We start from the raw sequence: 56,618 nt of genomic DNA on the forward strand, positions 1-56,618 counted from the left end.
AAATCGAAGCCGCCTTGTTTTGGCTCGGCGAACGCCAGCTGCTCATGCTTGGCGCCGATGTGCTTGCCAATGGCGGTAGGGGCGAGGAAATCCATCGGCGTGCCTTTCACCGGTGCCAACTCGCCGGTCGGGATCAACTTCGCCGTCACCGGCGTGTAGCGGCTCGCCTGCAAGGTGGCGACCTGCTTCAACACATCGCCACTGCCGGCACCGGCCAGATTGAAATAGCTGTGGTTGGTCAGGTTGAGCACGGTGGGTTTGTCGGTGGTGGCCTTGTACTGCACGCGCAGTTCGTTGCGTTCGTTCAGGCTGTAGGTGACCTGGGTCGCCAGGGTCCCGGGAAAGCCCATCTCGCCATCGGGTGAGCGATAGGTGAAGGTGGCCGCGACCTGGTCGGCATCCTGCGTGGCCTCTACGGCCCAGACGTGTTTGTCGAACCCTCGGGTGCCGCCGTGCAGGGCATTGCTCTTGTCATTGAGCGGTACCGAATAGGTCTGCCCGTCCAGGTTGAACTTGCCCCCGGCCAGGCGGTTGCCGAAGCGGCCGATGGTGGCGCCGAAATACACGGTGGGATTGGCCTGGTAGCCCTGAATGTCATCGAAGCCCAGTACCACATCCGCAACCTCGCCTTTCTTGTCCGGCACTTGCAGCGCCTGCAAGGTCGCGCCGTAGGTGATGATGCTGGCTTTCATACCGTGGCTGTTGCTCAGGGTGATCTTTTCCAGCGGCGTGCCATCGGGCAGCGCGCCGAAGCTTTCGCGAGTCGAAGTCAAGCCTGCCGCATGGGCAGAGATGGAAGCAGTCATGAGGGTCAATCCAATGGCGCTGAGCAGTTTTTGATAAATAGGCATGTAAGGCGTTCCGTAGTTTTTTATAGGAAATGGCTGGATCCCGGGGTTGGACAACCGGACTCCGGCGGTGGCTGCACTGGCAGGTATAGCTGAAATTCGACGTCCGTAAAAATAAATGGTAATACTATTTGCCAGATCACTCGTGGTGTCATTTCTGACAGGATCTACGACACGCCGCTGTGGATGGCGCAAGCGTGACGTTACGTTACAAATGCCCATCCTGTTATATGGTATGACTATTCGCTGATGTTGCTGGACGCTGTAGCTATTCAATAAAAATAAGGAGTTAGCTATGTTGAGTCGTCATGGGATCCGTTCCCTGTGCTGTGCCGCCCTGACCGCCGCAATGTTCGCAGGCTCGTCGGCTTCGTGGGCCGAAGAGGTCAAGATCGGTTTTCTGGTCAAGCAGGCTGAAGAGCCCTGGTTCCAGACCGAGTGGGCCTTTGCCGAGAAGGCCGGCAAGGACAAAGGCTTCAAGGTCATCAAGATCGCTGTGCCCGACGGCGAGAAAACCCTTTCGGCCATCGACAGCCTGGCCGCCAATGGGGTCAAGGGCTTCGTCATCTGCCCCCCTGACGTTGCGCTAGGCCCGGCCATCGTCGCCAAGGCCAAACTCAATGACATGAAAGTAATGGCCGTCGACGATCGCTTCGTCGATGCCAAGGGCAACTTCATGGAGGACGTGCCGTACCTGGGCATGGCCGCCTTCGAAGTCGGCGAGAAGCAGGGCATGGCCATGGCCGGCGAAGCCAAGAAGCGTGGCTGGGACTGGAAAGACACCTACGCCATCATCAATACCTACAACGAGCTGGATACCGGCAAGAAGCGCACCGACGGCTCGGTCAAGGCGCTGAAGGCTGCGGGCCTGCCGACCGAGCACATTCTGTTCGCCGCGCAGAAGACCCTCGACGTACCCGGCAGCATGGACGCTACCAACTCCACGCTGGTCAAGCTGCCGTCAGGCGCCAAGAATCTGATCATCGGCGGCATGAACGACAACACCGTGCTGGGTGGCGTGCGCGCTACCGAAAGTGCGGGGTTCGCCGCAGCCAACGTGATCGGCATCGGCATCAACGGCACCGATGCCATCGGCGAGCTGAAGAAAGCCAACAGCGGCTTTTTCGGCTCCATGCTGCCCAGCCCCCATACCGAAGGCTACAACACGGCAAGCATGATGTTCGAGTGGGTCACCACCGGCAAGGAGCCGCCCAAGTACACCGCCATGGACGACGTGACCCTGATCACCCGCGAGAACTTCAAGCAGGAACTGGAAAAGATCGGTTTGTGGAACTGATCCGACCCATGGCCTCTGCCCCGGCAGAGGCTGATTCTTCACGGCCTGCCGTGATGCCTGCTCTGGAGTTGTATCCATGCGTGTAGAGTCATTGCGTTTCAACGGTATCGGCAAGAATTTTCCAGGCGTGCGCGCACTGTCGGACATCAGCTTCGAAGTGAGCCCGGGCAGCGTGCATGCCCTGATGGGCGAAAACGGTGCCGGCAAGTCCACCTTGTTGAAGATCCTGGGCGGTGCCTACCAGCCCAGCACGGGCAGCCTGCAGATTGGCAGCCAGACCCTGGTGTTCAAGTCCGCCGCCGAGAGCATCGGCAGCGGCGTGGCCGTGATTCACCAGGAGCTGCACCTGGTGCCGGAAATGAGCGTGGCGGAAAACCTGCTGCTGGGCCACATGCCAGCGCGTTTCGGCCTGATCGATCGCAGCGCCATGCTGCGCCGTGCCGGCGAGCTGCTCGCCGGTCTGGCCGACGAGATCGATCCGCGCCAGCGCTTGGGCAGTCTGTCCCTGGGCCAGCGGCAGTTGGTCGAGATTGCCAAGGCGATGTCGCGCAATGCCCATGTGATCGCCTTCGACGAGCCGACCAGTAGCTTGTCGGCACGGGAAATCGACCGGCTGATGACGATCATTGCCAAGCTGCGCGACGAGGGCAGGGTGGTCCTCTATGTCTCCCACCGCATGGAGGAGATTTTCCGCATCTGCGACGCCGTCACGGTGTTCAAGGATGGCCGCTACGTGCGCACTTTCGACGACATGGCCGAGTTGACCCACGACCAGTTGGTGACCTGCATGGTCGGCCGCGATATCCAGGACATCTACAACTACCGTCCTCGCCCTCATCAGGGCCAGGCACTGCGCGTCGAGGGCTTGCTGGGGCCGGGTCTGCACGAGCCGGTCAGTTTCAGCGTCGCCAAGGGTGAAGTGCTGGGCTTCTTCGGCCTGGTGGGCGCAGGCCGCACCGAGCTGTTGCGCCTGCTGTCCGGATTGGCCGCCAGCAAGGCAGGCAGCCTCACCCTCGATGGGCGTTCGCTGACCCTGGCCAACCCGCGCGACGCCATCGCCGCGGGCATTCTATTGTGCCCCGAGGATCGCAAGAAGGAAGGCATCGTACCCCTGGCCAGTGTGGCCGAAAACATCAACATCGGCGCCCGCGACCGCCATCTCACCCTGGGCTGCCTGGTGCAGGGCCCGTGGGAAAAGGAGAACGCCGCGCGCCAGATCAAGGCGCTGAACATCAAGACCCCGTCCGCCGAGCAGCCGATCATGTACCTCTCCGGCGGCAACCAGCAGAAGGCCATCCTCGGTCGCTGGCTGTCGATGCCGATGAAGGTCTTGTTGCTCGACGAACCCACACGCGGCATCGACATCGGTGCCAAGGCCGAGATCTACCAGATCATTCACGGCCTGGCCGCCGATGGTATCGCGGTGATCGTGGTGTCCAGCGACCTGATGGAAGTGATCGGCATCAGCGATCGAATCCTGGTCATGAGTGAAGGTGCGTTGACCGGCGAAGTGCTGCGCGAGCAGGCGCAGGAATCCAGGTTGCTGCAATTGGCACTGCCGCGCACTCGCGGCTGAACAATAACAACAGAGGTGCTTATGTCTACGCAAAACACACTGCCGGCCCCCCGCCAGGGTCTCAACCTGCGTCGCTTTCTGGACGAGTGGGTGATGCTGCTCGCCGCGCTGGCGATCTTCGTGCTGTGCACGATGTTCATCGACAACTTCCTCTCGCCATTGAACATGCGTGGGCTGGGCCTGGCCATTTCGACCACCGGCATTGCGGCCTGCACCATGCTCTACTGCCTGGCGTCCGGACATTTCGACCTGTCCGTGGGTTCGGTGATTGCATGCGCCGGGGTCATCGCGGCGGTGGTGATGCGCGACACCGAAAGCGTGCTGCTGGGCGTGGGCGCGGCCTTGCTGATGGGGCTGGTGGTTGGCCTGATCAACGGCATCGTCATCGCCAAGTTGCGCATCAATGCCTTGATCGCGACCCTGGCGACGATGCAGATCGTGCGCGGCCTGGCCTATATCTTTTCCAATGGCAAGGCGGTCGGGGTCATGCAGGAGGACTTCTTCATCTTCGGCAATGGCCAGTTGATGGGCGTGCCGGTGCCGATCCTGATCACCATCGTCTGCTTCATCTTCTTCGGTTGGTTGCTCAACTACACCACCTATGGACGCAACACCATGGCAATCGGTGGCAACCAGGAAGCGGCGCTGCTGGCGGGTGTGCACGTGGATCGCACCAAGATCATCATCTTTGCCGTGCACGGTGTGATCGGTGCGCTGGCCGGTGTGGTACTGGCGTCGCGGATGACCTCGGGCCAGCCGATGATCGGCCAGGGCTTCGAATTGACGGTGATCTCGGCGTGTGTGCTGGGTGGGGTGTCGCTGGCCGGGGGCATCGGCATGATTCGCCACGTGATTGCCGGCGTGCTGATTCTGGCGATCATCGAGAACGCGATGAACCTGAAGAATATCGACACGTTCTATCAGTACGTGATTCGCGGGACGATTCTGCTGATCGCGGTGATCATCGATCGCTTGAAGCGGCGCTGATCTGCGGGGGGCTTTCGCGGCCGATGACCGCTCCTACAGGGGAATGCATATCTGTAGGAGCGGTCATCGGCCGCGAATAGGCGCTACCCAATTGCATATGTGATCGGGTTCAGACCACCATCGACAACAGCAGGATGAAGATCAGGCCGACAACGGACAGGATGGTTTCCATCACGGTCCAGGTCTTCAGGGTTTCGGTCACGGTCATGTTGAAGTACTGCTTGACCAGCCAGAAACCCGCGTCGTTGACGTGGGACAGGATCACCGAGCCGGCGCCGGTGGCCAGCACCAGCAGCTCACGGTTGACGCCGGGCATCATGCCGATGACCGGGGCGACGATACCGGCACCGGTGATGGTCGCGACCGTTGCCGAGCCTGTGGCAACGCGAATCACCGCAGCCACCAGCCACGCCAGCAGAATCGGATTGACCTCGGCCTGCACGGCCATCTGGCCGATGATGTTGCCCACACCGGTATCCACCAGCATCTGCTTGAAACCACCGCCAGCGCCGACGATCAGCACGATGGCCGCAGTCGGGGCCAGGCTCTGGTCCAGCAGCTTCATGATCTTCGAACGATCGAAACCGCGCGCCACACCAAAGGTGTAGAAGGCCAGCAACAGGGCCGCGAGCAGCGCGGTGATCGGGTGGCCGATGAAGTCCATCCACTGGCGGAACAGGTTCTCTGCCGGCAAGGCCACGTCGGCGAAGGTCTTGAGCATCATCAGGAACACGGGCAGCAGGATGGTGATCAGGGTCACCGCGAAGCTGGGCAGGTTTTGGTTGTCCGACTCCTTGGCAATCTGGTCCATCAGCTCCTTGGAAGGGTTGCCCGGAATGTACTTGGAGATGAACGAGCCGAAGATCGGGCCGGCGATCATCGCAGTGGGCAGGCCGACGATCAGGCCGTAGAGAATGGTTTTGCCGATATCGGCGTTGAAGATGCCGATCGCCAGCAACGGACCCGGATGCGGCGGCACCAGGCCGTGGACCACCGAAAGACCGGCAAGCAGCGGGATGCCGATCTTCACCAGCGACACGCCGGAACGGCGGGCGACGATGAACACCAGCGGGATCAGCAGCACGAAGCCGATCTCGAAGAACAGCGGGATGCCCACCAGAAATGCGGAGAACATCATTGCCCAGTGGATGCGCTTGACCCCGAACTTGCGGATCAGGGTTTGCGCGATCTGGTCGGCGCCGCCCGAATCGGCCATCAGTTTGCCGAGCATGGTGCCCAGCGCAAGGATGATGCCGACGAATCCAAGCACTCCGCCAAAGCCGTCCTGGAAGGACTTCATGACCTTGACCACCGGCAAACCGGACGTCAGGCCGAGGAAGATCGCCGCAATGGTGAGTGCGACGAAGGGGTGGACCTTGAACTGGGTGATAAGCACGATCAGACCAATGATGGTGACCAGTGCATCGAGCAGCAAGTAAGTGTCGTGAGCTAAGCCAAACATAAAGGTTTGCCTCGTGTTGTCGTTGTTGTGGGCGCAACGGTTGTGGTTGGGGACATCAGGCACTGCTGCGCGGGATGCTCAGACAGCGCTGTCTTCGAGTGCTGATCAAGCCAGCGTGGAAGCGCCGTGCTCGACCAGCCAGTGTTCCACCTGCTGCGCCAGGTCCACGATGGGAGTGGTGGCGTCCAGGTCCAGGGTCAGGGGTTCGCCGGTCGGCGGTTCCAGTGCAGCGAACTGGCTGTCGATGAGGCTGGCCGGCATGAAGTGGCCGGGCCGATGGGCGACGCGGTTGGCGGCTTCTTCGCGGGTCAGTGCGAGAAACACGAAGCCCAGGCCAGGCACGGCGTCGCGCAGGGTCTTGCGATACTTGAGCTTGAGCGCCGAGCAGGTCAATACGGGGCGTTGCCCGGACTCGATGCAGGCACGCATTTCCTCGCCCAGACGCACCAGCCAACCGGCGCGGTCGTTGTCGTCGAGGGGGTGGCCGGCGCTCATCTTGGCGATGTTGGCTTCGGGATGAAAGCTGTCGCCTTCGATCAGGCGGCCGCCGCTGCGGCCAACGATGGCGGCACCGACGCTGCTCTTGCCGCAGCCGGATACTCCCATCACCACCAAAGCGTTCAGAGGGGCATTCATCAAGTCACTCCTGCTGGGGCCGGCCGTTCGTGGATACGGCGCCCTCATCTTATTGATCTTGTCAAAGCAGTCTGGTGCAGCCTGCGGTAATAGCAAGGCACAAATCATTATTGCTCTGGATTCGAGACAGCGCTACCTTACCTCAACTCTTTTTCATTGCAAGTAGATAACAACAAGAATCATGGCGCGAATCGGTTCACGCGCAACTGGCCTTCCCACCCTGGCCGAAGTTGCCAAACTTTCAGGTGTTTCCCCCATTACGGCTTCACGCGCATTGCGCGGGGTGTCGACGGTCGCTCCACAATTGGCCACCAAGGTGCTGGAGGCCGCGCAGACCCTGGGCTATGTGGTCAACCCGGCGGCACGCGCGCTGGCCTCGGCGCAGAGCCAGTCGGTGGTGGTGCTCATTCCCTCGCTGTCCAACCATTTGTTCATCGACACGCTGGAAGCCATCCATGAAGTGATGCGCCCGCGCGGGCTGGAAGTACTGATCGGTAACTACCACTACGATGTCGACGAAGAAGAAAACCTCATTCGCAACTACCTGGCCTACAAGCCGGGCGGCATCCTGCTGACGGGCATGAGCCGCACCGAGCGTGCGCATGCCATGTTGCACAACAGTGGTGTGCCGTGCGTGCACATGATGGAGTTGGGCGCCAGCGGCGGGCGTGCCTGTGTCGGCTTTTCCCAGGAGCAGGCCGGAAGCGTGGCGGCGCAGCATCTGCTGGACGCCGGGCGCCGACGCCTGGGCTATGTGGCCGCACAGCTCGACCCGCGTGTGATGCAGCGCGCCGAAGGATTCAGGGCGGCGCTGGAGAGGGCGGGGGTGCATGATCCCCAACTCGAGGTGCTGTGCCCGCAGCCTTCGTCGATCGGCTTGGGCGGCGAGTTGTTCGCTGACCTGATGCAGCGTCATCCAGATGTCGACGGGGTGTTCTTCTGCAACGACGACCTGGCTCAGGGCGCCATCTACGAGGCCCAGCGCTTGGGCATCGCCATTCCGGGACGAGTGGGCATGGTGGGCTTCAACGATCTGCCGGGTTCGGCGCATCTGGTACCGCGCCTGACCTCGATCCGTACCCCGCGCGCCGAGATCGGCCGCAAGGCCGCGCAGATGTTACTGGACAGCATGGCTGGCAAGAGTGACAGCGCCCAGGCAATCGACCTCGGCTTCGAGCTGGTCGTACGCGAAACCTGACCGGGCGTCCCTGATGCCCTGCGGTGATGCCGGACGCGGCTTGCGCCGCTGCTACAGGGGATCGCGGTGCTTCTGTAGCAGCGGCGCGAGCCGCGTCGGCGGTGGGAGCGGTGTGCCTGATGCCACGCGGTGATGCTGGACGCGGCTTGCGCCGCTGCTACAGGGGATCGCGGTGCTTCTGTAGCAGCGGCGCGAGCCGCGTCGGCGGTGGGAGCGGTGTGTCTGATGCCACGCGGTGATGCCGGACGCGGCTTGCGCCGCTGCTACAGGGGATCGCGGTGCCTCTGTAGCAGCGGCGCGAGCCGCGTCTGGGTTCAGCGCGTTACTCGTTCCTGGCCAGGGCTGTGGTTGAACAGGCGTTTGTATTCCCGGCTGAACTGCGAGGTGCTCTGGTAACCCACGCGCAACGCGACCTGGTTGACGTTCATTGCATCCGCGACCAGCAGCGCGCGGGCCTTGAGCAGGCGCAGGCGCTTGATGTACTGCACGGGCGAGGCCAGCGTATTGCGCTTGAAATGCTCGTGAAACGTCGAAGCACTCATGTTCGCCCGTCGCGCCAGGTCGTCGACTTGCAGCGGCTGCTCGTAATGCGCGTGCAGCCAGGACAGCGCGCCGGCGATACGTGCGAATTGCCCTTGCTGTTCGACCAGCGCGCGCAGCACATGCCCATTGGGACCGCGCAGTGCGGTGTAAAGCACCTCGCGCAACCGGGCCTGCGCCATGGCCAGGCGCTCCTGGGGATCGTGCAGGCACTGCAGCAGCCGTTCCACCGCGCCGCGCATGGCGTCGTCCAGCGCTACGGCAGTCATCGACTCGGTGGTCTGTGCCTGGCTCGGGCCGGGCTCCATGGCCAGCACCAGTTCACCCAACAGCGTTCGATCGATCGGGATAGATACACCGAGCAGGGGCAACTGCTCGCTGGCGAAGGTCTCGCACTCGAACGGCACCGGCAGTGCCTGTATCAGGTAGTGGCCCGCACCGTATTCCAGGGTGCGCTCGCCCAGGTACGCCAGTTTGCTGCCCTGGGCGATCACCATCAGGCTCGGTTCGTAGATCTGCGCGGTCCGCGCGACGTGGCTGCGGCACGAAACCACGCGCAGGCCGTCGATGGCCGTCGGGATCCAGTCATCGGCAATGGCCAGCGGGCGAATCAGCTGTACCAGGCGGGCGTTGGCGTCGAGATGTTTGGTCAGGCTCATGGGATACCACGGATCAGGCATGAAATCTGTCGCGGATGATCGCACGTTCGGGCCCCGTTTGCGGGGTGCTCGGAGGAATGGGCATTCATTGCGCAGGATCGGACATGGCCGCAGGCGCGCGGGAAAGCCACAATCTAAGCCTGATCATTTTTCGTTTCGAGAGGTTTACCATGTCCAAGGCACTCGGCTACGCCGCGCTTTCGCCCACCACGCCCCTGGCGCCCTTGAGCTTCGAACGTCGCGCCTTGCGCCCTGACGATGTCAGCATCGAAATCCAGTATTGCGGCGTCTGCCACTCTGACCTGCACCAGGCCCGCAACGACTGGGGCATTGCGGTGTACCCACTGGTACCGGGCCACGAAATCGTCGGCCGCGTGGTTGCCGTCGGTTCCCAGGTGCAGAAGTACGCCGTGGGCGACCGCGTCGGCGTGGGCTGCATGGTCGACTCGTGCCAGCATTGCGATGCCTGCCACGCGGACCTGGAGCAGTACTGCCTGGAAGGCCCGACCATGACCTACGCTACGCCTGATCGCGTCGATGGCAGCAACACCATGGGCGGTTATTCCGACAGTATCGTGGTCAGCGAGAATTTCGTGGTGCGCATTCCCGACGGCCTCGACCCGGCCAACGCCGCGCCGATCCTGTGCGCCGGGATCACCACCTATTCGCCGCTCAAGCATTACGGCGTCAAGCCGGGTGACAAGGTCGGCATTCTGGGCATGGGTGGCCTGGGCCACATGGGCATCAAGTTCGCCAAGGCGCTGGGCGCCGAAGTGACCCTGTTCACCCGTTCGGCGAGCAAGGCTGCCGAGGGCCGTCGCCAAGGTGCGGACCATGTGATCGTATCGACCGATGCCGAGCAGATGAAGGCCGCCGCCGAGACCTTCGACTTCCTGCTCGACACCATTCCGGTGCCGCACGACCTGAATCCCTACCTGGAAACCCTGCGTTTCGACGGTGTGCACATTCTGGTCGGGCTGATCCAGCCGGTAGATCCCGCTCTGCATGCGGCCAACCTGGTGCTCAAGCGCCGCGTTCTGGCCGGTTCGTTGATCGGTGGTATCAAGGAAACCCAGGAAGTCCTGGATTTCTGCGCCGAGCACGACATCACCTGCGATATCGAGATGCTGGACATCAAGAACATCAACGAGGCGTTCGAGCGCATGCACGCCGGTGACGTGAAGTACCGCTTCGTGATCGACATGGCCACCCTCAAGGCCTGATACGGCAGGGCATAACCTGTGTAGGAGCGGTCCTTGGCCGCGAACCAGGCGCTGCGGTATGTCAGTCAATCCGCGGTGTGCTTTTCGCGGCCGCCGACCGCTCCTACGGATGCGAGGTCACCTGTAGGAGCGGCGTGAGGCCGCAAAACGGGCGCTGCGGTGTGTCGGTCAATCCGCGGTGTGCTTTTCGCGGCCGCTGACCGCTCCTACGGATACGAGGTCACCTGTAGGAGCGGCTTGAGGCCGCGAAACGGGCGCTGCGGTGTGTCGGTCAATCCGCGGTGTGCTTTTCGCGGCCGCTGACCGCTCCTACGGATACGAGGTTACCTGTAGGTGCTGTCCTTGGCCGCGAACCGGGCGCTGCGGTATCGCGCTGCTACTTTATGCAACCATTCCTGCGCGCCAGCCTCAAAGCTGCAATCCGTGCCAGGAACATCCCCGATGTCTTCATCTTCCGCCCGACCGTTGCGCATCGGTGTGCTGACGCACATCAAACACCCCATTCGCCAACCGTTCGCCGGCGGCCTGGAAGCGTTCACCCACGATGTGACATCCGGGCTGATGCAACGCGGCCATGACGTCACGCTGTTCGCCAGCTCGTCCAGCGATCCGGCGCTCAACATTGTCCCGGTGTGGGATGACACCACCTACAAGGACGGTCGACGGGCCTGCCTGAGCTCCGAGTACATCGAGGAGCATCACGCCTACCTCAAAGCGATGCAGAACATCGACGACCGCCGCTTCGACGTCATCTTCAACAACAGCCTGCACTATGTGCCTGCGACCATGGCCTCGATGATTCGCACGCCGATGTTGACGGTGCTGCACACACCACCCTTCTTCGAATTGATCAACGCCTACAGCGGCGAGCGCCGCGCCGGGCACTTCGCAACCATCTCCGAAGCCAACGCACGGCAGTGGAAAGAGGTCGTTCCCGAGTGCCATGTCATCCCCAACGGCATCGACCTGCAGCTATGGTCGCCGCGCGCGGCACCGCTCGAGCATGCCATCTGGTTCGGGCGGCTGGTGCCGGACAAGGGCGCGCACCTGGCCATGGACGCCGCGAAACTGGCCGGCGTACCGCTGCGCCTGGCCGGTCAGGCGGTCGACCCGCGTTACTTCAAGGAGCAGATCCAGCCGCGCTTGAATGACCAGTGCCAGTACCTTGGCCACTTGGGCCGTGACGAACTGGCCATCGAGCTGGCCAGCGCGTCCGCCGCCTTGGTCACCCCGTGCTGGGAAGAGCCCTTCGGCCTGGTCGTGGCAGAAGCCCTGGCCTGCGGCACACCGGTAGCGGCCTTCGCCCGCGGCGCGGTAGGCGATCTGCTGACCGACGCAACCGGTGCGCTGGCCGCAGGCGGCGACGTCGAAGGCCTGGCACACGCTTTGCGCCTGGCCCGGCGCAAGTCACGCCTGGCCTGCCGCCTGCATGCCGAGAGCCAGTGGAGCCACGAGGTCATGCTCGACCGTTACGACGCGCTGTTGCGGCAGGTGGCCGACGCCGGTGCCTGAGCGCGCACAGGTCGGCTACTACGTGCATCACCACGGCTCCGGCCATGGCATGCGCGCCCTGGCCATCGCCCGGCACATGGACTGCGACGTCACGTTGATCGGCTCGCGGTTGCCCGACGCCGACTACTCCTCGACGATCAAGGCCCTGCAGTTGCCCGCCGACACTGCGCCCGGCATGCATGTGGAGAGCTTTCCCGCGCTGCATTACGCGCCCTTGGCCGTGGACGGGCTGCGCGAACGCATGGGGCTTCTGGCCGACTGGATGCGTAGCGCCTGGCCGTGTCTGCTGGTGGTCGATGTATCCGTGGAAGTGGCGATGCTGACGCGCCTGTTCGGCGTACCGTGCGTGTACATGCGCCAGCACGGCGAACGTACCGACCCGGCCCATCTGCAGGCCTATGCATCGGCCTCACGCTTGCTTGCGCCATACCCGGCCTCGATGGAGTGCAGCCAGATGCCCGACTGGGTGCTGGCCAAGACCGACCACTGCGGTTGGGTGTCCCGCTACAGCCAGCAAAGCAGCGCTCACGTGGCGCCTGGGCATGGCGCGGTGCTGGTGATCACCGGGCAGGGTGGCACGGCCTTCACCGTCGACTCACTGATCGCCATTGCCAGACGCTGCCCCGACGATCGGTTTCGTGTAGCCGGACCGCTGCCCGCCAGTGACCTGCCGCTGCCGGGAAACCTGACGCTGCTGGGGCACCTGGCCGACCCCTTGCCGGAACTGCTGCGTGCCGAGATCGTGGTAGGCAGTGCCGGGGACAATGTGGTCGCCGAGGTCGCGCATCTGGGTGGGCGTTTGATCGCCATTGCCGAGCAGCGCCCGTTCGATGAGCAACGCCTGCAGGCGTTGCAGCTCGAAAGGTTGGGCGTGGCACTGGGTGTGCTCGGTGTGCCGGCTGCAGATCAGTGGCCGGCTCTACTGCAGAGGGCTCGGCACCTGCCCGGTCGCCGCGGCTGGCAGGCATTGCTCAACGACAATGCCGCAGCCGACGCCGCTCGGATCGTTGTGGGTACGCTGCACAGTCATTTCGGATCGAGCTGATGGAGGGCTGGCGCGCTCAGCCTGCCTTGAGCGCCAGCGGCGGAATGAACGCCTCGAGCTCGGCTTCCACCGCCTCGATGATGCGCTCGACGTCCGCGGCATTCATGACCGTTGCACAAGGCAGCCCGGCGATGGCCAACAGGGTTTCGCCGCTGCTGCGGTCGAACAGCCTGGCCACCATGCTGCTGGGCGCATCCATATTGCCCTCGAAGCCCATGGGGTGAAAGTGCCAGCGCATCACCTGGCAAGCGTTCGGAAATGTCATCTTGTTCATCGCGCCCACCTGTTGCAGCCGCACGTGGCAGGGCAGGCCATCGGAATGGATAGCCTGTGGAATATTAAAAGTAGCACCACCTGGATGACAGCTGTGCGCTTTGCCACGAATACCGGGCGATTTCATGAAGTTTCATGATCTGCGTCAGTTTTTGCAGGACGCAAGCCCCGTGGCGTCCGCTTTGCCGACCACCGCGTCGCAGCCTCCGGGCTTGAGCATGATGGTCAGCAGCGCCGAGAGCAGCAGCGCCCCGCTCATCAACAGGTAGGAAGCGCCCGGGTTGCCGGTGCTGGCGTTCAGATAGCCAACCAGGTAGGACCCGGCGAACGAGCCCAGGGCGCCCATGCTGTTGATCAGCGCCATGGCACCACCGGCCACGTTGGCGGGAAGGATCTCCGGCACGATGGCAAAGAACGGACCATAGGGCGCGTACATGCACGCTCCGGCGATCACCAGCAGTGCATAGGACCACCAGAAATGCTCGCTGCCCAGCGCGTACGAGCCGTAGAACGCCAGTGCCGCCAGCAGCAGCGGTGGCCAGACGAAGCGCTTGCGCCGTTGCATACGGTCGGAAAACCAGCTCACCACCAGCATGCCGATCACCGCCGCCAGGTAGGGCAGGGAAGACAGCCAGCCAGCCTCGATCATGTCCATCTGCGCGCCCTGCTTGAGAATCGACGGCAGCCACAGCACAAAGCCGTACACGCCTACGCTCCACAGGAAGAACTGCAACGACAGGGTGATGACCTTGCCCGAACGGAAGGCTTCGGCGTAGTTCTTCACCGGCTTCATGCCCACCTGTTCGGCGGCCAGGGCCTGTTGCAGGTCGTCTTTTTCCTGCTGGCTGAGCCACTTCGCCTGGGCGGGTCGATCATCGGCCAGGCGCCACCAGATGAATGCCCAGATGACGGCGGGCAATCCTTCGATGATGAACATCCAGCGCCAGCTGTAATGCTGGATCAGGTAGCCGGACACCACCGACATCCACAGCATCGTCACCGGGTTGCCCAGTATCAGGAAAGTGTTGGCCCGCGAGCGTTCCGCGCGGGTGAACCAATGGCACAGGTACACCAGCATCGCGGGCATGACCACGGCTTCGACGACGCCGAGCATGAAGCGGATCACGATCAGCCAGTAGGCGCTGGAGACGACACCGGTCAAGGTCGCCAGGCTGCCCCAGAGGATCAGGCTGACGAAGATCAACTGCTTGACACTGTGCTTCTGCGCATAGATCGCGCCGGGGACCTGGAAGAAGAAGTAACCCAGGAAGAACAGGGCGCCGAGCAGCGAGGACAGCCCCGGCGTTATGTTCAGGTCGGCGGCCATGCCCGAGGCTGCGGCGAAACCGTAGTTGGCCCGGTCCAGGTAGGCCAGGCTGTAGGTGATGAAGACGATCGGCATGATGTACCACCAGCGACGGCTGGCGAGTTTCACGGTGTGGCTGTGCATGGTCTGACTCCTGAGCATTTTGTAATTGTCGCAACAGGTAGGGCGTTTTGATTCATGGGTGCAGGGCGCAACGTTTTGCGGGTGTCTTTTTTGCGTGCGTCAGTGGCTTTCGTCCTCGATCAGCGCTGCGCGCGTCGGCAGGCCTTCCATGTCGCCCGGGCTCTGTACAGCCAGGCTGCCGATCCAGTTGCCGCGGGCGGCGGCCTGGGCCAGGTCGCGGCCTTCTAGCAGGGCACTGATGACGCCCACGGCGAAGCCGTCACCCGCGCCGACCGTATCCACCACCTTGGCCACGGGGCGGCTGGCTACGTAGCCTTGTTGCTCGGCGCTGCAATAGAACGCGCCGTCCGCGCCCAGCTTGATCACCACCGCTTGCACACCCTGGTCGAGATAGAAACGGGCTATGTCTTCGCAGCGTTCGTGTCCGGTCAGCAGCTGCCCTTCGGCCAGGCCCGGCAATACCCAGCCGGCCAGCGCAGCGAAGCTGTTGATCTGCTCGATCATGTGCGCCTGGCTGGGCCACAGCGACGGGCGCAGGTTAGGGTCGAACGAGACGCTCCGGCCTGCCGAACGCATGGCTGCCATCAAGCCACGGGTCAACGCATTCATGCTCGGCGACAGCGCCGGGGCGATGCCGGTGGCATGCAGGTGGCGGGCATCGAGCAGACGTGCAGGCACATCGCCAATGCCCATATGGCTGGCCGCCGATCCGCGGCGAAAGTATTCGACCGTGGGGTCGCGGCCATCGTCCTGCAGCGACTTGAACTGGAACCCGGTGGGGTGCTGTGAATCCACGCCGACATGGCTGCAATCCAGCCCTTCGCGTTGCAACGCGGCGACGATGAAGCGACCGAGCGAGTCGTTGCCCACTCGGCTCAGCCAGGCGACGTTGAAGCCCAGCCGCGACAGGCCGATGGCGACGTTGTTGTCGGCACCGGCAATGCGTTTGCGGAAGCGCTCGACTTCGGCCAGTTCGCCGGTCTGCTCGGCGACGAACATGGCCATGGTTTCGCCGAAACTCAGCACATCGAACTCAGCCATGGGCCACCTCCTGCGCGGCCTGGCCAAGGCGTGCGAGGGTCGCCACCTGTGCCTTGGCGACAGCCAGCAGGTCGCTGCCCTGCAACGGGTACTCGATGGCCCGCACCAGGCCTGGTGCCATGTGGCCGAGCAGGCGCGCCCACTGATGCAGGTCGGTCAGCTCGGGCGGCGTGGCGACCAGCTTGCCGGTCGTGGTGCGTTGTACGGCCTTGCAGTGAATGTATTCGACGAAACGGCCCAACTGCTGCGCAGCGCTCGAAACCGACTGTTGCTGCCATTGCCAGTTGCCGATGTCGAAGGTCATGCCCACCGGCACGCCTTGCCTGGCTATCGCAGTGAAGAAGTCGACCAGCGGCTCGATCCGCCCACCGTGGGCAGTCTGGTCGTTCTCGATCAGTAGGCGCACGGGTTGATCGCGCAACTGATCATGCAGCAGGTGCAAGTCGCTGGCAGTGGAGTGAAAACCCAGCGAGACCTTGAGCCAGATCGCGCTGCACGCGGCCGCGCGAGCGAGCGCCAGTTGCAGCTGCGGATTGGGCGCGGCCTGGCCGGGCTGCCACAGTTCGAGCGGCGAGGAATAGACGCAGGTGAGTTCTTGCGCGGCGATCGCACTGCGCAGGGAGGGCGCATCGAAGTCATCGAACAGCTCCTCGCGCAGTTCGATATGGCTGGCGCCGGTCTGGGCAACCAGCGGTGCCAGGCTGGCCTGGCCCTGTGTACGAACATGGTCCGCGCCGAAGCTGGAAAGGCTGATGGAGACGGGATAGGGATGCATTGTTATTGTCCTCTGAAACCGGTTTCAATTTTAAGCATGGATACTGCGCACACCGCAGCGCTTTTTCAGCGGAGCGGGGTGGAACCTCGAACGATCAGGTCAGGGGTGAAGTGGAACGTCTGGGCTGGACCTTGCGCACCCTGCAGCCGCCGCAACAGGCATTCCAAGGCTTGCACACCGATGGCATGGGTGGGTTGGGCAAGGGCGGTAATACCGTTGCCTACCAGTGGGTACCAGTCGAGATCGTCGAGCGCGATCAGCCCCACGTCTTCGCATGCCTGGTTGCCCAACTCCCGCAGGGCCAGCGTGCAGGCCAGTGCCGCCACGCCATTGGCGCAGAACAAGGCCTTGGGCCCGACGTCGGTGCTGGCAAGGAACGTGCGCAGTTGCTCGCCGAGGCCGGCACCTGTGTAGAACACCGGTCCGCCGGTACGTTGCGCGAAGGCCTCGATGCGTTCGGTACGGGAGCTAGTGCCATCGACCGCCTCACTGACCAGCGCCAGATGGCGATAGCCGCGCTCGTGGAGGTGGTCGAGGGCCATGTCGACGGCCCTCCGGTTGTCCAGCCCGACAAGGTCGCTGGGCAGGTCGGCCACCTTGCGGTCGACCAGCACCATGGGCAGTTCCCGTTGCAGTTCGCGCAGCTCATCCAGGTGGTGGCCGAGGGTGTTCACGATCACGCCTTCGACGTTGTAGGCACGCATGGCCTGCAACTGCTGGCGTTCCTGTTCCGGGTCGCGGTCGGTGTTGCATACCACCAGGCTGTAGCCATGGCGGCGGCAGGCGGTTTCCACGCCATGCATGACGGCCACCGAATAGGGGTTGCGGATATCGGCCATGAGCATGCCGATCAGGCGCGTACGGCCGCGCTTGAGGCCGCGGGCCATTTGATTGGGGCGATAGCCGAGGTCGTCGATGGCGCGGGCGATGCGTGTGGCGATGACGTCGGACAGCAGACCGCGATCCTCACCGATGAAGCGCGAGACACTGGCCTTGGATACACCTGCGCGCTCGGCTACGTCGAGCATGGTCACGCGAGGGCGCACAGGAACGGAAAGACGGGTCACGGCCTGAGTCCTTTTATGGATGTTATGGGCAGGCGATCAGTGGATTGAAACCGGTTTCAGGAAACACCAAATCGAAGTGGCCGTCAACGGGGGAAGATGGATTTTTGCGTAGGCGATCGGGGCACGAGGGTGGTGCATTTCACGGCTGGAACCGCAGCGCGGCCTTCGCGGGCAGAGCTCGCTCCCACAGGGGATCGGCCTACTCCTGTGGGAACGGGCTCTGCCCGCGAATCAGGCGACGCGGGTCAGCCAGCGGCGACGACGGTGATTTCCACCAGCAGATCGGGCGCGGCCAGGCGGGATTCCACGGTAGCGCGCGCCGGGGCGTGGCCTTCGGGTGCCCAGGCGTCCCACACTTCGTTCATTCCGGCGAAATTGGCCTGGATGTCCGACAGCCACACTTGGGCGGTGACGATACGGGTCTTGTCCAGGCCAGCCTGCTCCAGGAAGCTGTCGATCTTGGCCAGCACTTGGGCAGTCTGGCCCTTGATGTCCAGGCTACGGTCGGTGGCGGTCTGCCCGCCGAGGAACGTGAAGCCGTTGCACTGCACGACACGGCTCATGCGTTGGTTGGTTTCGATGCGCTTGATGTCCAGCATGGTGTATTTCCTCACGAGTGGATAAGGGATGTTGCAGATTGTTCGAGCGTCGTCGCCGATTGCGCGAAACGCCCTATGGAAAAGGGGTCGAGACTGATCGGCGAGGGCTCGCCGAGAATCTGCTGGGCCAGGCGCTGACCGGTCCCGGGACCCATCTGGAAACCACTGCCGCAGAAACCGAAGGAATAGCTCAGCTTGTCGGCCTTGCAGCTGGCGCCGATCACTGGAATGTCATCGGCGGTAAACGCCTCGACACCGGCCCAGACCCGATTCACACCCAGGTTGCGCAAATGGGGAAACAGGTCGGTTACCGTACGCGCGCTGGTGCTCAGGCGGTCCATTTGAACCTCGCCATGGCGCGCGGCGAACTCCACCGAGCCCACCAGCTTGCCGCCGATCACCACGGTGCCGTTGGCGAACTGTTTGAATGACAGCGCCCGGCCCGTAGCGCCCAGCACCGGTGCACAGAATGGGGCGACCCGGTGAGTGACCATCAGCATCAAGCCCTGCGGATGCACCGGCACCGGCTCGCCGACCTGTGCCGCCAGTTGCGCCGCCCAGGCCCCTGCGGTGACCACCAGGTGCTCCGCTTGATGCACGCCCGACCGCGTCTCGACCCGCCAATGAGTGGCGCTGCGCTCGATGCGCAGTGCCGGCGTCTGCTCCAGGACCCGTACTCCCAGCCGCTGCGCAGCCAGGCGAAACGCGGTAACGGTGTGGTACGGCACGGCATAGCCGTCGCCGCCGACCCAGATACCACCCACCACATGGGGTGCCACCGTAGGTACCAATTCGAGCACCTGCTGCCGATCGATCAAAACTTCATGGGTGAAGCCCAAGGCATGCAACTGCTCCACACGGCGCTGGCATTCCTGCAGTTCAGCGTCGTTCTCGGCCAGTTTCAGCTGGCCGCTGGCGACGAAGCCACCGTCCTCGCCGAGCACGTCCTGCAGGCCATGCCAAAGCGTTCGCGAAGCGAGGGCCAAGGGGATTTCCGCCACATGGCGGCCCAGGGTGCGCACGCCACCGGCGTTCACCCCGGAAGCATGGCGACCGCAATACTCGGCCTCCAGCACGGTCACCCGGACGCCGGCGCGAGCCAGGTGCAGGGCGGTGCTGAGGCCGTGGATGCCGCCGCCGATCACCAATACATCAGCGCCCGAGCGCTGGCGCTCAGTCACCGGCCAGCTCCCCGAGTGTGATGGGCTTGATCGGCGGACGAATCCGGTAGTAACCGACGTCGCCTGCGGGCACCTGGCGCGCATCGGCGATCACTTCGGTGACGGTCAGGCCGCACAGGCGTCCCTGGCAGGGCCCCATGCCGCAACGGCCGAACGACTTCGCCTGGTTCGGACCGGCGCAGCCCATGGCGACGAACTGGCGCAACTGGCCGGCGGTGACTTCCTCGCAGCGGCAGACAATGACGTCGTCAGCCGGGATCCGATGCTCGTCGCGGGGCCGGTACAGCGCGTCGAGAAACGGTCTGATGCGCAAATTGTCGCTCAACGCCCGGCGCAGCTCGACGCCACGCCGATCGCGCTGCGGAGCGCCCAGCGCGCCCAGCCGAGCGGCGATGCCCAGGGCGGCCAGCCGGCCCTGCAGTGCCGCCGCCTGTGCACCGCCGATACCGCCTCCGTCACCGGCGACAAACACCCCTGGCACGTCCAGTTCGCCCCAGCTGTCCCTGAGCGGGCTGAAGCACAGCTGCTGCGGATCCCAGGCGTGGGTCGCACGCAGCGACTGGCTGAATTGAATATTGGGTACCACCCCCTGGTGCAGCAGCACGCAGCGACTGGCGATGCGCTGCGCCTTGCCGTTGGCGGTGAAGCTCAGCGCCTGGGCCGAATCGGTACCCTCGATCGCCAGCTGCGAGGCGCCAGTGAAATGGGCGATGCGCGCCTGGCGCAGACTGCGCATCAGCTCCAGGCCCTTGCGTAGGTAAGGCCAGGCACGCAGGGCCGAGACCAGATGACGCCGCGCGCGCCAGTAGTCGTCGCGGTGCGTGGTATCGACCAAGGCCTTGATCGGCACTCCGGCACGTAGATACTGCCAGCCCAGCAGATACAGCAAAGGTCCGCAACCGGCCAGCACCACCGGCTCGGTGGGTACTGCGCCAGCGCTCTTGAGCAGGATCTGCGCCGCGCCTGCGGTCATCACTCCAGGAAGGGTCCAGCCAGGGATGGGGAAGGGCCGCTCCATGGCGCCGGTGGCCAGCAGGACCGCGCGGGCCTGCAACGTGTGCATACGCCCACCCTGCAAATAGCTGACCTGATGATCACGACCCACCTGCCACACTGCAGCTTCCTTGATGTGCCGCACCGGAGTGTCCTCCAGGGCTCTGGCCAGCACGTTGCCGTGGGCATAGTCCGGTCCCAGCAGGTCGCGCCGGCTCAGCGGCGCCAGGGTGATACCGCGATAGATCTGCCCGCCAGGGCTGCCTTGCTCGTCCAGCAAGACCACGGTGAGGCCAAGCTCGGCCAGCTCGGTGGCACCGGCCATGCCTGCCGGGCCGGCGCCCACGACGACGACGTCGACGGATTCGGGGTTCATGGTTGCACCTCCAGGACGCTGACCGAGGGAACCTCGAACTGCAAATCGCGAGCGCCTTCCTGGGAGCGCACCTGCATGCCGTCGACCACATCGATCAGGCAACTCTGCCGATTGGGCACGCCATCGATGCTGACCAGGCATTCGAAACACACGCCCATCATGCAGTAGGGCGCGCGCGGCGATTCGCTCACCGGCGTGGCCCGGAAGCGCTCGATTCCGGACAACAACAATGCCGCCGCCACGCTGATGCCTGGCGGTACGCTCAACGCCTCGCCGTTGAAGCTGAAGGTCACACTGCGGCTGCTGCGGGTTTCGCCGGCCACCGACTGGAACAGCGGGGCGCGGCGGGGGGCTTCAATGGGCATGGGCAAGCACCTTGTCGCTGAGAAAACGTTCGCCGTTGAACACGGCCAATTCGTCGGGCTGCGCCGCCCCCATCACCCAGGGCGCAATGCGCAGGGCGTGGGCGGCGGCCAGGGTTACACCGCTGTGGCAGGTGATGACGAAGGCCCCGGGGTGGGTCGATGACTGCTGGTAGATCGGGAAACCGTCCGGGCTCATTACCCGCAAGGCACCCCAGGCACGGATCAGGCGCACATCGCGCAGCAGCGGAAAGGTCGCTACGCCACGCTGGGCGATCGCCGAGAGCACACCGTTGGAGGTACTGTCGTCGAAGCCGACTTCTTCCATCGAATCGCCCAGTTGCACCGTGCCTTCGTCGGTCTGGCGGACATTGATGGTGGGATAGTCGAGAAACGGCTGGACCCGCTCGCTGACCAGTACCTGCCCGCGGTTGGGTGCGACCGGTGCATGCAGCCCGACCTGCGCGGCCAGCCCAGGGTTGCCCAGGCCGGCTGCGAGTACCACGCGCGGCGCACAGTAGGCCTGCTCCCCAGCCCAGATGCGGAAGTCGCCGGCATTGCCCTCGATGCGCTGGATGTGCTGGCCGCCTGCGAAACGCGCGCCATGGCGTTGCGCGGACGCATGCAGGGCGCGCAGTAGCTTCAGCGGGTTCACATGGCCGTCCTGGGGGGTATAACTGGCGCCGATCACGGCCTTGCCGATCAGCGGCAGGCGCGCCTTGAGTTCGCCGGCATCGAGCATCTCGAAGGGGTAGTCACCGACCGCCGCCTGCAATTGGCGCAGGCGCGCCTCGCGCTCCAGCAGTTCCTCGTCGCTGAAGCACATGTGAAAGCCACCCGGTTGCTTGAGGCTGACATCCACGCCACTGTCGGCCAGCAGCATATCGCGCAGGCCGGCCCAGCGTTGCGCCGAAGAACGTGTCCAACGCGCATAGTCGGGCAGGTTGTAGCCTTTGCCCTGAACCCAGACCAGGCCGAAATTGCCACGCGAGGCGCGGAACGCATCGTCGCCCTGGTCGAGCACCACGGTGTCGGCGCCGTTGCGCGCCAGGCCGTAGGCCACCGCCGTACCCACCAGCCCGCCACCGACGACGATCACGTCGGCCTTGATCGCTGCCGTCGAGCGCTTCATTTGCCTTCTCCTATGAGCACGCGGTCCAGGCCTACCAGGCGATCCAGCACCAGCATCAAGATCAACGTGCCAACGATCAGCACCGTAGAGACCGCCGTGATCAACGGGTCGATGGTCTGGGAAATCTGGTTGTACATGGCCACCGGCAATGTCGTGGTGCCGGGCGTGGCCACGAACACGGTCATGGTCAGCTCATCGAAACTCTGGATGAAAGCCAGCATCCAGCCGCCGACCACGCCAGTGCGGATGCGCGGCAGGATGACCCGATGGAACGCCGTCCAGCGTTTGGCGCCCAGCGACAGCGCGGCCTGCTCGATGTCTTTCTCCAGGCCGATGGTGGAGGCCAGGGTCAGGCGCAATGCATAGGGCAGCACAACGATCACGTGAGTCAGGCACAGCGCCCAGAACGAGCCGCCAATCTGCGCGATGGAGAAGAAACGCAGGAAGGCGATCCCCAGCACCACGGAAGGAATCATCAGCGGCGAGAGCAGAAAGCCGGTCAATGTGCCGCGGCCGGGGAAGTCGTAGCGGCTGATGGCCAAGGCCGCCGGGATGGCCAGCAGCGTGGCGATGGTGGCCGACGCCAGGCCCAGCTTGATCGACAGCATGAACGCGTCGAGCATTTCCTGATTGTCCAGCAGGGCCCTGAACCAGCGCAGCGACAAGCCATTGGTGGGCAGTGACAGATACCCCTTGTCGGTGAACGCCATCGCCATCACCACCAGCAGCGGCGCGACGATGAAGCCGATGAACAGGGTATGGAACAGCAGCGAGAAAAAACCGTTCTTGTGCATGGCGGCCTACTCGAAGACTTGCTTGAAGCGGCGCTCGGCCAGCTTGCTGCAACCCAGAATGATGATCAGATTGGCCACCAGCAGGAGCATGGCGATCGCCGCGCCCAGGGGCCAGTTGAGGGTGCCGAGGAACTCGTCGTAGGCCGCAGTGGCGACCACTTTGAGCCGGCGTCCGCCGATGATTGCCGGGGTGGCGAAGGCCGAGGCGGCGAGGGCGAAGACGATGATCGAGCCGGAAAGAATGCCCGGCATGATTTGCGGCACGATGATGCGCCGGAACACCGTCAGCCGCGACGCGCCCAGGGACAGGCCGGCCCACTCCACCTGCAGGTCCAGTCGCTGCAGGGTGGCCCACACCGCGATCACCATGAAGGGCACCAGCACATGGGTCAGGGCAATGATCACGCCCACTTGGGTGAACAGGATCTTTACCGGTTCGTCGGTGATGCCCAGGGCTTGCAGGGCATCGTTGATCAAGCCGTTGTTGCCCAGCAAAATCGCCCAGCCGAGGGTCCGCACCACCACTGAAATCAACAGCGGGCCAAGCACCACCAGCAAGAAGGTCGAGCGCCAGCGTGGCGCCATGCGCGCAATGATGATGGTTTCCGGGACGCCGAGCAGTACGCACAGCACCGTCACTGCCAGGGCCATCGAGCCGGTTCGCAGGAAAATCTCGTGGAAATAGTCGTCCTTGAACACCTCGATGTAGTTAGCCAGGCTGTACACCGGCAGCACGCCCTCGGTGTCGCTGAACAGGTTGAGCGAGAGCAGTGCGGTCAGCAGCAACGGCGCCAGCAACAGGGCGATGAACACCAGCAAGGCAGGGCCGCTGAGCAGCCAAGGCGCCGCGCCTACGTGTTCGGCGTCATACCTGGCCATGGGCAGCCTCCCGGTCGAGCAGGCGCAGGTCGTCGTCCGACCAGTCCAGGCCGACTTCGTTGCCCTCGGCGGGCGGTACATGCCCCAGATTCGGCTGGGTCAGGTGGACCAGGCCAAAGTGGCTGTCCACGGCAAGCAACCACAGGTTGCCGAGGAATACCCGCAGGGCGATCCGACCGTTGATGCGGCCCAGGCCAGGTTCGGTCAGGCGGATTTTCTCGGGGCGGATGTACACGTTGACGTCCTGACCCAGAGAGCGGTCCTCGTGGGGCACATGCAGCAAGGTGTCGCGCACCTGCACGTGGCAGCAGCGCTCGTTGCGCAGCTGCACGGCACCGGCGAAGGCGTTGGTCTTGCCCAGAAACGCCGAGGCGAAGGGCGAATGGGGTCGTTCGTAGGCTTCGAATGGTGTATCGATCTGCACGATGCGCCCGCGCTGCATGACTGCGATGCGGTCGCTCATGGTCATCGCTTCGACCTGATCGTGGGTGACCAGAATGGTCGTGATACCCAGTTCGCGCTGGATGGCGCGCAGCTCGATGTGCATTTCCTCGCGCAGCTTGGCATCCAGGTTCGACATGGGTTCGTCGAGCAGCAACAGGTTGGGGCGGATGGCCAGGGCGCGGGCAATCGCCACCCGCTGGCGCTGCCCGCCGGAAAGCGCCTTGGGATAACGCTCGCCAAGCCCGCCAAGACGGACCAGGTCCAGCGCCTCGACCACGCGCTTGGCACGTTCGGCCTTGGCCACGCCGCGCATCTCCAGGCCGAAGCTGATGTTCTGCGCCACCGTCATGTGCGGGAACAGCGCGTAGCTCTGAAAAACGATGCCAAGGCCGCGATCTTCCGGGCGTACGTGAGTGATGTCGCGACCGTCGAGCACGATCCGGCCTTCGGTGGGTTGCACGAACCCGGCGATCGACTGCAAGGTGGTGGTCTTGCCGCACCCGGAAGGGCCGAGCAGGGCGACGAACTCGCCGTGCTGTACCTCCAGGCTCAGACCGTCGATGGCCTTGAATGTACCGTAGTTCTTGACGAGGCCTTCCAGTGTCAAAAATGCCATGGCTTTGCCACGCAGGCATGCGCCTGCGGCTCCGGGAAAAAGGTCGGGAAAGTTCGGACGGGCGCGCGGATCAGCGCTCGACGGTACGGTTCCAGCGTGTGGTCCACTCACTGCGCTGCTGGTTGATGGTCTCCCAGTCGACTTTGATCAGGGCACTGACTTTGTCCGGGCCATAGGGCATGCGCGCGGCGATCTCGGGGCTCAGCTCGACGGTCTTGTTGACCGGCGCAAAACCGTTTTCGTGGGCCTGGATGGTTTGCACTTCGGGCGACAGCACGTACTGGATGAACGTCTGCGACAGTTCCGGCTGGGCATTGGGTGTCACCCCGCAGGCGGCCAGTTGCAAGGCCACACCACCTTCCTTCGGGTAGATGAACTTGAGCGGGAAACCGGTGCCCTGCAAGGCCACGGCGCGACCGCTGCCGTAGACCGCCATGACCACATCGCCGTTCTGCATCATGCCGTCCATTTCACCGGGCGCCGACACCCAGGCCAGCACGTTCGGACCGATCTCGTCCTTGAGCGCCTTGAAGCCGGGGTCGATGTTCTTTTCGCTGCCGCCGCGCAGGCGAGCCATCTCCACGAGTGTGTGCAGGCCGTAGGTGTTGGTCACCGGGGGCATGCCGAGCAGTTGCTTGTAGCGTGGGTCGGCCAGGTCTTCCCAGGAGTCGGGGGCGTCCCAGCCACGCTTCTTGAAGGCTTCTTCGTTGTAGCCGATTCCGGTAGCGACCATGCCGATACCAGTGGCCTGTGGGCTGAGGCGAGCCAGCGGGTAAAGGTCCTTGTACACCGGCGCATCGCTGAGGTCGCCGCACAGGCCCTGCTGAAGTGCCTGGTACATGGGCCCGTCGTCCATCATGGCGACGTTGATCTGCTGGCGGCCCTTCTGCGCCTGCAGCTTGGCCAGGGTTTCAGTGGAGTTGCCGGCTACGTAGACTACTTTGACGTCGTGCAGCTTCTCGAAGGCGGGAATGATCTTGCTCTTGTACATCTGCTCGGTAGAGCCGCCGACACCGGCAACGTAGAGGGTCGGGGCGGCGTGGGCGCAGGCGCCGCTCAGAGCGGCGAAAGCGAGGGCGACGCGCAGGGAAGTGAGGCGAAAGGACGGTTGTTGGCTATTCACAGACTATCTCCGAAGTGCAGGGGGCAGATCGAACAATGCGTCGGTCGCTCCGGCGAACCGGGGCCACGCATGCGCTGTGCATGCTCCCGGCCATGGGCGGCGCCGGGTAACGCATCTTGGTGTGCGCTATGTGTATATGCTGCTGGACTTGAGTATTGCGAGCGTGACGGTATATGGTCAAATACGGATATCGGGCCTAGTCATGCATATTTGATATGGAGGCGTCAGTGAACCTGAGACAGATCGAAGCGTTCCGCAGTGTTATGCGCATGGGCTCGATGACCGCAGCGGCCGATGTCCTGTACACCTCGCAACCCAACGTCAGTCGACTGATCGCTCAACTCGAGCTGAGCACCGGGCTGACCTTGTTCAAGCGCGCTGGGGTACGGTTGATCCCGACACAGGAGGGTCGCGCGTTCTTTCAAGAGGTGGAGCGCGCATTCGTCGGGCTCGACAGCCTCAAGCATTCGGCGAAGAACATTCGCAACCTGGGCACCGGGCGCCTGCGTGTCGCGGCCGTGCCGTCGACGGGCATGAGCGTCATTCCCGAGGTGCTCAAGACGTTCACGTCGACCCGTCCGGAGCTGACCGTATCGCTGCACGTGAACTCGTCGCCCACCGTTGAACAGTGGGTGAAATCGCAGTTCTGCGACATTGGCATCGTGGTGCATCCGGGCGATGTGGCGAACCATCAGGTCGAGTTGCTGGCCGAGATGGCCGCAGTCTGCGTGTTGCCGGCGGCGCATCCCCTGGCTGAGCACCAGAGCATTACCTTCGCGGACCTGCAGGGGCAGCCTTTCGTGTCGCTGTGCCACGGAGACGGCACGCGGGCGCTGGTCGACGGGCTGTTCGAACAGGCCGGTGTGGAGCGAATCATGGCCCTGGAAGCGCAATACAGTGCGATCAATTGCGAAATGGTTGCGCACGGCATGGGCATAACCCTGGCTCATCCGCTGGTGGCCAGGGATTACCTGCACCGCCAGATCGTGGTTCGACCCTTCCGCCCGGATATTCCCTTGCCGACTTACGTGATCTGGCCCCATGCGCAGAACCGCACCCTGTTGGCCGAGGATTTCATCGACACCCTCAAAGCCCATTATCGCGAGCTGGCGAAAACCATTTGACGCTCGTCGCCGCATTTTACCGGTACACCGCATGCACCGCCGACGCGGCTTGCGCCGCTGCTACAGGCGCTGCAATGGTGTAGCAGCGGCGCGAGCCGCGTCCGGCTTCACACCACTTGGTCGGCGAGTGGAATAGCGTGGGCCATGTCTTCGGCGCGGGCCTGGGCCTTGTGCAGGGTGACCGGGATCGACTTGGCGGCGGGCACCTTGCTCTTGCTCGCGTAATGCCACAAGGGCACCAATGCATTGCATTCGGGGTAGTAGGCGCCCGCGCAATTGATCGGGATATCGTAGGCGATGATCTGCATCGGCCCCACCTCGCGGCGCACCTGCGGCTCGATGGCGGTACGAATCGTGACCCAGTCGCCCGGATTGAAACCCAGCCGGACGATGTCGTTGTGGTTCAGGAAGATCACGCTGCGCGTGCCCTTGACCCCGCGAAAACGGTCCTCGTAGCCATACACCGTGGTGTTGAACTGATCGTTGCTGCGCAGCGTCATCAGTTGCAGCACATCGCGCTGTCCGGCGTTCTGCGAGACGTCGTCGTCCTCGTCAAGCGTCTTGGCGGTGACGAACTGCGCCTTGCCCGAGGGCGTGGTCCAGTGACGCTCGCAAGCGCCCAGCGGCCGATGGAAACCGCCGGGCTCCCACATTCGCGTCTCCATGTCATGGAAGATCTCTGGATAGGTCTGGGCGATGGCCTCCCGCACGCGGGCATAATCCTGGCGCCACAGCTCCCACGGAATCTGCTCGTTGCCGCTCAGCGTCGCCTGGGCCAGGCCGGCGATGATCGCCAACTCCGCGCGCAAGTGCTCGCTGGCAGGCTCGGCGCGACCTTCCCAGGCGCGGATGCAGCCGGTGCTGTCCTCGGTGGTGTAGACCTGGCGGCGGCCGTCCTGCACATCGCGCTCGATGCGCCCCAGGCACGGCAGCAGCCAGCCATGCTGGCCGGGGAACAGGTGGGTGCGATTAAGCTTGGTGGCGATCTGCACATTGAGGGCCAGGCCCGACCATGCCGGCTCCATCCGATCGGTGTCCGGTACTGCGCGCAGGAAATTGCCGCCCAGGCCGATGAAGCCCTTCACCTTGCCGGCCACGATACCCTCGCAGGCATCCACCGTGGCCATGCCCATCTTCTTCGGCACCTGAATGCCGAACAATGCTTCGATCTTGTCCACCGGCACCTTGGCCGGATCCTCGGTGATGCCCACCGTGCGTTGCCCCTGCACGTTGGAGTGCCCGCGCACGGGGCAGATGCCAGCGCCCGGCTTGCCGATGTTGCCGCGCAACAGCAGCAGGTTGACCAGCATCTGCACGTTCTGCACGCCATGGCGATGCTGGGTCAGCCCCATGCCATAGATGATCATCACCCGGTTGCTGCGGGCATACACGGTGGCAGCGGCCTCCAACGCCGCGCGATCCAGGCCGCTGCGCTGTTCCAGCGCGGCCCATTCGTGCTGGTCCACCTGGGCCAGGAAGTCATCGACCCCCTCGGTGTGCTCGGCGATGAAATCATGGTCGATCACCGCCGGCCGGCCGTCGGCACGCGCCGCGCGGTCCATCGCCAGCAGGGCCTTGGCGATGCCCATTACCGCCGCCGTGTCACCACCGATAGCTACCTGGTGGTATTGCGTGCTGATCACCGTAGAGTCCGGCCCCAGCATTTCCACCGGCGATTGCGGATTGACGAAACGTTCTAGACCGCGCTCGCGCAGCGGGTTGAAGCTGATGATCGGCACCTGGCGCTTGCGCGCCTCCTGCAGTGGATGAAGCATGCGCGGGCTGTTGCTGCCCACGTTCTGACCGAAGAAAAAGATGCAGTCGGTCAGCTCGAAATCCTTCAGGTTCACCGTCCCGACCGGCACCCCGATGCTTTCCTGCAGGCCCACCGACGTGCTTTCGTGGCACATGTTCGAGCTGTCCGGCAGGTTGTTGGTGCCATAGGCGCGAGCCAGCAATTGGTACATGAACGAAGTTTCCAGCGAGGCACGTCCCGAGGCGTAGAACACCACACTGTCCGGTTCCAGCCCGCGCAGTTGCTCGCCGATGCCCTGGTAGGCTTCCTCCCACGTGGTGGTCACATAACGATCACTGGGCGCGTCGTAGCGCATCGGATGAGTCAGGCGCCCGTTGCGCTCGAGCTCGTAGTCGCTCCAGGTGCGCAGCTCGCTGAGGCTATGCTTGGCAAACAGCTCGGGACCTGTGCGCAGCGCGGTCAGCTCCCAGGCGGTCGCTTTGGCGCCGTTCTCGCAGAATTCCAGGGCGTGAGGATTGCCTGGCTTTGCCCAGGCGCAACTGACGCAGGCGAACCCGTCGGGTTTGTTTTGCCGCAACAGCGCAGCAGGGCCCTTGCCCAAGGCCTGCTGGCGCCAAAGGATATTCATCACCGAAAACGCCGATCCCCAGCCTCCGGAAGAAGAGGTGTAGGGTTGATAGCGCGCTTTGGGGTGAATGATCTGCATGGTCTGGATCCTCGGATGCGGATGCCTCGGTGCATGAGGCCTGCATTTACGACGGCCCGTGATCGGCAAAGGTTCGAAGAGCTTTACGCGGCGCTGCCTGCAGGCTGTTCTCGCGCACTTCATCCGGCACGGCCCCTCGGTCAGCGCTGGCGCCGCAGCGGCGATTGCGCTAAAACCGATGGCACCCTTTGGCAAAGGCGTCTATTTTGAATGCAAAATACAAAAAGCAAGGGAGAGACAGCATGACCAGCTCCGCCAAACGCCCGATCAAGGTCCCGTTCACCGGCCCGGCACTGCTTGCCACGCCGTTGCTGAACAAGGGCACCGCTTTCACCGCGCAAGAGCGCGACACCTTGCATTTGCAAGGCTTGCTGCCCCAGCAGATCGAGACCATCGACCAGCAATGCGCGCGGGCCTATCACCAGTTCCAGGCATGCTCGACCGACCTCGAGCGCCACGTGCTGCTGCGCTCGATCCAGGACTCCAACGAAACACTGTTCTACCGCCTGGTCGACGACCACATCGACGAGATGCTGCCGATCATCTATACCCCCACGGTCGGCAAGGCCTGCCAGGAATTCTCGCGCATCTACCGCAGCCATCGCGGCTTGTTCATCAGCATCGACGATGTCGAGCGCATGGACGAAATCCTCAACAACGTGACCAAGGACAACGTCAAGGTCATCGTCGTCAGTGACTGCGAGCGAATCCTCGGCCTGGGCGACCAGGGCGTGGGCGGCATGGGCATCCCCATCGGCAAGTTGTCGCTGTACACCGCCTGCGGTGGCATCAGCCCGGCCTACACCCTGCCGGTGGTGCTCGATGTGGGTACCAACAACCCCGAGCGACTTGCCGACCCGCTGTATTTCGGGCGTCGCGAAGAGCGTGTGCGCGGTGAGCGCTACGAAGCTTTCGTGCAGGCGTTCGTCGAGGGCGTGCAGCGGCGCTGGCCGGAGGCGATTCTGCAGTTCGAGGATTTCGCCCTGAGCAATGCCATGCCACTGCTCGAGCGGTTCCGTGACCAGCTGTGCTGCTTCAACGACGATATACAAGGTACCGCCGCCGTCACCGTGGGCACCTTGCTGGCCGCGTGCAAGGTCAAGGGCCAGAAGCTTTCCGAGCAGACCGTGGCATTCGTCGGCGCCGGTTCCGCCGGGTGCGGCATCGCCGAGCAGATCATCACTGCCATGCAACTGGAAGGGTTGAGCGACAAGGAGGCGCGCAGCCGTGTCTATCTGCTCAACAGCAAGGGCCTGCTGACCGACCGCCAGCCCGACCTGTACGATTTCCAGCAACGCCTGGCCCACGACAGCCAGACGTTGGCGTCCTGGTCGTTCGCCGGGCAGTGGCCGACCCTATTGGAAGTCGTGGCCAACGCCAGGCCAAGCGTGCTGATCGGCGTTTCCGGCAAAGCCGGCCTGTTCACCGAGGAAGTGGTGAAAACCCTGTATCAGCATTGCCCGGCGCCGATCGTCATGCCGCTGTCCAACCCCACCTCGCAGATCGAAGCCCACCCCAAGGACATCCTGCAGTGGACCGAAGGCAACGCGCTGGTGGCCACCGGCAGTCCGTTCCTGCCGATCGAAGTGCTGGGTCGTACTTTCCCCATCGCGCAGTGCAACAACTCCTACATCTTCCCAGGTGTGGGACTGGGTGCCATTGCCAGCCGGGCCACGCGCGTTACCGACGGCATGCTCATGGCCTCGGCACAGGCGCTGGCCGACAGCGCGGCAGCGGGGCAGATGCTGCCACCGTTGCGCGACGTGCAGGCGGTCAGCAAACGCATTGCCCTGGCGGTAGGCCTGGCAGCGCAGAAGGACGGCGTGGCTGCACCGATGGATGAGGCCGCGTTGCGCGAGGCAATCGACGTGCATTTCTGGAAGCCGGAATACCGCGCCTACGAACGCCAGCCTCTGTAGCGAGCCGGGGGCTCAGGCCAGGTTGTGGCTCTTCATCCAGCCCAGCCCGGCCTCGGTTCCATTCAACGGTTTGTACTCGCACCCCACCCAGCCCTGGTAGCCGATCCGGTCCAGGTGCTGGAACAGGAAACGGAAATTGATTTCCCCGGTGCCCGGTTCGTGGCGGCCGGGGTTGTCCGCCAGCTGCACGTGGCCGATCGCCTGCAGGTGCGACTGCAACGTGCGCGCCAGATCACCCTCCATCACCTGCATATGATAGATGTCGTACTGCAGAAACAGATTGTCGTGGCCCACCTGTTCGCGAATCGCCAATGCTTGCTGTGTGCCGTTCAGGTAGAAGCCGGGCATGTCGCGGGTGTTGATCATCTCCATCACCAGGCGAATGCCATGACTCGCCAGCGCTTCGCTGGCGTAGCGCAGGTTGTCGACGAGGGTCCGTTGGGCCAGTTGCGGGTCGTCGCCGGGCGGGGCGATACCGGCCAGGCAGTTGATCCGGGTATTGCCCAGCACCTTGGCATACTCGATGGCCGTGGCCACGCCGGCACGAAACTCCTCGCGGCGCTCCGGCAGGCAGGCGATCCCGCGCTCACCGCTATCCCAATCGCCGGGTGGCAGGTTGAACAACACCTGGGTCAGGCCGTGCTGCTGCAGTCGCACCTTGATCTCGGCGCTGTCGAAGTCGTAGGGAAAAAGGAATTCCACACCCCTGAACCCGGCCTTGGCGGCGTGGGCGAAGCGTTGCAGGAATTGATGTTCGGTGAACAGCATCGAAAGGTTGGCACACAAACGAGGCATGGCAGGCTTCTCCAGGCAGGAGGCGTGGCGACGGGCGCGTGACACAGGCCGGCCCGCCGCCTCACCGGTCCAGGTTATCGTACTCCTTGCTCAGGATTGTTTCGCGCCTGATGTCATTGCGCCAACAGTCACTTGGGCACCGCGACAGCCACCGGCGTGGCGGCTGCGGGAAGCTCGTAGACGAAGCGGTTCTGTGGGCGCATGCGGAACGACAGCACCACGCCAATGGCCAGCAGCACGATGCTGACCATGAACGGCAGCTGCCAGTTGCCGAACTTGTCGATCAGCAGTCCGGCGGCCACCGGGCTGATGATTGCGGCCATGGCCGATCCGGTGTTCATCATGCCACTGGCGGTACCGCAATGGTCCGGGGCGATGTCCATGGGAATCGCCCACATCGGCCCGATGGTCATCTCCGAGAAGAAGAACGCGATGGCCAGGCAAGCCAGCGAGACGTACATGTCGTGGGTGAACATCAGTGGCAGCAGGGCTACCAGGGTCAACGACAGGCAGATCGCAACCATCAGGCTGCGCGCCCGGTTGAGGTTGCCGGTGCGTTTGTAGATGCGGTCGCTGACGATGCCGCCCAGGGTGTCGCCAACCACGCCGCCGAAGAACACGGTCGAGGCGAATATAGCGGTGCTTTTCAGGTCCAGGCCCATGTTCATGAAGTACATGGGGACCCAGCTCAACAGCAGCCACAGGGTCCAGCCATAGCAGAAGTAGACGATGGTGACCGGGGCCATGCGCCGGAACAGTCGTCCCCAAGGCAGCTTGATGGTGTTCTTGGGCTTGGGCGCAGGCAGGGCGTCCAGCTCCTGCTGGGTGATGCGCGGGTGATCCTTGGGTTGTTCGGTGAACACCAGCGCCCACAGCGCGACCCAGACGAAACTGATACCGGCGCAGACATAGAACGACTCGCGCCAGCCGTAGGCCGCCATTACCGCGACCATCGCAGCCGGCGCCAGCGCGTTGCCCAGGCGGGCGAAGGCGTGGGTGATGCCTTGGGCGAAGCCGCGGTTCTCCTTGCCGACCCAGCGCGACATGGCCGCAGTGGCAGCGGGGAAGGTGGCGCCTTCGCCCAACCCCAGCAACACCCGCGCCACGATCAGGGAAACGAAGCCGCCAGCCATGCCGGTGAGCACCGTGGCGCTGGCCCAGATCAGCCCGCACACCACCAGGGTGCGCTTGGCGCCGAAACGGTCGCTGACCCAGCCGCCGATGATCTGGAACACCAGGTAGGGGTAGGCGAAGGCCGAGAAGACGATGCCGATCTCGGTCTTGGTGAGGTTGAATTCCTTGCCGAAACCGACCGCAGCGGTACTGACGTTGACCCGGTCCAGGTACGTGATGAAATACATGGCGCACAGCATGACCAGCACCATGGTAGTGGGGCGCAGATATAACCGCTTCATGTTCTATCTCCAGTTTCTTATTGTTTACGCCCGCAGGCGTTGATTCGGGATAGTCAGTCGCATCGGGCGCAGCCAGGGGCAGCGCCGGTGATTCACTCGCGGCGCAGGGGCACGTGCTGCCCGCCCAGGTAATCCATGGCGGCGAGCACGCCGCTGGCGTCCAGTTTGACCCCGGCCATCTGCAAGCCCATTTCGCAACCACTCAGGGTGGCCATCAAGGTCAGGTCGTTGCAGTCGCCTAGGTGGCCAATGCGGAACATGCGCCCCTTGAGCTTGCCCAGGCCGGTGCCCAGCGACATGTCGAAGCGCTCGTAGATGGTCTTGCGCACCTGGTCGGCGTCGACGCCTTCGGGCGTCATCACACCCGTGAGTACCGGGCTGTACACACTGGGATCGGCGCACTGGATGGGCAGGCCCCAGGCCTGCACGGCGGTACGGCAGGCCTGGGCCAGGCGTTGGTGGCGGGCGAAGACATTGTCAAGGCCTTCGCCGAGAATCATGTCCAGTGCCTCTGAAAGGCCATAGAGCAGGTTGGTATTGGGCGTGTAGGGCCAGTAGCCGGTCTTGTTCATCTCGATGATGTCATCCCAGGCCCAGAAGCTGCGCGGCAGGCCACCGCGCTGGCTGGCTTCGATGGCCTTGGGCGACAGCGCGTTGAAGCTGATGCCGGGAGGCAGCATGAGGCCTTTCTGCGAGCCGGAGATGGTCACGTCCACGCCCCATTCGTCATGGCGATAATCAGCCGAGGCGAGCCCGGAGATGGTGTCCACCAGCAACAGGGCAGGGTGCCCGGCGGCATCGATGGCCCGTCGTACGGCAGGAATGTCGGAGGTCACTCCGGTGCTGGTTTCATTGTGCACCACGCACACCGCCTTGATCCGGTGCTCGCTGTCCTGTTCCAGGCGCGCCTGGATCATGTCTGCACGCACGCCGCCGCGCCAGCCTTCGATGCCTGGGAGGCCGATGAATTCCGGCTTGAACCCCAGGCTGATGGCCATCTTCTGCCAGAGGCTGGCGAAATGGCCTGTTTCGAACATCAGCACCTCGTCGCCTGCGCTCAACGTGTTGCACAGTGCTGCTTCCCACGCACCGGTGCCTGAAGCGGGGTAGATGATCACCGGGTGGCGGGTCTTGAAGATCTGCTGAATGCCTTCGAGCACCTTGAGGCCCAGTTCACCGAACTCGGGACCGCGGTGATCGATGGTCGGGTAACTCATGGCGCGCAGGATACGATCGGGTACCGGGCTGGGGCCCGGGATTTGCAGAAAATGACGGCCGGCAGGATGAAAGTCGAGCTTGAGCATGGGTCAACCCTTTGTTGTTGTATTTTGAATGCAAAATTACATTAGCAGTTGGGGGCGCTGTGTCAAACCACTCAATTGCGCTAATATCCGCCTAGATTCGCGCTTTTTAGAATAAGAAAAGCTCGCGTTAACCCATCGCTACAAGGAGTTTGCATGCAGTCTTCGTCAATGGCCGCCCCGGCCACGCCCGCGCTGCAATTGCCACGTCTCGAACGGCAGCGTCTGCACGACACCGTGGTAGAGCATTTGCGTGGGTTCATCACCGAGGGGGTGCTGCCGCCCGGTACCAAGCTGAACGAGCGCGAGTTGTGTGAGACGTTGGGTATTTCACGCACGCCTCTGCGCGAGGCGCTGAAGGTGCTGGCCGGGGAAGGCCTGATCGAAATCAACCCCAACCGCGGAGCCAGCGTCGCGCGCATGAGCGAATTGGAAATTCGCGAGGCATTCGAGCTGATGAGTGGCCTGGAAGCCTTTGCCGGAGAGCTGGCGTGCGAGCGCATCACCGAAGCGGAGCTGGAGCAGATCAAGGCTTTGCACAATGCCATGGTGGTGAGCAAGAGCCAGCATGACCTGGTGGGTTACTACCAGCGCAACCGCGCCATCCACGACCTGATCAACCTGGCGTCACGCAACTCGGCGCTGCGCCAGATGTACCTCACGGTGAATCGCCGCCTGCAGGCGTTGCGGTTCCTGTCCAACCAGCAGGCACCCAAGTGGGATCGCGCCCTGCACGACCATGAACAGATGATCGAAGCCCTCCAGGCTCGCGACGGCAAGCGCCTGAGCGCGATCCTGCGCCAGCATTTGCTGGAAAAGCGCGACGCCATCATGCTGCTGGTACAAACCACCCGGCCCTGATCTGCGACGCTCGCTTCGCAGTCACTGACGCTCACACGGATACAGGGTCGGGTTCTGGATTCGCCTGCGTGGGTCAGCGCAAGCTCAGCGGGATGTTCAGATCCCTGATGCGGTGGGCGGTATCGGCACCGACCGTGCCGGCCACGAACGCCGACTCGCGGGTCGTGCCGTTTTTACGGGGCGCTTGCACGTCCAGGGCTGCCAGTGGCAAACCCGTCGGGGCTTGCCAGCTCGACCGTCGCGGCGGAATGTAGCCATGGTAATGGCTGCGTATCGCATCGCTGTCCAACACCGGGGTGTCCTTGAACGATGCCAGGCTGCCGGCAATCGTCAAGCGACCCGCTGCGTGGACCGAAGCGGCATGGGTGGCCAATCGCACCGCCGAGATGTCTATATCGCCGCCCGCTTTCATGGCGAAGCCGTTATGCACACGGTCCGTCACGGGCGTACGAGCATTACCGTTGGTTGACACGAAATGATACTCAGGCAGATCGTTGTCCAACCATATCGCCCGGTTGCGCGGTCCCGCAGGCTCCAGGCTGGCGGTAAGCTGGATATCGCTGGACTGCAGCTTGATGTCGCCCTTGCTGTCCAGCTCCGAGCCAGCCACGTCGAGCATCGTGCCCGCAGTGACCTGCACGGTGCCACCGGCCAGCGTGCTGCGCGCCCGTGATTCCTTGAAGCCCGTACGGTTCCAGGAGCCTTGCGATGCACCGGCCATTGGGCTCCAATGCGACCCGCTGAGGGTGAAGCCTTCCGTTTCGCCGATGCCGCTTATCCAGACGTTGTCCTGGGCGTCGAGGGTCAGGGCAGTACCTGCCAACAGGTGGGAGCCCGCGATGGAAATGTCACCGTCTCTGAAGGTCGACCGACGCGCGCGCAGTGCAACTGTGCCGCTGGCTGCCAGCACGCTGGGGCTGATAGCTGTAGACGTGCGATCGAAGCCGCGCGCTGCCTGTGCGGCGCTCGGACGCGCACCTTCGAGATGCATGCGCGCGCTGGAACCCTCGATGGCGATGTTGCCCTGGCTGTGCAGACCCACACTTGCTGCCGACAGCCTGCTGCCGCTGATGGAGATGTCCGTGCCCCGGATCGACAGCTCGCCGTCGAGGGCATTCAGCTGCGTTGGCAACTGATACGCATGGGTGCGCGCGGCCTCATGGGCGCGGGTCTCGGTCAAGGTCACGCGCCGCACGTCGGCACCTTGGCTCGAGGTGCTGCGCAGATCCAGTCCAGCGATCTCCGTGGCCCCCGACCCGCCGATGTGCAGCGAATGGCTCGCATCGATTGTTGCACCCACCAGCCTGGCGCTGGGGAGTGTGACCGAGCCGCCGCTGATATGGCTGGCGTTGGCTCGCTCGACGTAGGTAGAGGCGTTGTCTTCAGGGCTATCGGACGAAGCGAGCCGAACGCTGCGCGCGTGTGTGTCCACCTTCGCCCCGACCTCGACGCCTCCGCGCACCGTGTAGATCCCGACGTGCTCCGGTCCATCGATACGGCTGGCCGCGATTTCGATGCCGTTGACCCCGTCCAGGCGCACCCGCCCCTGAGCGATCAGGCTATTGCCCACATGCCGCAGCGTGCGTTCGGTGATGTGAGCGTCGGATTCCCCCTGCGCCAAGGTGAACCAGTGATCCTCGGCAAGCGCCGGTCGCTGTGTTTCGGTCTGGTGAGCGAGGGCGTCCAGCTTCAGGCGCGCACCTGAACGTGCGTCGATGTGTCGACCCGTGACCGCCAGCGACGTCAGCGTCAAGTCACTTGCGGCTGACAGGCTCACGTCCTCGTCACCCGCGTCGAGCGTGGCCTGGGCGGGCTCGCCGTTCTGGCGGGCGGTGGAACTGATCGCCAGCGCCCCGGCCGACGCGATCTGGATACCTTGGGCGGCGTGCATGCCAGTGATGCCCATGTTCACGCCGGCACCGGCCTGGGTGCTGATGACCTTGATGCGCCGGGCGTGCATGGCGCCCAGCAGGTTGGCGTCGACCGCCGTCTGCGTCGGTGCAGTGTCGGTGTTGGCCAGCGTTCGCGCATCGACCTGCTGGCGACCCATCAGCAAGCTCAAATCGCCACCCGCCGTCATGTCGCCGCTGACCATCACGCTGGGCGCGATCAATTGCACGGAGCCGGCGCCAACGTTCACCCCAGCTTGGCCGACCACCAGGCGCTGCTGCGAATCACGCGTGTCATAGCGCGCGATCGCGCCGTCTGCCAGCACCGCTGTGCCCACCACGTAAGTCGCCGTGTCGTGTTGACCCAAGGCCAGGTGGGCGCCATTGAGCTCGATGCCATTGGGGTTGCTCAACACGTAGTCGGCGGCCTGGCCGAAGATGACTTGCTCGCCGTCGATACGGGAGCCACGCGTGCCCACCACTTCGTTGAGAATGGTGCGAGCGGCGACATCGACCAACTGCGGGTTGGCCGCAACCGTGATATCACGCCCGCCAACACTGGTTTGTCCCGCAGACAGGCTGTTGTTCAATACCACACCGGCCGCGCCAACGTTGTAGTCCTGCCAACGGTTGTGGGAAAGACCCTGGGCATTGGGCGCAACGATGGCAATCACCGGTGCAGGCGTTTGGCTGTCGACCAAGGCGGTGCCCATAGGGCCATCGATTGCCACCAATCCATCGGCCATGGCAGGTTCGAGGGCCGTCAGCAGGGCCATGGAGATGGCCATGCCGAGCGTGTGTCGGGTCAAGGAAGGGGTGCTGCAGGCTGCTGGTTGCACGTGGATGCTCCTCTCGGGGGCTGGGAAACATGGGCAAGCGGCGGGGAGAATCCGCCGTCGGCCACTCTAGAGAGGAGGGGGTCGGGTAATGAGTGCAGGAAGGATCCTTGTGCTGTAGGACGTGTCTGTCAGATACAGCGTCAGCGGCCGACGGTGCCAGTTGGCTCGGGATCGGCACCGAGCAGGGTCCAGCCCGTCAGCCGAGATTGAACTCCACCCGCTCCGGTACCCGGTTCATCAATACCCGGCCGCCGCGAATCGACACCCGCGCCTTGGCCTGTTGGCGCACCGCCTCATAGTCGCTCTCGGCGCCCAGGATCACCATGTTGGCCGGGCGGCCCACGGCGATGCCATAGCGTTCGCCCAGGTTCAGCGCGCGGGCGCTGTTGTCGGTGACCAGATCGAGCGAGCGCTGCAGGTCTTCGAAGCCCATCATGTGACAGATGTGCAGGCCCGCATCCAGGACCCGCAGGATATTGCCGTTGCCCAGCGGGTACCACGGGTCCTTGATGGAGTCCTGGCCGAAGCAGACATTCATGCCCGCCCGATCCAGCTCGGCAACGCGGGTCACGCCGCGGCGCTTGGGAAAGGTATCGAAACGCCCCTGCAGGTGAATGCTTTCGGTCGGGCAGGACACGAAGCTGATCTCCGACTGTTTGAGCAGGCGGAACAGTTTCGAGCAATAGGCGTTGTCGTACGAGCCCATCGCCGTGGTGTGGCTGGCCGTGACCCGGCTGCCCATGCCACGCACGCGGGCTTGTTCGGCGAGTACTTCGAGAAACCGCGAATGCGGATCATCGGTCTCGTCGCAATGCACGTCCACCAGGCAACCGCTTCGCTCGGCCAGGTCCATGAGGAAGCTGATCGAGCTGACGCCCTGCTCTCGAGTGTTCTCAAAGTGCGGAATTCCGCCCACCACGTCGGCGCCCATGGCAACTGCGCGCTCCATCAGCTGGCGGCCATCAGGGTAGGACTCGATACCTTCCTGGGGAAACGCCACGATCTGCAGATCGATCAGGTGGCGCGCCTCTTCGCGCACTTCGAGCATGGCCTTGAGCGCGCCCAGGGTCGGGTCGGTCACATCGATGTGCGTGCGTACGTGCTGGATGCCGTGTTCGGCGAGCATGCCGATGGTGGTCAGGGCGCGCTGTTTGGTGTCTTCGTGGGTGATGCTCGCCTTGCGTTGGCCCCAGCGTTCGATGCCTTCGAACAGGGTGCCGCTCATGTTCCATTGCGGATCACCGGCCGTGAGGGTGGCATCCAGGTGAATGTGCGGCTCGACCAGCGGCGCTATCAACAATTGCCCCTGTGCGTCGATGTCATCCCCATGAGCCTGGACCCTGTTGGTTTGTGCCTGGACCGCCGCTATGCGGGCACCGCTGCAGGTGACGGTGTGCAGGCCTTCGGTCTTGCGCAACCTGGCATTGATGATCTTCATGGGGGCACCCTTTGTGTAAAAGCCGATGACCAATGTTGCCATAGTTGTCCGCAAGCCCCCGGAAAAACCTCGGGGCGATGTGCGGCCGCGGGTCAGGCCGGCGCGGTGAACAGCTCGCGGCGTGCACCTTCGGTGATGGCCACGATGCCAGGGTGCTTGACCTTGCGCTCTACCGAAATCACGTAGAAAGACTCGGTGACGGCTTCGGTCTGCCCGATCAGCCGCACTTGGTACTGGGTCATGATTTCATCGGCAATCACACTGGGCGCGATGAAGATGCCGCTGCCCGACTGTCCGAAGGCCTGCATCAGTGCGCTGTCGTCGAACTCGCCGACCACCCGCGGCAGCAGCCCTTGATCGCCGAACCAGCGCATCAGCCGGCTGCGCAGCACGCTCTCCTGGCCGGGAATCAGCAGCGGTGCGCCGTGCAGGCACTGCGGGAAATCGCCGCCATGGCGTGCGGCCAACTGCTCGGTAGCGAAGAAGCTGATGCCGCATTCGCCCAGCTTCTGGCTGTAGCCCTTGATGTCCAGGTGTGATGGCATCGGACTGTCGGAGATGACCATGTCCAGACGCTGGATCGCCAGGTCAGCCAGCAGCCGTTCCAGCTTGTCTTCCCGGCAGGTGATGCGCAGGGGTTCGCTCAGTTCCATGGTCGGTGCAATCAGCCGATACACGATCGACTTGGGCACCACGTCGGCCACGCCCACCCGAAAAGGAATCTGTTCCTCATCGGGTTGGGTCCGCAGCACCGCCTCCAGTTCTCCGCCAATCTGGAACATGCGTTCGGCGTAGGGCAGGGCCTGGCGACCCGCCTCGGTGAGCTCAAGGTGCCTGCCAACACGCCGAAACAATTTCACACAGAACGTTTCTTCAAGCAGGCTGATCTGACCGCTAATGGTTTGTGCGGTGAGGTTGAGTTGCTCACTGGCACGCACGATGCTCCCGGTGCGCGCAACGACCCAGAAATAGTGAAGCTGACGATAATTGAGCACGGTGACCTACACTTCGTAAAAACCGAAGTGTAACTGGTAAAAATACGAATTTTCCAGAGGTGTCCGTGTCTCTAGAATGCCTCGCTAGCAAAGAGCCAGTAGTTGGGGCTTGCTAGCGTGCGCGGCACCAGCCGAGCCTCTCCAGACATTCAGCGAACCGTGATAAGGGCAGGAACGATACATGGAATACCTACTGGAACTGGCTTCAAGCCCCACCGCCTGGGTGGCATTGGTGACCCTGGTGATCATGGAAGTCGTGCTGGGCATCGACAACCTGATATTCATCTCGATTCTGACCAACAAGCTGCCCAAGGAAATTCAGGCCAAGGCACGCCGTATCGGTATCAGCATGGCGCTGATCCTGCGCCTGGGCCTGCTGAGTACCGTGGCGTACATCGTGCAACTGACCGAGCCGGTTTTCTCCGTGCTGGATCACTGGTTCTCGTGGAAGGACGTCATCCTGATCGCCGGTGGCTTGTTCCTGCTGTGGAAAGCGACCAAGGAGATCCACCACACCGTGGATCCGGTCGATCAGGAAGAGGCGAAGATCGGCGACAAGGTAAGCATGAGCTTCGCCTCGGCGATCGGTCAGATCCTGGTGCTGGACCTGGTGTTCTCCATCGACAGCATCATCACCGCCGTGGGCATGACCGAGCACTTGCCGATCATGATCATCGCCGTGGTCAGCGCCGTCATCGTGATGCTGGTGGCCGCAGAGCCTCTGGCCAAGTTCATCAACGACAACCCTACGGTGGTCATGCTGGCCTTGGGCTTCTTGATCATGATCGGCATGACGCTGATCGCCGAAGGCTTCGGTGCACACGTGCCTAAAGGCTATATCTACGCAGCGATGGCGTTCTCGGCGACGATCGAGGGCTTGAACATGTGGTCGCGCAGGTCCAAGCAGCGCAAGCTGGCGGCCAATCGCGAAGCGTAAAGGCGGCAGACAAAGCGAGGGGGCATGGATGCCCCCTTTTTTTCGCCTTTGATTTTAGGCTGGCTTGACGTTCCGGATGGACGGGTCAGACGTGCTGAGGCGTCCCGGTGCGACGGGGTGCGGCCGGCGCAGAGCGCTTGGCTGCTCGAGGCTGCGGCTGCGCGTGCTGGTGGCGGCGAGCGATTCGCAGCACCCCCCAGAGCATGGCGGCCGCTACGGCCATCCAGCCGGCAATCAGGCTGAAGATTATCATTGCAAGGCTCATCACTACCTCCATTGCTTTCGCGTCTTCTAGGTCACGTAATAGATGACCTTGAGGGTTTGCGGGCGTTTCAACCTATTGACGAAAGGTCATTTGCGTGCATCGGCCGGGCCTATGCGGCCGTCCATTGTTCAGCCGCTATACCGCTGGCTGCGGGAAATCTATGATGGCCGTTCCGGCGTCACAGTGTGTGTCGCCACGGAGCAAGGGAATACGATGCAGCCCAGATCTAACGTCGTGGCCGGTCTACTGCTGATGTGCAGCCTGGTAGCAGGCCTGGCCGGTTGCGCAAGCAACAACGGCCCGGCACTGCCTGGCCTGGCGGACCGAGTGGAGCTCAACGGCGTACCGTTCTATCGGGGCAACGCCAATCAAAGCGGTTCGATGGTGCTGGCCAGCATGCTCTCGCAACAAGGCATTACCATTACACCTGGGTTGCTCGATCCGGCGCTGAAACTGCCCGGTGAAACCGATCGCCTGCAGCAGAACATCACGCAGGTCGCCCGCGAGTATGGCTTGCTGGTGTATGCGCTCGATCCGCAGCTCAATGCGTTGCTGACTCAGGTGGCGGCGGGTAACCCGGTGTTGCTGCGCTACAGCGAGGGCTCGGCGTTCTGGTCGCAACCGCGGTATGCCTTGTTGGTGGGCTATGACCGATTCAAACGGCACGTTTTGCTGCGCTCGGGGATGAACCGACGTCTGCCGATGGATTTCGACAGCTTCGATTCGGCGTGGAAGAGCGCCGGTGCCTGGGCCATTCTGGTTCAGCAACCCAACCAGTTGCCGGCCAAGGTCGACCGCCAGCGCTGGCTGGACGCCGCTGGCGAAACCGCCGCAGCCGGCCAGGAACCCGCCGCAGCCCGCGCCCGCAAAGCGCTCGGCTCCTGAACGCTTCCGCCGTAGGAGCGGCCATCGGCCGCGAAAGGGGTTCTCGAGGTGTATCAGGTAAAGCGCCTATACCGCCGACGCGGCTTGCGCCGCTGCTACAGGGGATTGCGGTGCCTGTAGCAGCGGCGCGAGCCGCGTCGGCGGTGCACACGTTGCGCCTGACCCGCCACAGCGCCCCCGGACGCGGCTTGCGCCGCTGTTACAGGGGATCGCGGTGCCTGTAGCAGCGGCGCGAGCCGCGTCGGCGGTGTATGCGTTCTGCCTGACCCACCACAGCGCTCTCGGACGCGGCTTGCGCCGCTGCTACGGGGGATTGCGGTGCCTGTAGCAGCGGCGCGAGCCGCGTCCGGGGACGCCGCAGGGTTTCAGGCTGCTCGCGCTCCGATCAAAACCCCAGGCGATCGCGCAGGCTGTAATACCAGGCGCCCAGTTGGGTCAGCGGCGCGCCGAAGGTGCGGCCACCAGGGAAAGGGTAATGGGGCAGATCGGCGAAAGCGTCGAAACGCTCGGCCTGGCCGCTGAGCGCCTCGGCGAGCACCTTGCCCGCCAGGTGGGTGTAGGTCACCCCATGCCCGCTGCAACCCTGGGAATAATAGATGTTGTCGCCCAGGCGGCCCATCTGCGGCAGCCTCGACAAGGTCAGCAGGAAGTTGCCCGTCCAGGCGTAGTCGATCTTTACCTGCGCCAACTGCGGGAACGCCTTGAGCATCTTCGGTCGGATGATCGCCTCGATATTGGCGGGATCCCGCGCGCCATACACCACGCCACCGCCGAAAATCAGGCGCTTGTCGGCCGTCAGGCGGTAGTAATCGAGCAGATAGTTGCAGTCTTCCACACAGTAGTCCTGCGGCAGCAGGCTGCGCGCCAGCGCCTCGCCCAAGGGCTCCGTGGCGATCACCTGAGTGCCGCAGGGCATGGACTTGGCCGCCAGTTCCGGTACCAGCTCGCCAAGGTAGGCATTGCCGGCAACGATGACGAATTTTGCCCGCACCCGGCCCTGAGCTGTCTGCACGACAGGATTGGCGCCACGCTCGATACGCAGCGCCGGGGACTGTTCATGGATGCGCCCGCCCAGCGATTCGACCGCTGCCGCCTCCCCCAGCGCCAGGTTCAAAGGATGGATATGCCCGCCACTGACATCCAGCAGACCACCCATGTATTGCTCGCAATCGACGACCTGACGGATGCGCGTCTGGTCCATTAGCTCCAGCTGGGTGTGCCCATAACGTTCCCACAGGCGCTGTTGACCCTCCAGGTGCTTCATCTGTTTGACCGTCAGCGCAGCGAATACGCCACCGTTCTTCAAGTCGCAATTGATGCCGTAGCGAGTGACCCGGTCACGAATGATCCGCGCGCCCTCGAAAGCCATGTCGCCGAGCAACCGCGCCTGTTCGGCACCGACGCTGCGTTCGATCACATCCAGATCCCGGCTGTAGCTGTTGACGATCTGCCCACCGTTGCGCCCCGAAGCACCGAAGCCGACCTTGGCCGCCTCCAGTACGCAAACGCTGAAACCGCGCTCGAGCAGGAACAGCGCACTGGACAGTCCGGTGTAGCCTGCGCCAATGATGCACACGTCCTTTTCGATATCATCCTGAAGGGCAGGGCGAGACGGCGCTGCATTGGCAGATGCGGCGTAGAAGGACGGGGGGTATTGCATGCTGGACATCCGGCAACCTCGGCTCGATGGGATTTCGCCTGTGCCGGGATGCTAACGCAGTTGCCCTTGCCTCACCAGCATGCCGAAATCACCCGCGCCAAAAATAATTCCGCATTTCATAGGGTTAGCGCGCAGAAAGGAGTTGACAGGCAACCCCGAATCCGTAGAATGCCGCCTCACAGCAGGCACGTAGCTCAGTTGGTTAGAGCACCACCTTGACATGGTGGGGGTCGTTGGTTCGAGTCCAATCGCGCCTACCAAACAAAATCCGCTCTGCTGGGCGGTCTGGAAGGGCTCACCGAAAGGTGGGCCCTTTTTGCGTTCACTGGGTGATGTGCTCAAGCCCTTCGATAAGGTTGGCCAGTTCCGCACTGCGCCGTTCAAGGTCAGCCAGCACCTGGTGAACCTCCGCACCTGCGCCGGGCCGCTGCAGGCAGCGTCGCACGTCGGCCAAGGCACCAGCGTATGCCTGCTGATGCTGATGAAGGCGCATCAAATGCAAAGCCAATAGATCGTGATCGAACATCGCGGCCACCTCGCTACGGGTTGCTGCAGTCTATCAATGCCGCCCGCCCGATCGCGCAGATTCAGTGCAATGGTCGCCACTGTACGTCACGCAGCCCGCGGCGTTCGACATGCCTTCTGAGTTGCGCCGCATGTTCTGCCGCGTTGGTGCCGCCATAGACCAGCCCGATGCCCGAGTGCAGCGCGGCGTAGTACAACGCATCGGCATCGCTCATGTGGGTATCGCGCTGCTGAAAGCGCCTGGCCTCACCGTTGAGGACGTAGCGAATCTCGTAGTCCGTGAACCGGCTTGTCATAGTTTACTCCCGTGTTACCGGGCATCAGACATGCAGGCCATTGGCCAGTTCCGTGGTGATGGCAAAAAACTACTATTGATCGCTTGCGTGAAGGGTCGCCAAGGCAAGCTTCATGTCACCCTGGCGAATCACAGGACCGATGCCCAATGTTCAGCTGGGTTCGGTGGACGCGTCAGCACCGTCGATGTCCAGATCGTCCGGGCCTGCTTCGGGCTCGTCTGCATCGGCGTCGTTCAGCGCGGCGCCATCGCTGTGCACCTCATCGTCGAGAGGTGATTCCCCGGCCTGGCCGATAAGCGGGATGGGATCGAGATCGATAGTCATGGCATGCCTCGCAGGTTGACGTGGGTGTCATGCTTTCGAGAGACGATGGGCGAGCAGGGTTCGATTCAGCTTGAGACCGTCGGTCATGTCACAGTTCGACGGCATTGAATTCGCAATAGTCTTCCCAGCTCAGGCCCAGTGCGTCCGCCACTTCCTGGTGAACCTCGAGGCGCATCGCCTTGAGTTCTTCCGGGCTTTGCGCAATCAATTGCAGCGCCAGCTCCCACGGTTCCAGGCCCTGGGCCTGCGCCTCGTCCTCGAAAGCCCACTGCACCTGTTCGGCCTGCTCGCGGCTGTCCAGCACCTGGATCTCCTCGCGCAACTCGGGGTGGGCGTCGAGGAATATCGCCAGTGCGGCTGTGTTGCGGTCTTCTTTGGCGATCATGTCGGGGCCCTGCTGGCTATTCGAAAAGGTAAGGCTTGCATGATGCCACGGCGTTGCCGCGGCGTCAGCGGCGGTCGACGCTAGAACGGGCGCCGGCCGGGTGGATAGTGATAAAATCGGCGCCTCGAATTCTGGAGGTAGGCGTGTGCGCAAGTTGATGATGGTGATGGCAATGCTGACGTTGGCCGGTTGCGGTACCGCGTTCGAAAAAGCCCATGAGGCGGTGTCGCAGCTGTTGGAGAACCCCAAGACGGCGCGCTTCACCAATGTTCGCACCACCGATCAAGGCAACTACTGTGGCCAGGTGAAGGGCAAGAACGCCCAGGGCGTGTACGGACCCTACCGCAGCTACGCGGCCGTCCCCCATGGCGACCGGTTCGAAGTGGTCATCGACAACGATGGCAACGACCCTCGCGTGCGCGAAGTGTGCGGCAGCGCCGAGGAATTGCTGGCGCCCGTCGATGTAGCCGAACAGCCAGGGCAGCGTTGGGAGGTACGTATCGTTTCGGGTCGCAACATGGGCTCGGTGACTGACATGGCGGCGCGTCTGGTGGAAAACGGCTTCGTTGCCAGCTTCGTCCAGCGCGACGGCCAGACCCTGGTCTACCTTGGGCCGTTCGACAGCCGGGCCGAAGCGGACAAGGAGCGCGCTCGCCTCATGGGCTCGCGCGGTATCGAATCGGTGGTGATGCCGTTCAGCGAGGCCGACAAGCCCTGAAGCGCGGTTGCACGCCAAGGCTCTCTGGCTTCAGCCGCAGGCCTTGAGGTCTACCGGCCCGACGAAGGCGTTGCCGTGGCCCATCACGCACGCCACCTGCTGGTTGCGCTGGCGCTCCCAGACCTGCACCGGGTAGGTCTTGTCCCAGGCCTGGTACAGCTGGGTGTCCTGGCGCGACAGGCGCAATCCGTACTGCTTGCTCATGTACATATAGGTGCGCGCGATCATCCCGCGGATCGAAGGCCGTGGCATGACCTTCTTGGCCTTGAAGTCGACCTGGGTCAGGCATGAACCGTACTGCCCGCGTTGTTCGGGCAGCCAGCCGAAGCTGAAGTTGCTGCGGTCGCCATTCACCTCGCCAATGCTCGGCACCAGGTTGTGCAGATCGGCTTCGGCGGTCTGGTAGACCTTGTCGTTGCGGGTGCAGTTCTTGCGCCCGCCGTTCTGCCAGCATTGGCGCTGGTGGCCGATCTGCCAGGCCGGCACGATATGTTCCCATTCGATGCGCGCAGCGCGGTTGGCGTTCTTGCGCGGTACATAGCCGCACGCCGCAAGGTTGACCCGATTGCCGGTGTACTTGCAGCCGCAGTAAAACTCGGTGGACTGCGGAGCGTACAGCTTCCAGGCGACTTTCTTGGCTTCGCTGAACGTGCGTGGGGCATCGGCATACGCGGTAAAGCTGAACAACATCAAGCTGATGAAAAAACTGCGGACCATCATCGAATCAATCTTCCTTCGGCACGACCCAGAAAATCTGCACGCCACCGTCGTCGCGGTGGGCGAGGGTGACGTTGTCGTTCTCGGCGATTTCCTCGAGCATTTGTGCCCAATCGTCCTCGCTTTCGTGCTCGAGGCGGAATATGAGGGCCGCGCGAGACTTCTGCGCGGTGGGCGAATTGATGATCTTCTGGACGCGCACGCCAAGACGCTCATAGGCGCTCGGCGCGGCAGGGGTGGCAGTGGTCACGACAGAATTCCTTATTGGCTGTACGTGCGTACAGTATTTGACTGTAAGACGTTTCGCAATAGCGCAGGGTCAATAGCGGGTTTCTGACAGCCAATCCTGTTGTTTTCTTCACGGCGTTTAAAAAAAACTTCAAGCGGATCAGAGACATCCGACGCGACTCCACAATCTGAAAGTCCCGACAGCGATATCGTTATGCGATAACGATATTTAAAATTCTATTCTTATAGCTCTACAGTCTGGCTATCCCCTCGTACTCAATAGCCAGAGTCGGAGCACAACATGGCCGCCGTCCTTCCTGAAACCTCACGTCAAGCATTCGAAGTTCGTCCGCTGGCCGGCCATGTCGGTGCCGAAATCGTCGGCCTGGACCTGCGTCTGGCGTTGAGTGACGAAGACTTCACCCGCATTCACCGCGCCCATCTCGACCATCATGTCGTGGTGTTTCGCGATCAGCGCATTACCCCTGAGCAACAGATCGACTTCAGCCGTCGTTTCGGTGTGCTGCAAATCCATGTGCTCAAGCAGTTCCTGCTCGCAGGGCACCCAGAGATCCTCATCGTTTCCAACATTGTCGAGAACGGCCAGCCGGTCGGGCTGGGTGACGCCGGCAAATACTGGCATTCGGACCTGTCCTATAAAGAACTGCCGAGCCTGGGCTCCATGCTGCATGCGCAGGAATTACCCAGCGAAGGCGGTGACACCTTGTTCGCCGACATGCACAGGGCTTGGGACACTCTTCCCACAGCACTGCGCCAGGCCGTTGAGGGCAAGCACGCCGTGCATTCCTATACCGCGCGCTACAGCGAGGGCAAGAACGCCGCCAACTGGCGACCGACCCTGAGTGCCGAACAGCTGGCCCAGGTGGTCACCGTGACCCATCCGGTGGTTCGCACCCATCCAGAGAACGGGCGCAAGGCTTTGTTCGTCAGCGAAGGCTTCACCACGCACATCGTGGGCCTGCCCGAAGATGAAAGCCGCGACCTGTTGCAACAGCTCTATGCCCACAGCGTGCGCGATGAGCATGTGTACCGTCATCAGTGGCAGCCACACGACATGGTGTTCTGGGACAACCGCTCGTTGGTACACCTCGCGGCCGGCTGTCCGGACCACCTGCGGCGCAAGTTGTACCGCACCACCATCCAGGGCGATGCGCCGTTTTGATAGGGAGTCTTGCATGAACGCTGCACTGCCAGGCCACACGGCCAGCGCTGATATCGCAGGTGTACCCGGGCAAAGGCCGACTGCCGAGACCCTGCTGCAGGTGGACAACGTCAGCCTCGAATACCGCACCTCCGAACGGGTGGTGCGCGCAACGCATCAGGTCAGCTTCGAAGTGGACCGTGCCGATCGCTTCGTCCTGCTGGGTCCCTCCGGGTGCGGTAAATCCACGCTGCTCAAAGCCGTGGCAGGCTTCATCAAGCCCAGCGAAGGGCAGATTCGCCTCGCCGGAGAGCGCATAGAAGAGCCAGGCCCGGACCGTATCGTGGTGTTCCAGGAGTTCGATCAACTGCCCGCCTGGAAAACTGTGATCGAGAACGTGATGTTCCCGCTGCTGGCGTCGCGCACCTTGAAACGCGCCGAAGCCAACGAGCGCGCCCGTCACTACCTGGAGAAGGTCGGCCTCAGTGCTTTCGCCGATGCCTACCCGCATACGTTGTCTGGCGGCATGAAGGCGCGGGTCGCCATCGCTCGCGCGCTGGCCATGCAGCCGAAGATCCTGCTGATGGACGAACCGTTCGCGGCGCTCGACGCACTGACGCGGCGCAAGATGCAGGAAGAACTGCTGGAACTGTGGCAGGAAGTGCGCTTCACCTTGCTCTTCGTCACCCACTCCATCGAAGAAGCATTGGTGGTGGGCAACCGCATTTTGCTGCTGTCGCCGCACCCGGGGCGGGTGCGGGCGGAAATCAACAGCCACCAGTTCGACCTGAGCAGCCTGGGCGGCGTTGATTTCCAGGCCAGCGCCCAGCGCATCCATCGCCTGCTGTTCGACGAGGGCGAAGCGCCTGAGCTGGACCGTCCGGTGGATTTCCAGCGCCTGCGCATCGCCTACTGATCTCGCCGCATTCGGAGCAACGACATGAGCCTTTCCCCACCCGCACGCCAGGAGTACGAAGTCGTCCTGGAGCCGTTCACCCAAGCCGAACTGGTGCGCGACATCTCCTTGGCGCAGCGGATCTGGCAACAGGCCTGGGTGCGCAAGGGCGTGATCCTGCTCGCCCTGGCGGTTATCTGGGAACTGGCCGCCCGTTGGCAGAACAACGACTTGCTGCTGCCCAGCTTCATGCAGACCGCCCATGCCTTCATCGACGGTGTGGCCAGTGGCGAGCTGTTGAGCAAGGTCTGGATATCGCTGACGGTACTGATCAAGGGCTACCTGATCGGCATCGTCCTGGCCTTCGGCCTGACCACGCTGGCAGTGTCGACCCAGTTGGGGCGCGACCTGCTCAGCACTTTGACGGCAATGTTCAACCCCTTGCCGGCCATCGCGCTGTTGCCGCTGTCGCTGCTGTGGTTCGGCCTGGGCGAGAACAGCCTGATTTTCGTGCTGGTGCATTCGGTGCTGTGGGCATTGGCACTGAACACCTACGCAGGCTTCCTCGGCGTGTCGGAAACCCAGCGCATGGCGGGCCGCAACTACGGCCTGAGAGGGCTGCGATTCGTCTGGTACATCCTCATTCCGGCCGCGCTGCCGTCGATCCTGGCAGGCCTGAAGATCGGCTGGGCGTTCGCCTGGCGCACCTTGATCGCCGCCGAGCTGGTGTTCGGCGCCTCGTCGGGCAAGGGTGGCCTGGGCTGGTACATCTTCCAGAATCGCAACGAGCTGTACACCGACAAGGTGTTCGCCGGCCTGGCTGCGGTGATCCTGATCGGCCTGCTGGTGGAAAACCTGCTGTTCAACACGTTCGAACGCCTCACCATCAAGCGCTGGGGCATGCAGCGCTGAGTCCATTTCCTTTAGTCCAGAGACTTCATCATGGTATTTGCAAGCAAGCTATCCCTGGCCTGCGGCCTGGCCGGCGCACTGCTGGCCAGCGGCGCCAGCGCCGAAGGCAAGATCAGCATCGCCCAGCAGTTCGGCATCGGCTACCTGATCCTCGATGTCGTGCGTGACCAGCAGCTGATCGAGAAACACGGCAAGCAGCAAGGCGTGGACATCGAAGTGGACTGGAACAGCATTTCCGGAGCCACCGCGATGAACGAGGCATTGCTCGCCGGTGCGTTGGATGTGGTGTCGGCCGGCGTGCCGCCGATGCTCACCGTCTGGGACCGCACCAAGGGTCGGCAGAACGTCAAGGCCATCGCGTCGCTGGGCTCGATGCCCAACTACCTGCTCAGTAACAATCCTGACGTCAAGACCTTGCAGGACTTCACCGACAAGGACCGCATCGCGGTGCCCGCCGCAGGGGTTGGCTTCCAGTCTCGCACCTTGCAGTTGGAGACGGCCAAACTCTATGGCGACAAGGAATTCAAGAAATTCGATAACATTTCGGTGAGCATTCCCCACCCGGACGCCACCTCGGCGCTGATGGCCGGCGGTTCGGAAATCAGCGCGCATTTCTCCAGCCCGCCGTTCCAGTACCAGGCCCTGGAAAACCCCAAGGTGCACAAGGTGCTCAGCAGCTACGACATCCTCGGCGGCCCGGCGACCTTCAATGTGCTGTACACCACGCAGAAATTCCACGACGACAACCCCAAGACCTACAAGGCGTTCTATGACGCATTGGTGGAAGCCGCGCAGATCGTCAAGGCCGACAAGGTCGCCGCAGCCAAGACCTATATTCGCGTGGAGAAATCGACCTTGAGCGAGGCGTTCGTGGAAAAGATCGTCCAGGACCCGGAGATCGACTTCACGGTGGTGCCGCAACGCACCTTCATATACGCCGAGCGGCTGCATGAGCTGGGTGTGCTGAAGAACAAGGCAGACAGCTGGAAAGACTACTTCTTCGAAGAAGCCCACGGCGGCGCCGGTAGCTGATCCGCCCGCTCCATCACCATCGACGCACACCTCGGCACCGACGTTCACGCACCCTGTGAACGTCGGTGCCGAGTTTTTTTTGCGGCGGGTAATTCAGGCCGGGGTCGGGGCGGGCAGGCCGAGGGCAGGGTAGTACTGGGCGAAACGCACGTTGTCATGCTGGTCGACCAGCTTCTTCAGGCGCTCGTTGAATGCCCGGCCCACGCCGTACTGACCGCCGGACACAGTGCGGAATTGCGAGGTCAGGACGATGCCATTGAGGTCCATCTTGTCCACCCCGAACACCTGCAACGGACCCTGCAGGTTGTGCTTGAGCATCACGTCCTCGACGATGGATTGCCCCGCCTGCTTGATCAGGTCCAGGGCGGTGTCGATGTCGCTGTCGTAGGTGAACTGCACCGAGAAGAACGCGTAGGCGAATTGCCGGGATTGGTTGGTGACTGCCTTGATCTGGCCGAACGGCACCGAATGCACGAAGCCCTTGCCGTCGCGCAGGCGCAGGGTGCGGATGGTCAGGCTCTCCACCGTGCCGGCGTGGCCGGAGTCGAGTACCACCCAGTCGCCGATGGCGATGGTGTCTTCGATGAGGATGAACAGGCCGGTGATCACATCCTGCACCAGTTGCTGCGAACCAAAGCCGATGGCCAGGCCGACTACCCCGGCACCGGCCAGAAGCGGCGCGACGTTGATGCCCAGGTTGGCCATGGTGGTGATGGTGCAGATCACCAGCAGGATGATCTTGATGGCGTTGCGCAGCATCGGCAGGATGGTCAGCACCCGCGTGCTCGGCTGGCGCGAGGCGCGTTTGCCGACCGACGGCTTCAGTGCCTCCTGGATGGCTGTGTCCAGGACCACCCACAACAGCCAGGTGACCAGCAGGATCAAGCCGATGCTGCTCAGCGAATCGCTGATCGCCCGGCCCATGCTGTTGCTGGCGGCGAATTCGAGCATCGACACGCCCCAGATGCGTCCCAGCAGTTCGATGAAGGCGATGGCCATGACGATGCGCACCACGGCGTGGCCCAGGTTGCGCAGCAGCTCTTTATAGGGCCGCAGGCGGGGTGTGGCGGTGGCGGCAGCGGCGGGTTTGAACAGGTGTTGCATGACAGTGCTGAGGAACACCGTGGCGATCAGCAGCACGGTGGTGAGCAGGGCGTTCTGCAAGGCTTTCTGGCTTTCCTCGCCGGCGCCGATCAGATGCACCGCCGAGACCAGAATCATCAGCAGGATGGGCAGGTACCACAGCGCCGAAAACAGCCGCAGCGACTCTTGCACTCCGCGGTGCTGCAGGCGCTGCGCCAGTGGCCGATTGCGGATCAGATGGGCCACCGGCCGACGCATGCGCACCACCAGCACCGCGAAGGACAAGGTGGCGAACAGGCCCGCGACCACCGCCAGGCTGGCGGTGAAGTTGGTGCCCAGCTGGCGGGCGATCTGCGGGCTGGTGAGGGCGTCGCTCAGGGCTGCCAGAAAGCCGATCATGAACAGCGGGCGCGGCGCGTAGCGACGCAGCACCGTAACCGCAGCGCGCTTGTGACCGCTGTCGAACAACGTGATCACGCCGCCTTGCACCAGCGGTGCTGCTTCTTCGACAGGCGCATCGGCCGCCGGGGCTTCAGCGGCCTGCAAGGTGGAAGTCAGCAGCAGGAACAGCAGGGGGAGGAGGGTTTTCGCCGGGGAACTGAACACAATGCGGGTCGCTCTATTGATCGGTACACCAGTCGTTGAGTGAATTTTTACCGGCAAGTTCGCCGATCCACGGCATTTGTCGCGATTGTTCATCTTGCATTCAAGGTAGTCGCGTGTCGCTCGAGCGGTGTGCGCGGCTGCATGAAACTCTTTATCCAAGGCTTTGATCATGTCGTCGAGCAGCACCTTCGCCACCGCCGCGCCGGGTCGGCAAGAGCAGTTTTCCACCCGTATCGCTTTCTTCATCGCCGGCTTCGCCATGGCCGCCTGGGCGCCGCTGGTGCCGCTGGCCAAGGCGCGGGCGCAGCTCAGCGACGGCAGCCTGGGCCTGCTGCTGCTTGGGCTGGGCGCAGGTTCCATCCTGGCCATGCCATTGGCGGGTTATTTCTGCGCGCGCTGGGGCTGCCGACGCGTCATCGTCGGTGCAGCCTTGCTCATCTGCCTGACGTTGCCGCTGCTGGCCAGCGTGGCGACCCTGCAGCTGTTGATTGCCGCAATCCTGGTGTTCGGCGCCGGAATGGGCGCCATCGACTGCGCCATGAACATCCAGGCGGTGCTGGTCGAGAAGGCCAGTGGCCGGCCGATGATGTCCGGCTTCCACGGTTTGTTCAGTGTGGGTGGCATCCTTGGAGCGGGCGGCATGACCGCTTTGCTTGCGCTCGGCCTGACGCCGCTGCTGGCGGTGGCCTGCGTGGTAGCGCTGACCCTTGTCGCGGTATTCAAGGCGGCGCCGCATCTGCTGCCCTATGGCAATGAAAGCGATGGCCCGCTGTTCGCCGTGCCACGTGGGATCGTGCTGTTCCTCGGGGCGCTGTGTTTCATCGTCTTTCTCACCGAGGGGGCCATGCTCGACTGGAGTGCTGTATTCCTGGTTTCCGAGCGCGACATGCAACCTGCCTACGCAGGGCTTGGCTACGCTGCCTTCGCCACGACCATGACCATCGGCCGCCTGACCGGCGATGCCATCGTCTCGCGCTTCGGTGGCGCCCGGGTCACATTGTACGGGGGGCTCTGCGCGGCAATCGGTCTGGCCTTGTCGCTGGCCGTTCCGGCGTGGCCGGCGGCATTGCTGGGCTATGCCTTGATCGGCGCAGGCTGCTCGAACATCGTCCCGGTGCTGTTCACCGCGGTCGGGCGCCAGACCACCATGCCGCAGAGCGCCGCCATTCCTGCCATGACGTCCCTGGGGTATGCGGGCATCCTGGTAGGCCCGGCTTTCATCGGCTTCGTGGCCCACGCCAGCAGCCTGTCGATTGCCCTGGGCGTGCTGATCGTGCTGCTCTTGTTCGTCGCGGCCAGCGGGCGCTACCTGCGAAACTGAACGGCCCGTGCAGGGTCTACGCTGAACGTTCATCAACCGCTCATTGATCGCCACTCGATACGGAGTTCAGCCATGCAACTGCACGGATCCTGTCACTGCGGTGCCGTCACTTTCAGCCTGCGCAGCGCCCATCCATACCCTTATCAGCGGTGCTACTGTTCGATCTGCCGCAAGACCCAGGGCGGCGGCGGTTATGCCATAAACCTGGGCGGCGAGGCGGCCAGTCTCAATGTGCAGGGTCGCAGTCATATCACCGTCTACCATGCCAGGTTGCCCGACGAGAGTGGCGGCGGCACTCACCCCAGCACTGCCGAGCGGCATTTCTGTCATCTGTGTGGTAGCGCCTTGTGGTTGTTCGATCCGGCCTGGCCGGAGCTGGTGCATCCATTCGCCAGTGCCATCGACAGCGAGTTGCCGGTGCCGCCCGAACACACCCACCTGCTGCTCGATTCCAAGGCGAGCTGGGTCGAGGTGCAGTCCGGCAAGCACGACCGGCAGTTTCAACAGTACCCGGACGAGTCGCTTGCGCAGTGGCACGAGAGGCTCGGCCTGACCCAACCTTGAGTGGTGCAGGTCGATATTTGAAACATGGTGAATCACCTCGACGAGCTCGCCGGGCCATGCCGCGGCGAACGTCAGGGACAATTCATCCTCAAATCCCTGAATCCACCGTGATCGAGGGCGAGATACCCATGAAGTTGTCCCTACTGGCGTCCCTGATGCTTGGCACGATGCTGTCTCATTCGGCGATGGCCCACGTGTCGATCGCCACCGAGCAACCGCGTCAGCCAATCACCGTAGCCGCCAACGATACGTCCAATCCCTACAACAGCCCCACTCGACGGATCAATCCGAACAGCCGCCAGGGCACTACCGCGCCCAATCCGCAACTGCGCCAGCCGACGCCGCGTACCGACAATCCGCGGCCGCCGACGCTCGAAAACCGCGGCATCGGCAACGGTGAAAACCTGCGCCGCCCGGCCAACGGCACCCAACAACCCCGCACCGCCCCTGGCACGCGTTGATCACTCCATTCTTGCTGAAGGATAAGCCCATGCTGCAGAAAACCCTTTTGGCCTCGGCTTGCGCCGGCCTTGCGCTGTACGGACTGGCCGCTTCGGCGGCAACGGTGACCACTTACCCAAGCGAACTGGGCCAGATCACCGTGACAACCGTGGCCGAAGGCCTCAAATACCCTTGGGGTTTGGCCTTCCTGCCGGACAACAAGGGCATGCTGGTCACTGAAAAACCGGGTGATCTGCGCGTGGTCAGCGCCGAGGGCAAAATCTCTTCACCCATCAGCGGGGTACCGCAGGTATGGGCGAAGAATCAAGGCGGGTTGCTCGACGTGGTGCTGTCACCCGACTTCAAGGCCGACCGCATGGTCTACCTGTCGTATGCCGAACAGGGCCAGGATGGCAAGGGCGGCACCGCCGTGGGTCGTGGACGGTTGTCCGAAGACCTGACTCATCTGGAAAACTTCACCACGATTTTCCGCCAGGAGCCGAAGCTGTCGGTCGGCAATCACTTCGGTTCCCGTC

At 63.3% G+C, this 56,618-nt stretch carries 55 protein-coding genes and 1 tRNA gene (2 of these 56 running past the window's edge); 22 read left to right on the plus strand and 34 right to left on the minus strand.

From position 1 onward, the window contains the following. Positions 1–851 carry the 5' portion of an aldose epimerase family protein gene (locus IFT44_RS01665; RefSeq protein ID WP_244652068.1) on the minus strand. It extends 301 nt beyond the left edge of the window, so the window shows 851 of its 1,152 coding nt (coding positions 1–851); its start codon is at positions 849–851; its stop codon lies off the left edge, out of view. 292 nt (positions 852–1,143) lie between these two features. On the opposite strand from IFT44_RS01665, the gene IFT44_RS01670 reads away from it, so the two are divergent. The 3 genes from IFT44_RS01670 to araH all read left to right on the plus strand — a co-directional run bounded on the left by IFT44_RS01670 (position 1,144) and on the right by araH (position 4,708). Further along, a complete protein-coding gene (locus IFT44_RS01670) occupies positions 1,144–2,145 on the plus strand; it encodes a substrate-binding domain-containing protein (protein ID WP_122477021.1) in 1,002 nt (333 codons plus the stop codon). 76 nt (positions 2,146–2,221) lie between these two features. Beyond that, positions 2,222–3,721, plus strand: coding sequence for an L-arabinose ABC transporter ATP-binding protein AraG (gene araG, locus IFT44_RS01675; RefSeq protein WP_192175297.1), 1,500 nt, complete (start codon positions 2,222–2,224; stop codon positions 3,719–3,721). A 21-nt stretch (positions 3,722–3,742) separates the two neighbouring features. Then, the gene (gene araH, locus IFT44_RS01680) at positions 3,743–4,708 is read left to right on the plus strand and encodes an L-arabinose ABC transporter permease AraH (protein ID WP_122477025.1); all 966 of its coding nucleotides are present in this window, start codon (positions 3,743–3,745) and stop codon (positions 4,706–4,708) included. Between the two features lie 109 nt (positions 4,709–4,817). On the opposite strand, the gene IFT44_RS01685 is transcribed toward araH, so the two are convergent. Both IFT44_RS01685 and IFT44_RS01690 read right to left on the minus strand, forming a co-directional pair. Further along, positions 4,818–6,170 (minus strand): GntP family permease, encoded by a 1,353-nt coding sequence (locus IFT44_RS01685; RefSeq protein WP_122477027.1) that lies wholly within the window; start codon positions 6,168–6,170, stop codon positions 4,818–4,820. A 105-nt stretch (positions 6,171–6,275) separates the two neighbouring features. Further along, complete coding sequence (locus IFT44_RS01690; protein WP_122477029.1) at positions 6,276–6,806, minus strand: gluconokinase; 531 nt, start codon at positions 6,804–6,806, stop codon at positions 6,276–6,278. Positions 6,807–6,987: 181 nt separating this feature from the next. Between IFT44_RS01690 and IFT44_RS01695 the strand changes: the two genes are divergently transcribed. Next, the gene (locus IFT44_RS01695) at positions 6,988–8,004 is read left to right on the plus strand and encodes a LacI family DNA-binding transcriptional regulator (RefSeq protein WP_192136766.1); all 1,017 of its coding nucleotides are present in this window, start codon (positions 6,988–6,990) and stop codon (positions 8,002–8,004) included. 314 nt (positions 8,005–8,318) lie between these two features. Here the strand turns inward: IFT44_RS01695 and IFT44_RS01700 are convergent, their stop codons facing one another. Continuing rightward, positions 8,319–9,203, minus strand: coding sequence for an AraC family transcriptional regulator (locus IFT44_RS01700; protein WP_122478229.1), 885 nt, complete (start codon positions 9,201–9,203; stop codon positions 8,319–8,321). Positions 9,204–9,373: 170 nt separating this feature from the next. Here IFT44_RS01700 and IFT44_RS01705 point away from each other — a divergent pair, with 170 nt between their 5' ends. The 3 genes from IFT44_RS01705 to IFT44_RS01715 all read left to right on the plus strand — a co-directional run bounded on the left by IFT44_RS01705 (position 9,374) and on the right by IFT44_RS01715 (position 12,983). After that, entirely contained in the window at positions 9,374–10,426 is a 1,053-nt protein-coding gene (locus IFT44_RS01705; protein WP_185793405.1) for an NAD(P)-dependent alcohol dehydrogenase, read from the plus strand. A gap of 441 nt (positions 10,427–10,867) precedes the next feature. Next, a complete protein-coding gene (locus IFT44_RS01710) occupies positions 10,868–11,938 on the plus strand; it encodes a glycosyltransferase family 4 protein (RefSeq protein ID WP_240998779.1) in 1,071 nt (356 codons plus the stop codon). Further along, the gene (locus IFT44_RS01715; protein WP_192175298.1) at positions 11,931–12,983 is read left to right on the plus strand and encodes a hypothetical protein; all 1,053 of its coding nucleotides are present in this window, start codon (positions 11,931–11,933) and stop codon (positions 12,981–12,983) included. Before IFT44_RS01710 ends, IFT44_RS01715 begins: the two co-directional genes overlap by 8 nt. 16 nt (positions 12,984–12,999) lie before the next feature. On the opposite strand, the gene IFT44_RS01720 is transcribed toward IFT44_RS01715, so the two are convergent. The 14 genes from IFT44_RS01720 to IFT44_RS01785 all read right to left on the minus strand — a co-directional run bounded on the left by IFT44_RS01720 (position 13,000) and on the right by IFT44_RS01785 (position 26,088). Then, entirely contained in the window at positions 13,000–13,275 is a 276-nt protein-coding gene (locus IFT44_RS01720; protein WP_122478290.1) for a DUF1652 domain-containing protein, read from the minus strand. A 126-nt stretch (positions 13,276–13,401) separates the two neighbouring features. Then, positions 13,402–14,706: an MFS transporter gene (locus IFT44_RS01725; protein ID WP_122478224.1), complete on the minus strand. Its 1,305-nt coding sequence runs from the start codon at positions 14,704–14,706 to the stop codon at positions 13,402–13,404. 99 nt (positions 14,707–14,805) lie between these two features. Further along, positions 14,806–15,747, minus strand: a complete 942-nt coding sequence (locus tag IFT44_RS01730) for a sugar kinase (RefSeq protein ID WP_192175299.1) — start codon at positions 15,745–15,747, stop codon at positions 14,806–14,808. Further along, a complete protein-coding gene (locus IFT44_RS01735) occupies positions 15,740–16,522 on the minus strand; it encodes a TIM barrel protein (RefSeq protein ID WP_122478221.1) in 783 nt (260 codons plus the stop codon). The genes IFT44_RS01730 and IFT44_RS01735 overlap by 8 nt, the downstream gene beginning before the upstream one ends. A gap of 65 nt (positions 16,523–16,587) precedes the next feature. Then, on the minus strand, positions 16,588–17,550 hold the full coding sequence (locus IFT44_RS01740) for a LacI family DNA-binding transcriptional regulator (protein ID WP_192175505.1): 963 nt from the start codon (positions 17,548–17,550) through the stop codon (positions 16,588–16,590). A 284-nt stretch (positions 17,551–17,834) separates the two neighbouring features. Beyond that, a complete protein-coding gene (locus IFT44_RS01745) occupies positions 17,835–18,188 on the minus strand; it encodes a RidA family protein (protein WP_049859546.1) in 354 nt (117 codons plus the stop codon). Positions 18,189–18,199: 11 nt separating this feature from the next. Beyond that, a complete protein-coding gene (locus IFT44_RS01750) occupies positions 18,200–19,369 on the minus strand; it encodes an NAD(P)/FAD-dependent oxidoreductase (protein ID WP_342214250.1) in 1,170 nt (389 codons plus the stop codon). Continuing rightward, a complete protein-coding gene (locus tag IFT44_RS01755) occupies positions 19,362–20,738 on the minus strand; it encodes an FAD/NAD(P)-dependent oxidoreductase (protein WP_192175301.1) in 1,377 nt (458 codons plus the stop codon). The genes IFT44_RS01750 and IFT44_RS01755 overlap by 8 nt, the downstream gene beginning before the upstream one ends. Beyond that, positions 20,735–21,103, minus strand: a complete 369-nt coding sequence (locus tag IFT44_RS01760; RefSeq protein ID WP_192175302.1) for a (2Fe-2S)-binding protein — start codon at positions 21,101–21,103, stop codon at positions 20,735–20,737. Before IFT44_RS01760 ends, IFT44_RS01755 begins: the two co-directional genes overlap by 4 nt. Next, positions 21,093–22,232 carry an NAD(P)/FAD-dependent oxidoreductase gene (locus tag IFT44_RS01765; protein ID WP_192175303.1) on the minus strand — a complete coding sequence of 380 codons (1,140 nt, stop codon included), beginning with the start codon at positions 22,230–22,232 and terminating at the stop codon, positions 21,093–21,095. The genes IFT44_RS01760 and IFT44_RS01765 overlap by 11 nt, the downstream gene beginning before the upstream one ends. Next, on the minus strand, positions 22,229–23,026 hold the full coding sequence (locus IFT44_RS01770) for an ABC transporter permease (RefSeq protein ID WP_122478214.1): 798 nt from the start codon (positions 23,024–23,026) through the stop codon (positions 22,229–22,231). Before IFT44_RS01770 ends, IFT44_RS01765 begins: the two co-directional genes overlap by 4 nt. A gap of 6 nt (positions 23,027–23,032) precedes the next feature. Beyond that, positions 23,033–23,905, minus strand: a complete 873-nt coding sequence (locus IFT44_RS01775; protein ID WP_192175304.1) for an ABC transporter permease — start codon at positions 23,903–23,905, stop codon at positions 23,033–23,035. Further along, positions 23,892–24,965: an ABC transporter ATP-binding protein gene (locus IFT44_RS01780; RefSeq protein WP_122478211.1), complete on the minus strand. Its 1,074-nt coding sequence runs from the start codon at positions 24,963–24,965 to the stop codon at positions 23,892–23,894. The genes IFT44_RS01775 and IFT44_RS01780 overlap by 14 nt, the downstream gene beginning before the upstream one ends. A 70-nt stretch (positions 24,966–25,035) precedes the next feature. Beyond that, positions 25,036–26,088: an ABC transporter substrate-binding protein gene (locus IFT44_RS01785; RefSeq protein ID WP_122478209.1), complete on the minus strand. Its 1,053-nt coding sequence runs from the start codon at positions 26,086–26,088 to the stop codon at positions 25,036–25,038. Between the two features lie 227 nt (positions 26,089–26,315). Between IFT44_RS01785 and IFT44_RS01790 the strand changes: the two genes are divergently transcribed. Next, complete coding sequence (locus IFT44_RS01790; protein WP_192175305.1) at positions 26,316–27,212, plus strand: LysR substrate-binding domain-containing protein; 897 nt, start codon at positions 26,316–26,318, stop codon at positions 27,210–27,212. 107 nt (positions 27,213–27,319) lie between these two features. Here IFT44_RS01790 and IFT44_RS01795 read toward each other — a convergent pair whose 3' ends face one another. Next, positions 27,320–29,674 (minus strand): FdhF/YdeP family oxidoreductase, encoded by a 2,355-nt coding sequence (locus IFT44_RS01795; protein ID WP_192175306.1) that lies wholly within the window; start codon positions 29,672–29,674, stop codon positions 27,320–27,322. 242 nt (positions 29,675–29,916) lie between these two features. Between IFT44_RS01795 and IFT44_RS01800 the strand changes: the two genes are divergently transcribed. Next, complete coding sequence (locus IFT44_RS01800; protein WP_192102037.1) at positions 29,917–31,593, plus strand: NAD-dependent malic enzyme; 1,677 nt, start codon at positions 29,917–29,919, stop codon at positions 31,591–31,593. 12 nt (positions 31,594–31,605) lie between these two features. Here the strand turns inward: IFT44_RS01800 and hyi are convergent, their stop codons facing one another. From hyi to IFT44_RS01815, 3 genes are all read right to left on the minus strand, one after another. Then, positions 31,606–32,388: a hydroxypyruvate isomerase gene (hyi, locus tag IFT44_RS01805; RefSeq protein WP_192175307.1), complete on the minus strand. Its 783-nt coding sequence runs from the start codon at positions 32,386–32,388 to the stop codon at positions 31,606–31,608. Between the two features lie 128 nt (positions 32,389–32,516). Next, positions 32,517–33,803: an MFS transporter gene (locus tag IFT44_RS01810; protein ID WP_122478199.1), complete on the minus strand. Its 1,287-nt coding sequence runs from the start codon at positions 33,801–33,803 to the stop codon at positions 32,517–32,519. A 92-nt stretch (positions 33,804–33,895) separates the two neighbouring features. Then, positions 33,896–35,107: a pyridoxal-phosphate-dependent aminotransferase family protein gene (locus tag IFT44_RS01815; RefSeq protein ID WP_192175308.1), complete on the minus strand. Its 1,212-nt coding sequence runs from the start codon at positions 35,105–35,107 to the stop codon at positions 33,896–33,898. A 153-nt stretch (positions 35,108–35,260) separates the two neighbouring features. On the opposite strand from IFT44_RS01815, the gene IFT44_RS01820 reads away from it, so the two are divergent. After that, complete coding sequence (locus IFT44_RS01820; RefSeq protein ID WP_192057125.1) at positions 35,261–35,965, plus strand: GntR family transcriptional regulator; 705 nt, start codon at positions 35,261–35,263, stop codon at positions 35,963–35,965. Positions 35,966–36,038: 73 nt separating this feature from the next. On the opposite strand, the gene IFT44_RS01825 is transcribed toward IFT44_RS01820, so the two are convergent. From IFT44_RS01825 to nhaR, 3 genes are all read right to left on the minus strand, one after another. Further along, entirely contained in the window at positions 36,039–38,693 is a 2,655-nt protein-coding gene (locus IFT44_RS01825; protein ID WP_192175309.1) for a two-partner secretion domain-containing protein, read from the minus strand. A gap of 196 nt (positions 38,694–38,889) precedes the next feature. Beyond that, positions 38,890–40,131: a cytosine deaminase gene (codA, locus tag IFT44_RS01830; RefSeq protein ID WP_192175310.1), complete on the minus strand. Its 1,242-nt coding sequence runs from the start codon at positions 40,129–40,131 to the stop codon at positions 38,890–38,892. Positions 40,132–40,223: 92 nt separating this feature from the next. Next, positions 40,224–41,126, minus strand: coding sequence for a transcriptional activator NhaR (gene nhaR, locus IFT44_RS01835; protein ID WP_122478191.1), 903 nt, complete (start codon positions 41,124–41,126; stop codon positions 40,224–40,226). A gap of 181 nt (positions 41,127–41,307) precedes the next feature. On the opposite strand from nhaR, the gene IFT44_RS01840 reads away from it, so the two are divergent. After that, positions 41,308–42,063 carry a TerC family protein gene (locus IFT44_RS01840; RefSeq protein ID WP_122478189.1) on the plus strand — a complete coding sequence of 252 codons (756 nt, stop codon included), beginning with the start codon at positions 41,308–41,310 and terminating at the stop codon, positions 42,061–42,063. An 85-nt stretch (positions 42,064–42,148) separates the two neighbouring features. On the opposite strand, the gene IFT44_RS01845 is transcribed toward IFT44_RS01840, so the two are convergent. Then, positions 42,149–42,328, minus strand: a complete 180-nt coding sequence (locus tag IFT44_RS01845) for a hypothetical protein (RefSeq protein WP_122478187.1) — start codon at positions 42,326–42,328, stop codon at positions 42,149–42,151. A 213-nt stretch (positions 42,329–42,541) separates the two neighbouring features. On the opposite strand from IFT44_RS01845, the gene IFT44_RS01850 reads away from it, so the two are divergent. Then, on the plus strand, positions 42,542–43,213 hold the full coding sequence (locus IFT44_RS01850) for a peptidase C39 family protein (protein ID WP_185793385.1): 672 nt from the start codon (positions 42,542–42,544) through the stop codon (positions 43,211–43,213). A gap of 385 nt (positions 43,214–43,598) precedes the next feature. Here the strand turns inward: IFT44_RS01850 and IFT44_RS01855 are convergent, their stop codons facing one another. Then, complete coding sequence (locus tag IFT44_RS01855) at positions 43,599–44,882, minus strand: NAD(P)/FAD-dependent oxidoreductase (RefSeq protein ID WP_192175311.1); 1,284 nt, start codon at positions 44,880–44,882, stop codon at positions 43,599–43,601. 174 nt (positions 44,883–45,056) lie between these two features. On the opposite strand from IFT44_RS01855, the gene IFT44_RS01860 reads away from it, so the two are divergent. Continuing rightward, positions 45,057–45,133 (plus strand) — tRNA-Val (locus tag IFT44_RS01860). A gap of 62 nt (positions 45,134–45,195) precedes the next feature. On the opposite strand, the gene IFT44_RS01865 is transcribed toward IFT44_RS01860, so the two are convergent. The 4 genes from IFT44_RS01865 to IFT44_RS01880 form a co-directional block, all read right to left on the minus strand. Next, positions 45,196–45,399, minus strand: a complete 204-nt coding sequence (locus IFT44_RS01865) for a hypothetical protein (protein WP_192102032.1) — start codon at positions 45,397–45,399, stop codon at positions 45,196–45,198. A gap of 61 nt (positions 45,400–45,460) precedes the next feature. Next, a complete protein-coding gene (locus IFT44_RS01870) occupies positions 45,461–45,694 on the minus strand; it encodes a DUF6555 family protein (protein ID WP_192175312.1) in 234 nt (77 codons plus the stop codon). A 150-nt stretch (positions 45,695–45,844) separates the two neighbouring features. Beyond that, on the minus strand, positions 45,845–46,018 hold the full coding sequence (locus tag IFT44_RS01875; protein WP_192136783.1) for a hypothetical protein: 174 nt from the start codon (positions 46,016–46,018) through the stop codon (positions 45,845–45,847). An 88-nt stretch (positions 46,019–46,106) separates the two neighbouring features. Continuing rightward, a complete protein-coding gene (locus IFT44_RS01880) occupies positions 46,107–46,403 on the minus strand; it encodes a DUF6388 family protein (RefSeq protein WP_192057118.1) in 297 nt (98 codons plus the stop codon). A 145-nt stretch (positions 46,404–46,548) separates the two neighbouring features. On the opposite strand from IFT44_RS01880, the gene IFT44_RS01885 reads away from it, so the two are divergent. Beyond that, the gene (locus IFT44_RS01885; RefSeq protein WP_185793380.1) at positions 46,549–47,121 is read left to right on the plus strand and encodes an SPOR domain-containing protein; all 573 of its coding nucleotides are present in this window, start codon (positions 46,549–46,551) and stop codon (positions 47,119–47,121) included. Between the two features lie 30 nt (positions 47,122–47,151). Here the strand turns inward: IFT44_RS01885 and IFT44_RS01890 are convergent, their stop codons facing one another. Further along, entirely contained in the window at positions 47,152–47,841 is a 690-nt protein-coding gene (locus IFT44_RS01890; RefSeq protein WP_122478176.1) for an endonuclease, read from the minus strand. Positions 47,842–47,845: 4 nt separating this feature from the next. Further along, the gene (locus IFT44_RS01895) at positions 47,846–48,088 is read right to left on the minus strand and encodes a DUF1654 domain-containing protein (RefSeq protein WP_122478175.1); all 243 of its coding nucleotides are present in this window, start codon (positions 48,086–48,088) and stop codon (positions 47,846–47,848) included. Between the two features lie 279 nt (positions 48,089–48,367). Here IFT44_RS01895 and IFT44_RS01900 point away from each other — a divergent pair, with 279 nt between their 5' ends. From IFT44_RS01900 to IFT44_RS01915, 4 genes are read left to right on the plus strand one after another with little or no spacing between them, the layout of a single operon-like run. Next, positions 48,368–49,249: a TauD/TfdA dioxygenase family protein gene (locus IFT44_RS01900; protein ID WP_185793379.1), complete on the plus strand. Its 882-nt coding sequence runs from the start codon at positions 48,368–48,370 to the stop codon at positions 49,247–49,249. 13 nt (positions 49,250–49,262) lie between these two features. After that, on the plus strand, positions 49,263–50,144 hold the full coding sequence (locus tag IFT44_RS01905) for an ABC transporter ATP-binding protein (RefSeq protein ID WP_192102029.1): 882 nt from the start codon (positions 49,263–49,265) through the stop codon (positions 50,142–50,144). Between the two features lie 24 nt (positions 50,145–50,168). Then, entirely contained in the window at positions 50,169–51,035 is an 867-nt protein-coding gene (locus IFT44_RS01910) for an ABC transporter permease (protein ID WP_185793377.1), read from the plus strand. Positions 51,036–51,065: 30 nt separating this feature from the next. Next, positions 51,066–52,067 carry an ABC transporter substrate-binding protein gene (locus IFT44_RS01915; RefSeq protein ID WP_122478169.1) on the plus strand — a complete coding sequence of 334 codons (1,002 nt, stop codon included), beginning with the start codon at positions 51,066–51,068 and terminating at the stop codon, positions 52,065–52,067. Between the two features lie 93 nt (positions 52,068–52,160). Here the strand turns inward: IFT44_RS01915 and IFT44_RS01920 are convergent, their stop codons facing one another. Further along, positions 52,161–53,756, minus strand: coding sequence for a mechanosensitive ion channel family protein (locus tag IFT44_RS01920; RefSeq protein WP_446730932.1), 1,596 nt, complete (start codon positions 53,754–53,756; stop codon positions 52,161–52,163). Positions 53,757–53,925: 169 nt separating this feature from the next. Between IFT44_RS01920 and IFT44_RS01925 the strand changes: the two genes are divergently transcribed. The 4 genes from IFT44_RS01925 to IFT44_RS01940 all read left to right on the plus strand — a co-directional run. Further along, positions 53,926–55,077, plus strand: a complete 1,152-nt coding sequence (locus tag IFT44_RS01925) for an MFS transporter (RefSeq protein WP_192175313.1) — start codon at positions 53,926–53,928, stop codon at positions 55,075–55,077. A gap of 72 nt (positions 55,078–55,149) precedes the next feature. Then, positions 55,150–55,641 (plus strand): GFA family protein, encoded by a 492-nt coding sequence (locus IFT44_RS01930; RefSeq protein ID WP_192175314.1) that lies wholly within the window; start codon positions 55,150–55,152, stop codon positions 55,639–55,641. Positions 55,642–55,769: 128 nt separating this feature from the next. After that, positions 55,770–56,102: a hypothetical protein gene (locus IFT44_RS01935; RefSeq protein ID WP_446730933.1), complete on the plus strand. Its 333-nt coding sequence runs from the start codon at positions 55,770–55,772 to the stop codon at positions 56,100–56,102. A gap of 29 nt (positions 56,103–56,131) precedes the next feature. Beyond that, a protein-coding gene (locus IFT44_RS01940; protein ID WP_122478163.1) for a PQQ-dependent sugar dehydrogenase crosses the window boundary here: on the plus strand, positions 56,132–56,618 show its 5' end (the start). Its footprint extends 659 nt past the window's final position; the window shows 487 of its 1,146 coding nt (coding positions 1–487); its start codon is at positions 56,132–56,134; its stop codon lies beyond the right edge, outside the window.

The sequence above is a fragment of the Pseudomonas sp. CFBP 13710 genome (genome assembly GCF_014842235.1).
Taxonomy (GTDB): Bacteria; Pseudomonadota; Gammaproteobacteria; order Pseudomonadales; family Pseudomonadaceae; genus Aquipseudomonas; species Aquipseudomonas baltica.

Bases quoted from the DNA above. Each gene is read 5' to 3' on its own strand.
- IFT44_RS01670 (WP_122477021.1), top strand. From the start codon at position 1,144: ATGTTGAGTCGTCATGGGATCCGTTCCCTGTGCTGTGCCGCCCTGACC.
- araG (WP_192175297.1), top strand. From the start codon at position 2,222: ATGCGTGTAGAGTCATTGCGTTTCAACGGTATCGGCAAGAATTTTCCA.
- araH (WP_122477025.1), top strand. From the start codon at position 3,743: ATGTCTACGCAAAACACACTGCCGGCCCCCCGCCAGGGTCTCAACCTG.
- IFT44_RS01685 (WP_122477027.1), bottom strand. From the start codon at position 6,170: ATGTTTGGCTTAGCTCACGACACTTACTTGCTGCTCGATGCACTGGTC.
- IFT44_RS01690 (WP_122477029.1), bottom strand. From the start codon at position 6,806: ATGAATGCCCCTCTGAACGCTTTGGTGGTGATGGGAGTATCCGGCTGC.
- IFT44_RS01695 (WP_192136766.1), top strand. From the start codon at position 6,988: ATGGCGCGAATCGGTTCACGCGCAACTGGCCTTCCCACCCTGGCCGAA.
- IFT44_RS01700 (WP_122478229.1), bottom strand. From the start codon at position 9,203: ATGAGCCTGACCAAACATCTCGACGCCAACGCCCGCCTGGTACAGCTG.
- IFT44_RS01705 (WP_185793405.1), top strand. From the start codon at position 9,374: ATGTCCAAGGCACTCGGCTACGCCGCGCTTTCGCCCACCACGCCCCTG.
- IFT44_RS01710 (WP_240998779.1), top strand. From the start codon at position 10,868: ATGTCTTCATCTTCCGCCCGACCGTTGCGCATCGGTGTGCTGACGCAC.
- IFT44_RS01725 (WP_122478224.1), bottom strand. From the start codon at position 14,706: ATGCACAGCCACACCGTGAAACTCGCCAGCCGTCGCTGGTGGTACATC.
- IFT44_RS01730 (WP_192175299.1), bottom strand. From the start codon at position 15,747: ATGGCTGAGTTCGATGTGCTGAGTTTCGGCGAAACCATGGCCATGTTC.
- IFT44_RS01735 (WP_122478221.1), bottom strand. From the start codon at position 16,522: ATGCATCCCTATCCCGTCTCCATCAGCCTTTCCAGCTTCGGCGCGGAC.
- IFT44_RS01740 (WP_192175505.1), bottom strand. From the start codon at position 17,550: ATGCTCGACGTAGCCGAGCGCGCAGGTGTATCCAAGGCCAGTGTCTCG.
- IFT44_RS01745 (WP_049859546.1), bottom strand. From the start codon at position 18,188: ATGCTGGACATCAAGCGCATCGAAACCAACCAACGCATGAGCCGTGTC.
- IFT44_RS01755 (WP_192175301.1), bottom strand. From the start codon at position 20,738: ATGAACCCCGAATCCGTCGACGTCGTCGTCGTGGGCGCCGGCCCGGCA.
- IFT44_RS01760 (WP_192175302.1), bottom strand. From the start codon at position 21,103: ATGCCCATTGAAGCCCCCCGCCGCGCCCCGCTGTTCCAGTCGGTGGCC.
- IFT44_RS01765 (WP_192175303.1), bottom strand. From the start codon at position 22,232: ATGAAGCGCTCGACGGCAGCGATCAAGGCCGACGTGATCGTCGTCGGT.
- IFT44_RS01770 (WP_122478214.1), bottom strand. From the start codon at position 23,026: ATGCACAAGAACGGTTTTTTCTCGCTGCTGTTCCATACCCTGTTCATC.
- IFT44_RS01775 (WP_192175304.1), bottom strand. From the start codon at position 23,905: ATGGCCAGGTATGACGCCGAACACGTAGGCGCGGCGCCTTGGCTGCTC.
- IFT44_RS01780 (WP_122478211.1), bottom strand. From the start codon at position 24,965: ATGGCATTTTTGACACTGGAAGGCCTCGTCAAGAACTACGGTACATTC.
- IFT44_RS01795 (WP_192175306.1), bottom strand. From the start codon at position 29,674: ATGCAGATCATTCACCCCAAAGCGCGCTATCAACCCTACACCTCTTCT.
- IFT44_RS01800 (WP_192102037.1), top strand. From the start codon at position 29,917: ATGACCAGCTCCGCCAAACGCCCGATCAAGGTCCCGTTCACCGGCCCG.
- hyi (WP_192175307.1), bottom strand. From the start codon at position 32,388: ATGCCTCGTTTGTGTGCCAACCTTTCGATGCTGTTCACCGAACATCAA.
- IFT44_RS01810 (WP_122478199.1), bottom strand. From the start codon at position 33,803: ATGAAGCGGTTATATCTGCGCCCCACTACCATGGTGCTGGTCATGCTG.
- IFT44_RS01815 (WP_192175308.1), bottom strand. From the start codon at position 35,107: ATGCTCAAGCTCGACTTTCATCCTGCCGGCCGTCATTTTCTGCAAATC.
- IFT44_RS01820 (WP_192057125.1), top strand. From the start codon at position 35,261: ATGCAGTCTTCGTCAATGGCCGCCCCGGCCACGCCCGCGCTGCAATTG.
- codA (WP_192175310.1), bottom strand. From the start codon at position 40,131: ATGAAGATCATCAATGCCAGGTTGCGCAAGACCGAAGGCCTGCACACC.
- IFT44_RS01840 (WP_122478189.1), top strand. From the start codon at position 41,308: ATGGAATACCTACTGGAACTGGCTTCAAGCCCCACCGCCTGGGTGGCA.
- IFT44_RS01845 (WP_122478187.1), bottom strand. From the start codon at position 42,328: ATGAGCCTTGCAATGATAATCTTCAGCCTGATTGCCGGCTGGATGGCC.
- IFT44_RS01850 (WP_185793385.1), top strand. From the start codon at position 42,542: ATGCAGCCCAGATCTAACGTCGTGGCCGGTCTACTGCTGATGTGCAGC.
- IFT44_RS01855 (WP_192175311.1), bottom strand. From the start codon at position 44,882: ATGTCCAGCATGCAATACCCCCCGTCCTTCTACGCCGCATCTGCCAAT.
- IFT44_RS01865 (WP_192102032.1), bottom strand. From the start codon at position 45,399: ATGTTCGATCACGATCTATTGGCTTTGCATTTGATGCGCCTTCATCAG.
- IFT44_RS01870 (WP_192175312.1), bottom strand. From the start codon at position 45,694: ATGACAAGCCGGTTCACGGACTACGAGATTCGCTACGTCCTCAACGGT.
- IFT44_RS01875 (WP_192136783.1), bottom strand. From the start codon at position 46,018: ATGACTATCGATCTCGATCCCATCCCGCTTATCGGCCAGGCCGGGGAA.
- IFT44_RS01880 (WP_192057118.1), bottom strand. From the start codon at position 46,403: ATGATCGCCAAAGAAGACCGCAACACAGCCGCACTGGCGATATTCCTC.
- IFT44_RS01890 (WP_122478176.1), bottom strand. From the start codon at position 47,841: ATGATGGTCCGCAGTTTTTTCATCAGCTTGATGTTGTTCAGCTTTACC.
- IFT44_RS01900 (WP_185793379.1), top strand. From the start codon at position 48,368: ATGGCCGCCGTCCTTCCTGAAACCTCACGTCAAGCATTCGAAGTTCGT.
- IFT44_RS01905 (WP_192102029.1), top strand. From the start codon at position 49,263: ATGAACGCTGCACTGCCAGGCCACACGGCCAGCGCTGATATCGCAGGT.
- IFT44_RS01910 (WP_185793377.1), top strand. From the start codon at position 50,169: ATGAGCCTTTCCCCACCCGCACGCCAGGAGTACGAAGTCGTCCTGGAG.
- IFT44_RS01915 (WP_122478169.1), top strand. From the start codon at position 51,066: ATGGTATTTGCAAGCAAGCTATCCCTGGCCTGCGGCCTGGCCGGCGCA.
- IFT44_RS01925 (WP_192175313.1), top strand. From the start codon at position 53,926: ATGTCGTCGAGCAGCACCTTCGCCACCGCCGCGCCGGGTCGGCAAGAG.
- IFT44_RS01930 (WP_192175314.1), top strand. From the start codon at position 55,150: ATGCAACTGCACGGATCCTGTCACTGCGGTGCCGTCACTTTCAGCCTG.
- IFT44_RS01935 (WP_446730933.1), top strand. From the start codon at position 55,770: ATGAAGTTGTCCCTACTGGCGTCCCTGATGCTTGGCACGATGCTGTCT.